Raw genomic sequence first — 57,671 nt, forward strand, 5'->3', positions numbered from 1 at the left:
GGCAATCGTTCCCGTGTTCGTCGTCATCGTCCTCACCCCTGAGGCGGAGACCGTCCGCTAACGGAGTGTCTCAAACAACCGTGGGGCGGAGGACCCGGGGCCTGGCGCTGACCGGCAGCGAGACCCCGCCGCTGATCTACGACTACTATGGCTTCCCGGCGCATACCTACAGGCTGACCTACCCCGCCCCCGGCGCGCCGGCGCTCGCCGCGCGGGCTGCCGCCCTGCTGGGCGAGGCCGGGTTCGCGGCCAGCATCGATCCATCCCGGGGGCTCGATCACGGCGCCTTCGTGCCGCTCAAGCTCGCCTTCCCCGAGGCCGATATCCCGCTCGTGGAAATGTCGCTCGACCGGTCGCGCGATCCGCTGCTGCATCTGCGCGCGGGGCAGGCGCTTGCGCCGCTGCGTGACGAAGGCGTCCTCATCATCGGCTCGGGCATGAGCTTCCACAACATGCGCGGCTATGGCGATCCGCGCTCGACGACGCCGTCCGAGGCGTTCGACGCCTGGCTGACCGAGACCGCGACCCTGTCGGGTCCGGAGCGCGCGGAGCGACTCGCCCGCTGGACACAGGCGCCATCCGCACGGTTTGCCCATCCCGAGGAGGAACACCTGCTGCCGCTGATGGTCGCGGCAGGCGCGTCCGAGCAGCCCGGCCAACGGATCTTCCACGATCTCATCCTCGAGACCGCGATCAGCGCATTTCGTTTCCTGTAACCGCCTCGACCCGAGGCTTCAGCAAGGGCTTCATCCCATGTCGGACCAGCTCAGCCTGCCGAACGACCTGTCGGCATTCGTCGGCCATCACTTCATCTACACCTACGCCAATGGCTGGCGCTACGAGTGGTATGCCCGCAACGAGACGACGTGCGACTACCGCATCCATCAGGGCCTCGTCGGCGGCCGCTGGGTGACGGGCCAGAAGATGTCGCTCGTGCAGCTCTCGCCCGACACCTACAAGGCGGACTGGCATGAGCCGACCGGTACCTGTGTGAGCCTGTATTTCGATCTGTCGCGCCGCCTGGTGCATGGCACGATCTTCTTCCCGCAATGGATCGCCGGCGATGGCCAGCATCCCGAAAAGACGATCTGCTATCAGAACGACTTCATCGACGACATGCATCGTTTTCGCGACGAGGGTCCAGCCTACCCTTATGTCGTCATCCCCGAATTCGCGAAGATCACCTTCCTCGAGCAGCGCGGCCGCGACAATGACGAAGTGATCGACCGCGCGCCCGGTCAGCTTCCCGACGGCTATCTCGATCGCACCAATTGAGGTGCGGCAGCGCGCCGCCGGATCGCAGGCGTCCCTTAAAGGATGTCATGTTGAAACTGCTGGAATCACAGCAACCAAATCTCAGGCAGGCCGCCAGCAGCCCGACATGCGCCGAGGCATCCGAAACATGACGGAAGACCTTCCCCTCAGTTTTGAGGAAAAGTCCGTGCTATCGGGCGTGGAACGCTGACCGTTCCGCGCGTTCGCCTCATAGCTCGCCACCACAACCCCAATGGGGGTTCCTCAAAAACCTGAACACCCTCCCCTGCATCCCAATCCAGCGGCACCCTGAGCCTGCTGCGTAAAGATTTGGGCCGCTGTGGGATGGAGCGTGTAGGGCTATATAGCAAAACGACTTTCGAAAACCCGTTGATATAACGGGTCTTTTTCTTTCGAAAGTGAACTGGCGGAGGGGATGGGATTCGAACCCACGGTACGGGTTGACCCCGTACAACGGTTTAGCAAACCGCCGCCTTCAGCCACTCGGCCACCCCTCCGCCGAAGAGCGTGCTCATCACACGGCGTTTGCAGGCGCGTTCTTAATCTGCCGCAGCGCTCGCGTCAAACGCCGCTCAGACGTTTTCCGCAAGCGCGCGGACCAACGCCTCATTGACGAGGGCGGGGTTGCCTTTCCCGGCCATCGCCTTCATCACCTGCCCGACGAAGAAACCGAATAGCTTGTCCTTGCCGCCGCGATATTCCGCCACCTTGTCGCCATTTGCTGCCAGCACGGTAGCAACGGCCGTGTCGATCGCCCCGGTATCGGTGACCTGTCGCAGGCCTCGCGACGCGACGATCTCGCCCGGCGGCCGGCCGGTTTCGACCATGTCCTCGAAGACGTCCTTGGCAATGCGCCCGTTGATCGTCTGGTCGGCGATCAGATCAAGCAAAGCCCCAAGGTCGGCGGCCTTGACCGGACTCGCCTCGATCCCGACGCCAAGCCGATTCAATGCGGCGAACAACTCACCCGTCACCCAGGCCGCCGCCAGCTTGCCGTTCCGCCCCGCGGCCACGGTCTCGAAATAGGCCGCATTCGCCTGCTCGGCGACCAGCACCGAAGCGTCGTAGGGCGCAATGCCGAACTGGGCGACGAACCGGTCACGCTTCGCATCCGGCAGTTCAGGCAGCTCGGCGCGAAGCCCATCCACCCAATCCTTGCTGATCACCAGCGGCTGCAGGTCCGGATCGGGAAAATAGCGATAATCGTGCGCGTCCTCCTTGGTGCGCAGCGATCGCGTCTCGCCACGCTGCGGGTCGTAGAGCCGCGTCTCCTGATCCACGACGCCGCCATCCTCCCACACCGCGACCTGGCGCGTCGCCTCGACCTCGATCGCCTGGCTTACGAACCGGATCGAGTTGACGTTCTTGATCTCGCAGCGCGTCCGATACCCCTCGCCCGCGCGGCGCACCGACACGTTGACGTCGGCGCGCATCGAGCCTTCCTCCATATTGCCGTCGCAGGTGCCCAGATAGCGCAGAATGGTTCGCAGCTTGCGCAGATAGGCCGCAGCTTCCTGGGGCGAGCGCATGTCCGGCTCGCTGACGATCTCCATCAGCGCCACCCCGGCGCGATTGAGATCGATCATCGAGCGCGTGGGATCCTGGTCATGCATGGACTTGCCGGCATCCTGCTCCAGGTGCAGCCTGGTGATGCCGATCTCGCGCGATTCCATGCCCGGCGCCTCGATCAGGATCTTTCCGGTCCCCACGATCGGCTGCTCGAACTGGCTGATCTGATACCCATTCGGCAGATCGGCATAGAAATAGTTCTTCCGATCGAACCGGCTCACCAGATTGATCTGCGCCTCAAGCCCGAGGCCGGTGCGCACGGCCTGAGCGACGCAGTATTCGTTGATCACCGGAAGCATGCCGGGGAATCCCGCATCGACGAAGCTGACCTGCGTGTTCGGCTCCGCCCCGAACGCGGTCGCCGCACCCGAGAACAGCTTCGCCTGGCTGACGACCTGGGCGTGCACCTCGAGCCCGACGACGATTTCCCACGGGCCGGTCCGGCCCTCGATCACATAGCTCATGCGCCCACTCCCGCGCGCAGCGTCGGCCGCGCCGCAAACCCTGCCGCACGCTCGATCGCCGCCGACACCGCCAGCACCCCCTCCTCGTCCCAGGGACGCCCGATTACCTGCAATCCGAGCGGCAACCCCTTCGCATCGACCGCTGCCGGCACCGACATCGCCGGCACCCCGGCCATGCTCGCCGGCACAGTGAAGATGTCGTTGAGATACATCTGCACCGGATCGTCCATCTTCTCGCCGAGCGCGAACGCCGCCGACGGCGCGGTCGGCGTGAGCAGGGCGTCCACCTTCTCGAAAGCCTCGGTGAAATCCCGCAGGATCAGCGCCCGCACCTTCTGCGCACGCAGGTAGTAGGCGTCATAGTAACCCGACGACAGCACATAGGTGCCGATCAGCACCCGCCGCTGCACCTCGGCGCCGAATCCGGCCGCGCGCGTATTCTCGTACAGCTCGTCGAGCGTTGCCCCGGCGACCCGCTCACCGAATCGTACCCCGTCGTAGCGGGCGAGGTTCGACGAAGCCTCTGCCGGGGCGACGATGTAATAGGTCGCCAGCCCATATTTCGTGTGCGGCAGCGAGACATCGACAATCTCGCATCCCGCCTCGCGGAGCCAGGCGATGCCGCTCTCCCACATCGCCTCGATCTCCGGCGACAGTCCCTCCGGCCGATATTCCTTCGGGATACCGATCCGCACACCGCGCAGGCTGCGCGTGCATGCCGAGCGATAATCCGGCACAGCGCGGTCCGCGCTGGTGCTGTCCTTGGGGTCATACCCGGCCATCGCACCCAGCAGGATCGCGCAGTCCTCGACGCTGCGCGCGAGCGGTCCCGCCTGGTCCAGCGAGCTCGCAAATGCGATCGTCCCCCAGCGGCTGCACCGCCCGTAGGTGGGCTTGATACCGGCAATGCCGGTGAACGCCGCCGGCTGACGGATCGACCCGCCGGTATCGGTCCCGGTCGCCCCCATCGCCAACCCGGCTGCGACCGCCGCCGCTGACCCGCCCGACGATCCCCCCGGCACCAGCGACGCGCCATCGCCGCGCGTCCAGGGGCTGACGACCGGTCCGAACGCCGAGGTCGCATTCGACGACCCCATCGCGAATTCGTCGAGATTGACCTTGCCGAGGAACACCGCGCCCTCGCGCAGCAGGTTCGCCGTCACCGTGCTCTCGTAGGGCGGGATGAAATTGCCCAGGATCCGGCTCGCGGCCGTCGTCCGCACACCCTGCGTGCAGAACAGATCCTTGATCGCGAGCGGAATCCCGGTCAGCACCGGCACATCACCGCCGGCCAGGGCGCCGTCCGCCTGCCGCGCCGCTGCCCGCGCCTGATCCGCGACCACCGTAATATAGGCATTCAGCCGCCCGTTGAGCGCCTCGATCCCGTCGAGATGCGCATCCACCAATTCGACCGCGGAGAACTCACGCCGACGCAGCCCCTCGGCCGCACCGGCAATCGACAGATCCGTCAACATCACTCGACCACCTTCGGCACGGCAAAAAACGGCCCCTCGCGCCCGGGCGCATTGGCCAGCACCGCCTCCCGATCCCCACCATCGTTCACGACATCGGCGCGCAGATGCAGCGTGGTGCCGCTCACCGAGGCCAGCGGCGCCAGACCACTGACATCGACCTCGTTGAGTTGCTCCACCCAGCCGACAATTCCGTTCAGTTCGGCCTGCAGCCGCGTCACCGCCGCCTCATCGAGCCCGATCCGCGCCAGACGGGCGATCTTCTTTATCGTCGCGGATTCAAGCGACATCGGCAGCACGCTCCCTGCAAGACATATCCAGCCCCATGCCGGCCCGGCAACACGACCGGCCCGGACCGCCCGGGGCCTGAGCCTTCAGCGGAAACCGGGCGGTCGGATGCATCAAATCTGGTCAGCACGACGCCGGCGGACCATAAACGCCGCCATGGCGTTACTCAACATGACCGATCTGCGAGCGGGCCTGGCCCGTGGCCAGCGCCTACTTGGCCTCGACCCCGGCAGCAAGACCATCGGCCTCGCCCTGTCCGACGCCACCCTGATGCTGGCCTCGCCCTATGATACGCTCCGTCGTGCGAAGCTCTCGGTCAATGCGCGTGAACTTTCGGCGATCACCACGCGGGAACGGGTAGGGGGTCTGGTCTGCGGCCTGCCGCTGTCGCTCGACGGCACGCTCGGCCCAGCCGCCCAGGCCATCCGCGACTGGGCGACCGCGCTGAGCGAGCAGACCGACCTGCCGCTGGCCCTGTGGGACGAACGTCTCTCGTCGAGCGCAGTCAACCGGATGCTGATCAGCGAACTGGACATCACCCGCGCCAGACGCGCCGAGATCGTCGATAAAGTGGCGGCCGCCTATATCCTGCAGGCGGCCCTCGACGCGTCAGCGTCGTGATCGCGCTTGAGACGCGTCAGCGTCGTAATAGACTGATATGGAAGGAATATGGATGGTGGGCGCGACAGGGTTTGAACCTGTGACCCCTGCCATGTCAAGGCAGTGCTCTACCGCTGAGCTACGCGCCCATCCGACGGTGGGCGGGTTCTAGCGACATGCGCCCGCTTCCGCAAGACACGATCGCACCCCTCACCGAGGTTCGCCCGCCGCGGCTGCTCCCGCCTGCCGCTCGGCCGGTGCCGGTCCTGATCACCTCGCCCCATTCCGGTACGGACTACATCCCCGATTTACTGGCTCAGACCCGCCTGCCGCTCGCCCGGCTGCGCGCCAGCGAGGACAGCCTGGTCGACCAGCTCGTTGCAGGTGCACCACAACTCGGCGCCACCGTGCTGTGCGCCAATATCCCGCGCGTGTTCTGCGATCTCAACCGCGGCCCATGGGAGCTCGACCCGGCGATGTTCGTCGAGACTCTGCCCGGCTACTGCGACACCGCCAGCCCGAGAATCGGCCAAGGCTACGGCACCATCGCCCGCTTCGCCGCAGCGGGCGACCACATCTACGGCCATCGGCTGCGATTTTCCGAAGCCCAGCACCGAATCGCCGCCTACTGGCAACCCTTCCACCATACACTCCGCGTCACGATCGAGTCGTTGCAGGCCCGTTTCGGCGCCTGCCTGCTGCTCGACTGCCACTCGATGCCCCGCTCGCATGCCACCGACCCCGACCTGGTCTTCGGGGACGCCTTCGGCACCAGTGCCGCTCCCGCCCTGCTGCGGGTCGCCGAAAGCGTGGCCGCCGAAGCCGGCCTGCGCACGATCCGCAACCAGCCCTACGCCGGCGGCTACATCACGCGTCATTACGGTCGACCCGAGGCCAATATCCACGCCATCCAGATCGAGATTGCCCGGCCGCTCTACCTGCAGCGCGGCACCTATCAGGCAGGTCGCGGCTTCTCGCGCATCCGTTCCCTGATTGAGGCGCTGGTCGCACGCATGATCGCCGAAATGCGCGCCTGAGCGCCGCACATACGGCAAAAAAAAGCGGCGCCCGAAGGCACCGCCAAGTTTAGGGAGGAAACGTCCAAGACGGCGTGCAAAGCAGCACCGTCGAGAACAGATCTAGAGCGGCCTGCCGAAAGCGTCAACCGTTTTTTGCACTGCACAAAGAGAAAAAATCACCGACGCACTATCGATGATTGAAAGGCGTTAACCCGGCGCTAACCCGGATCGGCGATGGTCTCGGACAATGTCCTTCCACCTCGCCCTCCGCGCGGCCCTCGTCGGGCTGCTGTCCGCTCTCCTCATGATCGCAAACGTCCGCCCGGGTGCTGCGCAGACGGCGACGGGCGGCGCATCCATCCTCTGCCACATGGCCACCGCCGCCGCGGAGCGCAGCAACGGCGTGCCCGATCAGCTTCTCGACGCCATCAGCCGCGTCGAATCCGGTCGCCTCGATTCCGCGACCGCAACCATGCGTGCCTGGCCATGGACCATCAACGCCCAGGGGATCGGCCATTTCTATGCCAGCAAGGCGGAGGCGATCGCCGCAGCCCAGCAATTCCGCGCCCAGGGCATCCAGTCGATGGATGTCGGCTGCATGCAGGTCAACCTCATGTACCATCCTGATGCCTTCGCCTCTCTCGACCAGGCCTTCGACCCGCAGGCCAACGCTCTGTATGCCGCCCATCTCCTGACCCAGCTCTTCGCCCAGACCGGAAGCTGGCCACACGCCGCGGCCGCCTACCATTCGCAGACCCCCGAACTCGGCAACGACTACCAGCGCAAGGTTCTCGAGGCCTGGGCGGAGCCCGAGGATACGCCGCACGGCAGACCCGCATCTGAGCGCCGCGCCCGAACACCCTCCGCTGCACCTGAACTCTCATCGCAGTTCGCCAGCCTCGGCGCCGGCGTCGGGCCGGTCCCCCCCAGCGGCGGCCCCCTGCTCGGCGGCATCGGTCGCATCATCCGCAACTCCGGACCCGTTCAGACCCATGTCAGCGGTCAGGGCCTCGCGGCCTATCGCTCGATGCCGATCGCGATGGTTGCCTTCGCCGGTCAACGCCGCCCCGACTGACGGCCCCACGGCACTCGGATCCCATCAGTCCGGCGGGTTGAAAGCCCGTCTGGCCTGCCGCATATCGGTCGGCGACCTGCGCCGCGACGGCGCGCGAGAAACCTCTTCCGCAAGGTGCCCGATGAGCGACGATTCGACCCTCCACGAAACCCAGACTGCCGCCGAGCAGCACGAGTTCGGCGCCGAAGTCGGCCGCCTTCTCGATCTGGTGGTGCACTCACTGTATTCTGAGCGCGAGATCTTCCTCCGCGAGCTGGTTGCCAACGCCGCCGACGCGACCGATCGCCGCCGGTTCGAGGCCCTGACCCGAGCCGAGCTTGCGCTGCCCGAAGACGCCGCCGTCCGCATTACCCCCGACCAGGCCGCGCACACGCTGACCATCACGGATGACGGCATTGGCATGTCGCGTGACGAGCTGATCGCCAATCTCGGCACCATTGCCCGTTCCGGCACCCGCGCCTTCGGCCAGAACCTCGCCGATGCGAAACCTGAGGACCGTCCCAGCCTCATCGGACAGTTCGGCGTCGGCTTCTATGCAGCTTTCATGGTCGCGGACCGCGTGGAAGTGGTCTCCCGCCGCGCCGGCGACGACCAGGCCTGGGCCTGGACCTCCGACGGACGCGGCACCTACGAGATCCGCCCCGCGACGCGCGAGCTTCCCGGCACCGACATCGTTCTGCACATCAAGTCCGATGCCGAGGAATTTCTCGAGCCGCACCGTCTCGAAGCCATCATTCGCAAATGGGCCGACCACATCACCCTACCGGTCAAGCTCCAGCGCGACGGCGAATATGTCGCCGCCAATGAGGCGACCGCGCTCTGGCGCAAGCCGAAATCCGAGGTCACCGAAGAACAGTACGAAGACTTCTACCGCCACGTCGCGCATGCCTTCGACAAGCCCTGGGCGGTGCTGCACTGGCGCGCCGAGGGTACGCTGGAATATGCCGTGCTGCTGTTCATTCCGGGCATGAAGCCGTTCATGCCCGTCGAGGACGCCCGCGAGAGCAAGATCCGGCTGCATGTGCGGCGCATGTTCATCACCGATGACGCGAATCTGCTGCCGCCCTGGCTGCGCTTCGTGCAGGGCGTGGTCGACACCGAGGATCTGCCGCTCAACGTCTCGCGCGAGATGCTCCAGACCACGCCCGTGCTCGTGCGCATCCGCAAGGCGGTAACCAACCGCGTGCTCACCGAACTGAAGAACCGCAGCAGCGACATCGACTCCTATTCCGTGTTCTGGAACAATTTCGGCGCGATCCTCAAGGAAGGCCTGTGGGAGGATGCCGAGCACCGCACCGAGATCGCCGGCCTCTCCCGCTTCCACTCATCGACGGCCGAGGGCCTGACCGGACTTGCCGATTATGTCGGCCGCATGAAGCCGGAGCAGGAAGCGATCTATTATCTCGCGGGTGACAAGCTCGAAGCGCTGCGCGATTCTGCCCAGCTCGAAGGTTTCCGCGACCGCGGCATCGAGGTGTTGTTGCTGACCGATCCGGTCGATGCGTTCTGGCCGGAGCGGCTCGCCAACTTCGACGGCAAGCCGCTGCGCAGCATCACCCAGGGCGCTGCCGATCTCGCCGCGCTGCCGCGCACCGACGGCGAGCCCGACCCCGCGCCCGACGTCGCCGAGCTTCTGGCGAGTCTCAAGACAGCGCTCGGAGATGCGGTGTCGGACGTCCGCTCCACCGACCGCCTGGCGCGCAGTCCGGTCATTCTCGCCGCGAGCGAGGCCGGTCCCGACCTGCAGATGCAGCGTCTGATGAAGCGCAGCGGCCAGAGCTTTCCCGGCCTGGCTCCGGTGCTGGAGGTCAATCCCCGCCACGAACTGATCCGCAGCCTCGCCGACCACCCCGACAAGGTTGCCGATGCGGCCCCGGTACTGCTCGACCTTGCCCTGATCCAGGATGGCGAGATGCCCCGCAACCCGGCCGCCTTCGCCCAGAACATCGCGCGCGCCATTACCGGCAGCTTCGGCGCGGCCTGACCTTCCGGCAGGGCTGTGCGGTGCAGACACCCCGCACAGCCCTCTTGCCTCCCCTCTCCGAATCCCATAGAACCCCGCCACCGAGCCGTTCGGATGGGTGCGTAGCTCAGCGGTAGAGCATCGCCTTCACACGGCGGGGGTCACAGGTTCAATCCCTGTCGCACCCACCATCCGACCTCGAAAATCATGCTCCCGACGACACGACACGGCCCTCCAAGGGCGCCGATCAAGGCATCATTGCCGAGTCGGTCCGGTAAGGAACCAGTGCCGCCGGGAAACCTCAAAAGTCCGCTCGTCCTAGGGCGTGTAGGCGACTCCCGAGTGGCGCGCCTCGACCTGGAGCTCGGGCGCGCCGTGCAGGTCGAGCGGCGTCAGCCGCCCGTCGACCACGTGGCCGCAGATCTTCGCCGCGACAGCCATCGAGACGCTGTCGACCCCGCCCAGCTTCTGCCTGATGCAATCCACGTCCGTGCCCTGACGGGCCGCGCAACCGCTCGACGCGGCCACCGCAACGATCGCGAGACCCAGCCTCACACCGCGCCGCATGGTCTTCGCCCCCGCCCTTAGAAGCCGAACATGTGATCGAGCGAGAATGCCCCACTCGCATCGCTCAACCCGTGATAGCCGAACAGCCGGCATGTCGTGTCGCGGATCAGCACATAACCGCCAACCCCCGCCTCGGCGATCCGTCGTGCACCGAAGATCACCTCCGGCTCGACAAGCGCCGAGCCGGAGCAGGCGATCGCGAGTGCCGCCTCGCCGATCACCGTCCCCGCCGCATCATGCAGGATCAGCGTGGTCTGCGACTGCTCGCGCCACGGTGCCGAGGCCGGGTAGATCAGCACGCAGAAACTGCGCGTACTCTCGTGGCCGAGCTTGAGGAACAACCGCGTGCTGAGCCCCGGTGGCGGCCCCGAATACGATTGCGGTTCGTCGCGCCAGGTCATCAGCGTGTTGAAGATATGCGCCCCGAAGCTGGTCTCTGCCGCATGGGGCACGCCGGCATGGCGTTCGTAGCGCACCAGCGCATGCATCCAGCCATCCGCCCCGCCACCGTCGCGGAAATCGTAGACCAGCTCCGCATGGCCTGCCGGCGCGCGGAGTTCGGCAAGATCGAGCGCGCAGGCATGCGACCGGGCTAGTCGGCCGAGAAAGCGCTGGGCGACGAGCTGTCCCTCGCGGTCGAACACATCCACCCGCAGCGGCAGGTCCGCCTGCGTCTCCGCCATCGGCGTCGGCAGCACGATACTGCGATAGATCGTCGGATCGAGGACCGGGAACGGCAGCACGAACCCCCGCCCCAGCGAGGCCGGCAATGTGCCGATCGCCGGTTCGGGCCTGAGATCCGCGCGCTCGACATTCATGTGCGCGATCCGCGTCCGCCCCGCACGCACAACTTCATAGCGTGGCCGCACCACATGCCGCCCACTGCGAACCTCGATCTGCGCCGGCCAGGCCAGACCCGGCAGCAGCGCCGCCACATCCACCTGCACACTTGCGAACGGCGCGATCTCGGTCCCGATCGCCACCGGCTGCTCCGCTCCCATCCGATCAAGCGTGATCGCACCCGGCGGAATGGGGGCGGCGTGGCTGTTCTGCACCCACAGCATCACCGTCTCGTCCGGCCGCGGTGCCGGCAGTCCCGCATAGCGGTCCGACGGCCATGCATTGGCATCGTGCGTCACCGACAGGCTGGGCTCGCCGTCATGGCCATACGTATCGAGCGCGTATTTCACCACATCGTGCCCGGCGACGCCGATCGCATGCACGAACAACTGCCCCGCGAACGGCCCCAGCCCGAAGCGCTGCCGGACCTCGCGGCTGTCGATCACGATCCCTGCGGCACCGGGTGCCACCTCCTGCTCCCAGCTTGCCAGCGCCTCGCCCGCGCCGTCGAACAGCCGCAGCCACAACCGCACCGACGACGCCCCGTAATCCGACCAGTAATTCGCCGTCACCAGCCGCGAGGACAACCCGTCGGCATCGCGGAAAAAGGCGAAATTGGTCGCGAAGTTCAGCCTGTCGAGATAGCTCCGCCGGCTGGTCAGCATGCCGTCCGGCAACCGCGCCTCGTCGAGCGTGACCAGCCGCATCCCCTGCGGCAGCAGCCCCGCTAGCCTGGCAGCGATCCGACCCGAGTCGAACGCCGCCACCAGCACCGTATTGGCCTGCGACACGCCCAGCTCGACCACCGCCCGGGTCTCGCAGCCCAGACGCGCCACACCCACCTGCTCGACGTCATGGACATAGAGCTCCGCCGGCCGAGGCAGGGCAGGATGCAGCGCATAGAGCATCGACGCCGCCCCGTCGGGGTCATACACCGCCAGCCGCCCCTCGATCCCCGCACCGAGCCGCGACAGCGCCTCGGCCGCCAGCGGATGGGCCAGCGCCTTGTAGAGAACGTTGCCGCCGCGCTGCGCGTCGAAGGTCCTGATATCAAGCATTCGAAGTCTGCTTTCCCACTAAACCCGCATCCCCAGCTTCCGCTTCATCTCGGCGGCGATCCAGGGCCCGTCATCGAGCGGCTCCACCGCCCAGTCCTGCATCCGGCCACTGAACGGCCGCACCCGTCCGGCGTCAATCAGCCGATCGAGAAACAGTCCGATCCGGCGTGATGTTCCACGCATCGGCGCGACCATTACCGGCCGGTCGGTCGCCGCCGCCTCCGACACCATCGACACGCTGTCAGCCGTCACCACGAACGCATCCGCAGAGGCCAGCAGCCCCAGATAAGGATTGTCACCCATCCCGTCCCAGACGAACGCCCCGCGCGGTGCAAGTGCGTCGTTCAGCACCGCACGCTGCGCCGCACCCGTGCGCCGCGAGGCGGTCAGCGCCAGCGAAACCCCGTCGCGATCCATCATCTGTGCCAACTGCCCGGCCAGGGCGGCCGCGTCAGGCGTATCGAAACGAAAGCGCCCGTTCGCCCCGCCCACCAGCACCGCCACCAGCGGCCGCCCCAGCGGCGCGAACGCTTCCGACCAGCGGGTCCGCGCCTGCGCCAGCCGCGCCGGCGTGATGCCGTGCAGCGCCGTGCGGCTGACCAGCACGTTCGCCCCGGTGATCTCGTCATGCGCGTTGACCACCACCAGATCGAATCGCCGCAGATCGAATCGCGGGTTCTGCACCTGCACCAGATGGCGCCCGTCGCGCCGGCGCAGCGCCGCGCCCACCGCCGCCGCCTTGCCGCCGACCGAGATCGTCAGTGCCGCCCCGTCGACATCCTGCCCGGAGACTGCCGCCAGCGGAGCCGGCCAGAACCGCGCCGGCAGATGCCGCATCAACCCGCTCGGCACGACATCGACGGTCCGGTGCGCCAGCCCCGCGAGCTCGGCCAGTCCCCAGGCCTGGGCACGCAGCCCGGCCAGATTCTCGCTCAGTATCAGGGCATCCATCGCAAGGCTTGTCGGGCGCATGTGCAGCACCGGTCAAGCGGGCGCTTCGTAGTGCGAAACATCGAATTTACTTGACTTTCGGCACCCCAGCCCCGATTTGTGCAGCGCGTCAACGACGCCCTCCCGCCAGGCATTGCCGGACCATCCATCGTCACGAGGCGTGTCCTCGGCGATCGGTCAGGCGATCGCCCCAGCCGCCGTGACCGGCGCTGCCAGCACAAGAAGGGTATCGCCTGCGCCGGTTCGCGATCCCGCCGATCGCCCGACGCGCACTTCCACAAGGTGCGCGCCAGACGAAAGATCACGATGACCAGCTTTTCCGACCTTGGCCTTGCAGCTCCGCTGCTGACCGCGCTTGCGCGTGAAGGCTACACCACTCCCACACCGATCCAGGCGCAGGCGATCCCGCACGCGATGGCCGGCCGTGACGTGCAGGGCATCGCCCAGACCGGCACCGGCAAGACCGCGTCCTTCGCCCTGCCGATCCTGCACCGTCTGCTCGCCAACCCGCAGCAGCGGGCGCCCAAGAAGGGCTGCCGCGTGCTGGTGCTTTCGCCGACCCGCGAGCTCGCCAGCCAGATCGCCGACAGCTTCCGCGCCTATGGCCGTGATACGCCGATGCGCACCGCGCTGGTGTTCGGCGGCGTGCCGAAAGGCCGTCAGGTCCGCGCCATGGCGCCCGGTGTCGACGTGCTCGTCGCCACCCCCGGCCGCCTGCTCGACCTGATGAACGAGGGCGAGATCCGCCTTGATGCCACCGAGATCCTGGTGCTCGACGAGGCCGATCACATGCTCGATCTCGGCTTCATCATTCCGATCCGCAAGATCGCCCAGCATCTGCCCGCCAAGCGTCAGAGCCTGTTCTTCTCGGCCACGATGCCGAAGGAAATCAGTGCCCTGGCCGGTCAGCTCCTGCATGATCCGGTGCATGTCGCCGTCACGCCCGTCGCCACCACCGCCGAGCGCATCGAGCAGCGCGTGGTGTTCGTCGATGCCGCCCGCAAGCGCACGCTGCTCGCCTCGGTGCTGCGCCGCAAGGACATGGGCCGCACCCTGGTGTTCACCCGCACCAAACACGGTGCCGATCGCGTGGTCGAACATCTGGAGAAATCCGGCATCGCCTCGGCCGCCATCCATGGCAACAAGAGCCAGGGTCAGCGTGACCGCGCGCTCGGCGCCTTCCGCACCGGCGATGTCCGCGTGCTGGTCGCCACCGACATCGCCGCCCGCGGCATCGATGTCGACGGCGTGACGCACGTGATCAATTTCGACCTGCCCAACATCCCCGAGAGCTATGTCCACCGCATCGGCCGCACCGCGCGCGCCGGCGCCGACGGCATGGCGATCAGCTTCTGCGATGCATCCGAACGCGCGTTCCTGCGCAGCATCGAGAAACTGATCCGCGCGCGGGTGCCGGTGCTGGAGCCGGACCAGCTGGCCGCCTGACCGGCGGGATCAGTTCCCCGCCCACGAGGCCGTGACCGGGGACGCCTCCCGCCTCGCCCTCGTGGCGACCTGCGGCAGGCTGTGTCCGATCGCGTCCAGCAGCCGGCCCGCCAGTTCGGGCCAGCCATCCGTGGCGGCAGAGGCGGCCAGCGTGCCGTCAGCGCGCCGCGCCAGCAGCGTCTCGATCCCGGCGGCGATCGCCCCACCTTCGGGGTGGCAGATGACCGCCATGCCGGGATCGAACTGTTCCGACAGCCCGCCCACATCGGTCGCCACCACCAGTCGTCGTCCGGCCACCGCCATCGCCGCGACCCCACTCTGGCTGGCTTCGCGATAGGGCAGCACCAACGCGTCCGACCAGCCGATCAGCAAGGGCACCTCGTCCTCCGGCACCCAGCGGTTTTCCACGCTCACCCCCGGCAGCCCCGCCAGTGCCTCCAGTTCCGGGCTCGGCGGCCCGCTGCCCACCACGCGCAGTTCGAGATCGCCGCGTGGCCCGAGCGTGCGCATCGCCTCCAGCAGCAGGTCCAGCCCCTTGTAGGGCAGCAGACGTCCAAAGCTCAGCAGCCGCAGGGGCCCGTCATGTCCGCCCGGCGGCGGCGGCGGCCGGTCGAACCCCAGCGGCGGCAACCGCTCGACGATCACCGGCCTGGACACGCCCTGCTCGTGCAGCATGCCGGCGATATAGCGGCTGAATGTCACCACCGCATCGCTGCCGCGGACCAGCAGGCGCTGCAGCGTCATCTGCAGCGGAAAGCCGTCGCCCGGATGCGCCTGGGCGTCATGCACCACCACCACGTTCGCAACCCCGCACAGCCGTAACGCCCCCTGCATCACCAGATCGAGCGGACCCGGCATCGCACAGATCGCCAGGTCGCAGCGCAGGCCGCGCAGACGCCGCACCATCGCCAGCGTCATCGCCGGCGACCCGACCAGCCGCCCGAGATAGCCCGCCTTGCTGCGATAGGTCCGCACCGGCAGCACGCAGCCGGGCGGCAGCTCCGCCGGCAGATGTCCCATGATCTCCGCCTCGTGCGACAGTGACAGCACCACCGACACATCCGGCAACCGGGCCAGCCCGCGGGCAAGCTCAACGGCGATACGCGGGCCAGCCCCGTATCGCCCCCATTGCCAGACCAGGACCTTCACGCGGTATTGCTCACTGTCGGCATGATACCGATTCGCGCCGACGCGTCGAGCAGCCCACGCCCGTCCAGCCGCGCCTGCGCCTGCGCCTGCGCTGCCGCTCCCAGCCTGGCACGAAGCCCGGGATCCTCGGCCAGCATCACCAGCGCCGCCGCGGCCGCCTCGACATCCGCGTCCGCCCAGCAGGCGCCGGGCGCTTCGAACACGCCGCGCGGGTCGCGCGCCGGCACCAGCCGGAAGGGCACCGGAACCCCGCAGGACGCATCGAGAAAATCCGTCGTCCCCGACCAGTCCGTCGCCACCACCGGCCGGCCCAGCAGCATCGCCTCTGCCGGCACCAGCCCGAACCCCTCGCTGCGATGCAGCGACAGCACGATATCGGACGCCAGCGTCATCGCATGCGCATCCGCCCGGCTGCGCAGCACGGTGTCGATCCGGATGTTGTCCGCACCCGCCGCCGCTTCCCGCAGCCGGGCCAGATCCCCGTCATGCCCCGCCGCATGACCCGCTTTGATGATCAGCAGCCGGTCCGGCCGCGCGCCGAACGCCTGACGGAAGGCGGCAATCGCCGCCAGCGGGTTCTTGCGCTCGAAGCTGGAGGCGAGGCTGAACGACACCAGCACCACCACCGTCTCCTTCGGCCAGCCCAACGCCGCCCGGCCGAGCGTGGAGGGCGCTGGCGGCGAAAGTGCCACAGGATGCGGCACCACATCGACCACCCCTCTCGCCCAGGGCGCGAACGCCTCGGCCGCAAAGCGCGACGGACACCACAGCCTGTGGATCAGCCGCATGGCATGCCGCCATGAGGGCGGCGGCACCGGCAGTTCGCAGGGAAAGTACCCTACCACCAGCCGTCCGCGCAGCGCGTCGCGGCGCAGTCCCAGCAGACTCGCCCCGAGCTGCGCCGGATTGAGATTGAGCAACAGCGGCATCGCCGCCGGCAGCCGCTCGCGCACCCGCCGGCCGGTCGCGATCTCGACGTCGTGATGCGGCAGCCCGAGCGTGTCACATGCAGACGACAACAGGCGCGCGCTCTCGCCGAGGCCGGACGCCTCGGAAAACCCTCCGCCGATCGCCAGCCCGCCTGCCGGACATGCCGGCGGTCTCCGGTCCGGCTGTGGCGCGAGCCGCGACGTCAGCGCCGCCAATGCTTCCCGCCGCGCGCCCGCAGGCAGGCTCTGCCACAGGCGGTGCGGCATCGACAGACGATGCGCGGAGGGTGTCGTGGCGGCAGTGGTAGAGATCGTCACGACCGCATGGTTAGCATGGCTGCGCACGTATACAGTATCGCCATGCCCGCCCCGCACTCCGCCCCATCCCTCGACGCCCACACCACGCGCGAGATCCTCGACCGGCTGGTCTCGTTCGATACCACCAGCCGCAACCCCAACCGCGACCTGATCGACTGGATCGCCGCCTGGTTGCTGCAGCGTGGCGTGGAGGCCGAGATCCTCCCCGATGCCGGCGGCGGCAAGGCCAATCTGCACGCGGTGATCGGCCCGCGCGGCCCGGGCGGCCTCGCGCTCTCCGGCCATGTCGATACCGTCCCGGTCGACGGCCAGGCCTGGAGCAGCGACCCCTTCACCCTGCGCGAGGCGAACGGCCGGCTGCATGCGCGCGGCGCCGTCGACATGAAGGGCTTCGTCGCTTCCGCCCTTGCCTGCGTGCCCGACCTGCTCGAGCGGCGCCTGCACCGCCCGGTCCATCTGTTCGTCACCTACGACGAAGAGGTCAATTGCGCCGGCGCCACCGCGCTCGTCGCCCATCTCGACGCCACCGGCGACAAGCCGGACTGGTGCGTGGTCGGCGAGCCGTCCGGCATGAAGCCGATCGTCGCGCACAAGGGCCGCCTGTCGCTGCGCGTGCGCGTGCGCGGCAAGGCGGGTCATTCCAGCCAGCCGGAATTCGGCGCCAACGCGATCCATGCCGCCGCCCGTGCCGTCGCTCGCGTCGCCGACGAACAGGACCGCCTCGCCCGCGAGGGCGTCCGCGTCGACGGCTTCGACCCGCCCTTTTCCACCACCCATGTCGGCACCATCAGCGGCGGCGCGATCCTCAACATCATTCCCGAATCGGCCGAATTCGACATGGAATGGCGCACCGTCCCCGGCGACGATGCCCTGGCCGAGCTCACCCGGCTGCAGGACCATGTCGCCCGTCACATCGAGCCCGCCCTCAAGGCCGGCGGCGGGAGTGGCTTTGTCTACGAGATTCTCAACGAGCTGCCGCCGCTGTCGCTTCCCCCCGGCCACGCGCTCGCCCAGTCGGTACGCCATGCCAGTGGCCACAATGCCGAGGGCCGCGTCAGCTACGGTACCGAGGCCGGCATCTACCAGAATGCCGGCATCGCCACGATCGTCTGCGGCCCGGGCCATATCGCCCAGGCCCACCAGCCGGACGAATGGATCGCCGTCAGCGAGCTGGAGGCCTGCGACGTCTTCCTCCGTCGCCTGGTCGACAGCACCGTCGCCCGCGCCTGAATGCGGGTGGAATGCCGCCAGCTCAACGTCGAACTCGGCGCCCTGCCACGGGAATCGTGGTCGGACGTCGACCTCGTCCCGCCCGACCTCTCCCCCTGGCGCTGCGGCAATGCCGACGTGCCCGGCTTCATTACCCTGCGCGGGACCGCGCCGGGTCCGCATCTCGGCGTGGTGTCGCTCATCCACGGCAATGAGTTCGCCGGCGCGATCGCGCTCGACCGGCTGCTGCGCCAAGGGCTGTCACCCTCGCGCGGCACCCTCACCTTCGGCTTCGCCCATCTCGACGCGTTCGACCGCTTCGACCCCGCCCGGCCGACCGCATCGCGCTTCATCGACGAGGACCTCAACCGTGTGTGGGATCCCGCGCGCCTCGCCGAAGCCGATGCCGGGGGCTCGACCGAGCTGAAGCGCGCCGCGGCGATGCTGCCGATGCTGCGGCGCTTCGACCGGCTGCTCGACCTGCATTCGATGCTGTTTGCCTCCGACAGCCTGATCCTCACCCCCGATGGCGGCGACGGCGCGGAGTTCGCCGGGGCAATCGGGCTCGGCTGTGCCATCGTGTCGGATTTCGGCCATGCGGCGGGCCCGCGCATGATCGACCACCCGCATTTCCACGGTCCGGCCAGTGCCTGCCTGCTGGAGGCCGGCCCGCACTGGCACCGCGCCAGCGTACGCATCAGCGAGAACGCGGTGCTCGGCGCGATGCGCGCCCTCGACATGCTCGACCGACCCGACGATGCGCCTGCCCAACGGCCGCCGCCCTCGCCGCGCGCCCGGGTGATCGTCACCATCACCGCGCGCAGCCATGCCTTCGCCTTCCTGCACCCCTATCGTGGCGGCACCATCATCCCGCGCGCCGGCACGCCGATCGCTCGCGATGGCGGCGACGAGATCTGCACGCCCTGCGACGACTGCCTGCTGGTGATGCCGACGCCGCACCCGCGACCCGGCCATACCGCGGTCCGCCTCGCAGCCCCCGTGCCGATGCCCGGCTGACCGCTGCCCCTTATCCGGGCTGGACCTCGCGCGGCGTGCGCAGGGCGAGGGCCAGTGCATGCAGCCCGCCCGCGAATTCCGCCGCCAGCGCCTCATGCACCAGCCGCGATCGCGCCACCCGGCCCAGCCCCTCGAAGACGGGGCTGACCACCTCGACGGTATAATGTGTCTGCCCGCCCTCGCGCGCACCGGCATGCCCTGCATGGCGGGCGCTGTCGTCGCTGATCCGCAGATGCCCGACCGGGTCCAGCCGTGCCCTCAGCACCGCCTCGATCCGTGCCGCCCGATCATCCTCGCCTCGTGCTGCATTCATATCCGCAAATCTCCCCGATCCCCTTGCCACCGCCGATTGCGGACGCACATAACTGGACCCGATGAGCATCAATTCCACCCACGCGAAGACGGCGGCAAGACGTCCCCGCGCCTACGCGCCGGATCCGGACGCGCCGGACCGGGCCTGCGACATCCCCGGCTGCCCGTGCGCGGCCGGTTATCGCGCGCCCAAATCACGTGACAAGCTGTCCGACTATTTCTGGTTCTGCCTCGATCACGTGCGGGCCTACAACGCGAGCTGGGATTTCTACCGCGGCATGTCGCCCGGCCAGATCGAGGCCCATCTGCGGGCCGACACCTCGTGGGGCCGGCCGAGCTGGAAACTCGGGTCGCTCGGCAGCACGCATGGTCTCGAGGACGAGCGCATCGCCGATCCGCTCGGCATCCTCGGCGCCGGCCGCCTGCGACGCGACCGCCGCGGGCAGACCGAGCCGGAGGGCCGCCCGCCCGAGCTGCGCGAACCGCTGGCCGAGCTCGGCCTCGGCTGGCCACTGTCGCTCGACGAGCTCAAGGCCCGCTACAAGGACCTCGCCCGGCGCCATCACCCCGACGCCAATGGCGGCGATCGCGCCTCCGAGGAGCGCTTCAAGCTGATCAACGTCGCCTATGACCGGGTGCTCTCGCATCTCAACCGGAACTCTCACCCCGAACCGGCCGCTCACACGGTCTGACCATGCCCATACGGCCAGAAGATCGAAGGACATCTCGCCCGTCATGAATGAAATCGCCGCCCTCGACGCGGGCATCGAACACGCCACCGACCCCGACTATCCGTCGATCGAGACGCTGTCCGCGCCCGACCTGATGGTCAGCGCGCGCGAGGTGTTCGGCATCGACAGCGACCTGAGGGTGCCGGCCTTCTCGATCCGCACCGAGCACGTGCCGCCGGTCGACACCGCCTACCGGTTCGACCGCGAGACCACGCTCGCCATCCTCGCCGGCTTCGCCTTCAACCGCCGCGTCATGGTCCAGGGCTATCACGGCACCGGAAAGTCGAGCCATATCGAGCAGGTCGCGGCCCGGCTGAACTGGCCGTGTATCCGCATCAACCTCGACAGCCACATCAGCCGCATCGACCTGATCGGCAAGGATGCGATCGTGCTCAAGGACGGTCAGCAGGTCACCGAGTTCCGCGAGGGGCTGCTGCCTTGGGCGCTCCAGCACCCCGTCGCCCTGGTGTTCGACGAATACGATGCCGGCCGCCCCGACGTTATGTTCGTCATCCAGCGCGTGCTCGAGGTCGAGGGCCGCCTGACCCTGCTCGACCAGAACCGCGTCATCCATCCCAACCCGTATTTCCGCCTGTTCGCCACCGCCAACACGGTCGGACTGGGCGACACCACCGGCCTGTATCACGGCACCCAGCAGATCAATCAGGGCCAGATGGACCGCTGGAGCATCGTCTCCACGCTGAACTACCTGCCGCACGGCGAGGAGGTGGCCATCGTCGCCGCCAAGATGGGCGACGCCCTGCCCCGCAAGACCATCGAGAGCATGGTGGCACTGGCCGACCTCACGCGCTCGGGCTTCATCAACGGTGATATCTCCACCGTGATGTCGCCGCGCACGGTCATCACCTGGGCCGAGAACGCCCGCATCTTCGGCGATATCGGCTTCGCCTTCCGCCTCACCTTCCTCAACAAGTGCGACGAGGCGGAACGCTCGACCGTCGCCGAATATTACCAGCGCTGCTTCAACGCCACCGTGCCCACCGGCACGCTGGCCAGCCGCGCCGGCTGACCACCGCCTTCGTCATGTCAGCCAGCGACGACCGCCACGAGGATTTCAAGCGCGCCACCAGCAACGTGCTGCGGGCGATGGCGCACGACCCCGACGTGCAGGTCGCCTTCCAGGCCGGCAACCAGAATCTCTCCGGCCAGACCTCCGGCAAGCGCGTGCGCCTGCCGGTGCCCAGCCGCACCCTGCCCGAGCCCGAGATGGCGCGGCTGCGGGGGGCGGCCGACGCCGCCGCCCTGCGCCAACTCCATCACGACGCTACCACCCATGCCGCCCGCCGTCCGCTCGGCACCGAGGGCGGCGAGATCTACGACGCGCTCGAGCAGGCCCGCATCGAGATCTGGGGGGCGCGCCACATGAGCGGTGTGGCTTCCAATCTCGACGCCCGCCTCGCCCATGAATGCGAGACCCAGGGCCTCGACCGCATGACTGCCCCCGAGCAGCTCGCCCTGCCGAAGGCGCTCGCCCTGCTCGCCCGCGAACGCCTTTCCGGCCGGCCGCTGCCGAAACCGACCGAACGGGTGATGGAGGGCTGGCGCGACAAGCTGCATGTCGAAGGCCTTGCCGCGCTCGACGACATGGCCGCCCATCTCGGCAATCAAGCCGAGTTCAGCCGCGCCGCCCGTCGTCTGCTGGCCTCCTATGGGTTCACCGAAGCCGAGGCCGAGCAGCCCGACGACGACAGCACCGAGGACAGCGAGTCCGAACAGGAAGAAGATCAAGCCGAAGGCGAGACCCCGCAATCTGCCCCCGAAGCACCCAGCGAATCGGTTCCGATGGGCGGCGTCGAACCCGAATCGGCCGAAGCCGCCTCTGCCGGCGACGAGTCTGACGACGAACAGGACGGTGACAGTTCCGCCGAGGGCGAGGATCGTCCCGGCGGCCCGCAACCGCCGCGCCGGACGCGCGAGGAGATCGATCCCGGCCTCTACCGCGCCTACACCACCGCCTATGACGAGACGGTGGCGGCCGAGGATCTGTGCGATCCCGACGAGCTCAACCGCCTGCGCCAGCAGCTCGACCAGCAGCTCGCGCATCTGCATTCGGTGGTCTCCCGGCTTGGCAACCGCCTGCAACGCAAGCTCCTCGCCCAGCAGACCCGGGCCTGGGAGTTCGATCTCGAGGAAGGCACGCTGGATGCCGCCCGCCTCGCCCGCGTGGTCGCCAATCCGACCCTGTCGCTGTCGTTCAAGCGCGAGCGCGACACCGAATTCCGCGACACCGTCGTCACCCTGCTGATCGACAATTCCGGCTCGATGCGTGGCCGCCCGATCGCGGTCGCCGCCACCTGCGGCGACATCATGGCCCGCACGCTCGAGCGATGCGGGGTCAAGGTGGAGGTGCTCGGCTTCACCACCCGTGCGTGGAAGGGCGGTGCGAGCCGCGAGCGCTGGATCGCCGACGGCAAGCCGCGCAATCCCGGCCGGCTCAACGACCTGCGCCACATCATCTACAAATCCGCCGATGCTCCGTGGCGCCGCGCACGACGCAATCTCGGCCTGATGCTGCGCGAGGGGCTGCTGAAGGAGAACATCGACGGCGAGGCCCTGCAATGGGCCTATTCGCGCCTGCTGATGCGCCCCGAGGCGCGGCGCATCCTGATGGTGATCTCCGACGGCGCGCCGGTCGACGACAGCACGCTGTCGGTCAATTCCGGCGCCTATCTCGAGACGCACCTGCGCGAGGTGATCCGCCAGATCGAGGGCCGCGGCCGTGTCGAGCTGATCGCCATCGGCATCGGCCACGACGTCACCCGCTACTATCGACGCGCAGTGACCATCGTCGATGCCGAGGAGCTCGGCGGCACCATGATGCAGAAGCTCACGGAACTGTTCACCGAACAGGGCTGACATTCCGTCAGCCCTGGCCTTGGCACCGCCCCGGCAGCGACGTTAGGCTCGGACTGGGCGAAGAGCCGCCGGATCGCCCAATCGAGACGCGATCGCGACGTATTTTCGTCAAGCTTCGCAGGTAGGACCAATCCAACACCACCCGGGACTCGGGAGATTTCGCGTGTCCGAACCATCCACCTTCTTTGCCGGCTTTGCCGAGACGACGCTCGACCTGCCGCGCGGCGCCATCCACCTTCGCTTCGGTGGCACGGGCGAACCGGTGCTGCTGCTGCACGGCAATCCGCAGACCCATGCCATGTGGCACAAGGTCGCGCCAGCGCTCGCAGCCTGCGCCGCCGTGGTCGCCCCCGACCTGCCGGGCTATGGCGGCAGCTTTCATCCCGATCCTGTCGCCGATCCTGCCTCGTGCTCGCGCCGCGCCATCGCCGCGACCATGGCGGATGTGATGAGCGCGCTCGGCCATGAACGCTTCGCCGTGGTCGGCCATGACCGCGGCGGGCTGATCGGCGCACGTCTCGCGCTGGACTTCCCCGAGCGCGTCACCCGCCTCGCCCTGCTCGACGTGGTGCCCGATCTCGACCATTTCGAGCGCAACGACATGTCGCATGCGCTCGCCTTCAACTACTTCACCTGGTTTGCGCAGCCGCATCCCAAGCCGGAGGCGCTGGTCAGCAAGGCGCCGGATTCCTGGTTCGGCGGCGACGATGCCAACCCCGATGTCTTCTCGCCCGAGGCAGTCGCCGATTACCGGGCCGGCCTCGCCCAGCGCGACGCCGCCGCTCGCATGGCGCGCGAGGTCACCGCCGGAGCCCCGTTCGATCTGGCCGCCCTGCGCGAGGATCGCATGCTCGGCCGCAGGCTGGCCTGCCCGGTCGAGGTGATCTGGGGCCAGCGCGGCCAGATCGGCGGCTGGTATGATCCCGGCGCGCTGTGGAGCGAACATGCCACCCGACCGGCCGCGAGCCATGGCATCGAGGCGGGACATTTCCTTGCCGAGGAGGCTCCGGCGGAGGTCGTGGCACTGTTGACGAAGTTTCTGACAGCGGAACAAAGCCGGGCCACAACCCTGTCCATTTGATATAGACTGCGAGTCGCATCGCCACTTTGCGCCAGCTCGCACGATCCGTTCGATTTGAGCCCACCCTTCACCCGAGACAGGACCGCCTCAATGGATACGAGTTCCACGTCGATCGTCGTCTATCGCGACGGCAAGCTGTCGATGGTCGAGGCGCCATCGTGGTGGGAACAGGACGAGTGGTTCAGCAACTCCCCGACCGTGACCTCGCTCGAGGTTGGCCCGATCAAGGCCGGGCTGGTCGGACGCCGCGCGCCGGAAGGCTACACGGTCTGCCTGACCGGCAACGATTCGCAGATGGACGTGCGCATGCTGTGGTGCCCGACCGAAGCCGACTACATCGAGTTCCTCTGCGGTCCGGGCGGCAATTTCGTCTCCGTCTGCGCCCAGATCCTCGGCGCCGACCCGCTCAAGCGCGGCAGCTGGAGCTGACGCGCCGCAGCGCGCCGATGTCAGTCTGAAAGACCACCCGCCGGCGCGCGATGCGGCGGCCAGTGCCTGACGAACGGGTCGAGTTCCGGTCGCGGCGGCGCGCGGAAACCGTCTTCCGGCGTGCCCACGAAGAGCACCCCGAACAGACGCTCCGGCGGCTCGAATCCCACCCCGGCGGCGATCGCCGGGTCGGCAGTATAGGCACCGGTGATCCACACCCCGCCGAAGCCTTCGGCATGCAGCGCATTGAGCAGGTTCATCGCCCCCGCCGCGACCGACATCACCTGCTCGATTTCGGGGATCTTGTGATTGGAGAGGATCCGTCCGCCGATCAGGATCGCCATCGGCGCGCGCAGTGCCTTCGCCCGCGTGCGGTCGAGCTCGGCACCCCGCGCCTCGGGATCGCGCGCCGCATGCGCCCGCACGGCGAGGGTGGCGAAATCCTCCATCCCCGGCCCGTCGATCACCACCCAGCGCCAGGGCCGCAGCTTGCCGTGATCGGGCGCGCGCAGCCCGGTCGAGAGGATGCGGGCCAGAACCTGTCCGCGCGGCGCCGGCTCCACCAGTTCGGTGGCCGATGCCCGCGACATCAGCGTCTCCATCGTCTCCGACAATCCAGCCCCTCCTAATCCAGTTCTGCGCAGAACCGCGCCATCCGCGCACAGGCCTCGTCCAGCACCTCGTCCGCTGCGGCCGTGCTCAGACGCAGATACGGGCTGGCGCCGAATGCCACCCCCGGCACCACCGCCACATGCGCCTCGTCGAGCAGAGCTTCGGCGAAGGCGGTGTCGCTGTCGAGCAGCCGCCCGCCGGCGCTGCGCCGCCCGAGACAGCCCGCGATTGAAGGGAAGGCATAGAATGCGCCCTGGGGCATCGCGCAGGTGATGCCCTGCATCGCCCGCAACGCCGTCACCACCCGGTCGCGCCGGGCGCGATAGACCGCGCGCATCTCCCTCACCCGCTGCTGCGGCCCGTCGAGCGCGGCGGCGGCCGCCATCTGCGCCGGACCCGACACGCCCGAGGTGGTGTGCCCCTGCATCTTGGCCATCGCCCGCACCAGCCGCGCCGGCCCGCCGGCAAACCCGACCCGCCAGCCAGTCATCGCATAGGCCTTCGACACACCGTTCAGCGTCAGCACCCGATCCCGCAGCCCCGGGCACAGCGCGGCGATCGAGGCGTGCTCGGCGGGCGCGAACACCAGATGCTCGTAGATCTCGTCCGACAGCACCCAGACGTGTGGGTGCGCCTCGAGCACCTGCCCGATCGCGCGCAGCAGATCGGGGGAAAACACCGCACCGGACGGGTTGGACGGTGAATTGAGCACCACCCAGCGTGTCCGCGGCGTGATCGCAGCCGCCAGCCCTTCCGGACGCAGCGCGAAATCCTCCGCCTCGGCGCAGTCGACCGGCACCACCGTCGCCCCGAACAACTGCGCCGTCAGCGCATAGCTCACCCAGTAGGGCGCTGGGATCACCACCTCGTCTCCCGGCTCGAGCGTGGCGGCGAAGGCGTTGTACAGGAGTTGTTTGCCGCCATGGCCGATGGCGATCTGGCCGACGTCGAACCGCAGCCCGTTATCGCGCTCGAACTTGCGCGCGATCGCCGCGCGCAGAGCTGGATAGCCGTCGATCGGCGGGTATTTCGTCAGCCCCTCGCGTGCCGCACGATGCGCCGCCTCCAGCGCATGCTCGGGCATGGCGAAATCCGGCTCGCCGATCGACAGCGACAACACGTCCACCCCGACGGCGCGCAGTGCACGCGCTTTCCCGGTGATCGCGATCGTTGCCGAGGCCGGCAGCGCCTCCAGCCGTGCGGCCAGAGGCGGCCCATCCAACGCCATCGCCGTGGTCAGTCCGTCATCCCGGCACAGAATTCGGTGATCCGCCGACAGGCCTCGCGCAGGCTCTCGGTATCGGTCGCATAGCTGACCCGGAAATGGCCCGGGAACATGAACGCCGAGCCATGCACGGCCGCCACCCCCTGCTCGTCGAGCAGCGCGGTGACGAACGCCGCGTCGTCGACGATCTTCGTGCCTCCCGCGCTGGTCCTGCCCAGGCAGCCGCGCATCGACGGATAGACGTAGAACGCCCCTTCCGGCTTGTGGCAGCGCAGCCCCTCGGCGGCGTTCAGCAACTCCACCACAAGGTCGCGCCGCGCCTGATACGCCTCGACCATCACCTCGATGCAGTCCTGTGGCCCGGCCAGGGCCGCAACCGCGGCCGCCTGGCTGATCGAGGAGGTGTTGGAGGTGGACTGGCTCTGCAGCTTGTCCATCGCCTTGATCAGAACCTTTGGCGCGCCGGCGAACCCGATGCGCCAGCCGGTCATCGCATAGGCCTTCGAGCAGCCGTTCATCGTCACCGTGCGCTCGCGCAGACGCGGTTCCACCTGGGCGATGGTGGCGGGCTTGAACCCGTCATAGACCAGCTTGTCATAGATATCGTCGGTGAAGATCCACACATCCGGATGCCGCAGCAGCACATCGCAGATCGGCCGCAGCTCCTCGGCGGAATAGGCCGCACCCGTGGGGTTGTTGGGGCTGTTGAGGAAGAACCACTTGGTCTTCGGCGTGATCGCCGCTTCCAGATCGGCGGCGGTCAGCTTGAAGCCGTTGTTCTCGGCGCATGGCACGATCACCGGCGTGCCGTCGGCGAGTGCTACGATATCGGGGTAGCTCACCCAGCACGGCGACGGGATGATCGCCTCGTCGCCAGGGTTCAGGGTCGCGACCATCGCGTTGTAGATCACCTGCTTGCCGCCGGTGGAGACGATGATCTCGTCGGGCGCGTAATCGAGCCCGGAATCGGCCTTGAACCGCGCGGCAATGGCCTTTCTGAGTGCCAGCGTGCCGCCGACATCGGTGTATTTGGTCTGGCCCGCCTCGATCGCCTCGATGGCGGCGCGCTTGACGTGATCGGGAGTGTCGAAATCCGGCTCGCCAGCCGACAGGCTGATGATGTCGCGTCCCTCGGCCTTGAGCTGACGCGCGCGGGTCGAGATCGCGATCGTCTGGCTGGGGCTCACCTTGTCGAGGCGCGCGGCGATCAGGTCCATGGGCTGTCGAACTCCATCCGTTCAGCCCCGAAAGCGCCGGGGCGGCGCACCGTAGAGCAAGCCGGGAACGAAAAGAACTCGCCGGCGGGCAAAAATCACGCAGCGCTCCCCTGCGCTGCCAGAAGATCGGCCCGTGCCATCAGCGCCTCGGCCGACCACCCTGCGGCCCACAACGCCCGCAAGGCCTGCGCCCCGTCGCGCTTCGCCAGCCGCCGCCCGTCCGCCTCCCGCAGCAACGGATGGTGGTGATAGACCGGCGCCGCCCACCCCATCAGCGCCTGCAGGACGCGGTGGATATCCGTCACCGCACGCAGATCCTCGCCGCGCGTCACCAGGCTGACGCCCTGGAGCGCATCGTCATGCGTCACGCACAGATGGTAGCTCGCCGGCACCTCTCGCCGGGCCAGCACCACATCGCCGAACGCAACCGGATCGCACCGCACCGTGCCACCTTCCAGCGTGTGATAGACCAGCGTCCCGGTGCGTGCCGTCGCCGCCCGCATGTCCAGCCGCCAGGCATGCTCCACCCCCGCGGCGATGCGCTCGGCACGTTCCGACATCGACAGTCCCCGGCAGGTGCCGGGATAGACCAGCGCCCCGTCCGGCGCATGCGGCGCCGCCCCCGACTGCGCCACCTCGCGGGCGATCGCCGCCCGGGTGCAGAAGCAGGGATACACCAGCTCCTCGCCGCGCAGCCGGTCCAGCACGGCGCGATAGTCGTCGAAATGCGCCGATTGCCGCCGCACCTCGCGCGCCGACACGATCCCGAGCCAGTCGAGGTCCTCGATCGCGGCTGTCGCATACTCCGCCCGGCAGCGCGTCGCATCGATATCCTCCAGCCGCAACAGGAACCGCCCACCCGAGTCGCGGGCCAGCCTGAACGCCACCAGCGCCGAGGCAAGATGCCCCAGATGCAGAAAACCGGTCGGGCTGGGAGCGAAACGGGTCGTCCAGCCCTCGTCTGGGGGCAAAATCATCGGTTTATCTTACAGCGCGATGACATCGGTTGCGCACGGCTTGCGTAAGTGGCCTCGTCCGATACAGTGACATCGCTAAGGGATTTCCGACGTCGCACCGGTCCACGAGCGCAGGTCAGAGCAACGCCCGCCGGTCCGGACGATGTGTTCCGAAAGGAAACGCAGCCTTGCAAGAAGGCAGTCCACACTACCCTGCTCTGGTGCTCAATGCGGATTTTCGTCCGCTATCGTATTTTCCGTTGTCGTTGTGGTCCTGGCAGGACGCGATCAAGGCGGTGTTCCTCGACCGCGTCTCGGTGCTCAGCGAGTATGACCGCGAGGTCCGCTCACCCAGCCACCGCATCCGCCTGCCCAGCGTGATCGCACTCAAGGACTTCATCCCCGCCGCCCGCCGCCCGGCCTTCACCCGCTTCAACGTATTCCTGCGCGACAATTTCTCCTGCCAGTACTGCATGGACCGGCTGCCCACCCAGGAACTCACCTTCGACCACGTCATCCCCCGCTGTCGGGGTGGCCGCACCACCTGGGAAAACGTCGTCACTGCCTGCGGCACCTGCAACCTGCTCAAGGGGTCCCGCCTGCCGCAGGAATGCCGGATGATACCGCGCCTGACCCCAGCCCAGCCCAGCACCTGGCAGCTGCAGGAGAACGGCCGCGCCTTCCCGCCGAACTACCTCCACGAGAGCTGGCGCGACTACCTCTACTGGGACATCGAACTGGAAAGCTGAACCTCGCCCAGCGAAGCGGCAAAAGCCTCCGCCGCCCGCGTGCGGTAGCGCTCGCGATGCCGCAGCATGTGAAAGCGACGCGCCGGCAGCTCGAAATCCACGCTGGCGACCAGCCCGGCCGCGAGTGCCGCGGCGGCGACATGTTCCGACAGCGCCGCAACCCCGTCCCCCGCCTGCACCGCGCTCAGCACCGCCTCGTTCGACGGCAGCACCATCCGCACCTGCGGCGCGCCCCCCGCCCGGCGCAGCGCCGCCTCCAGGCTGGAGCGCGTCCCTGACCCGGCCTCGCGCATGATCCACGGCGCCTCCAGCAGCGCCCGGGCTGCCACGCGTGGCAGCCCTGCCCACGGATGGGACGGATGCGTCAGCACGACCAGCCGGTCCTCCCCCACCACGACCTGTTCGATCAGCTCGTGCCCGACCTCGCCTTCGACGAAGCCGAGCTCGCACGCCCCGTCGATCACCGCACGGGCCACCTCCTCGCTGTTCGAGACCGCCACCGTCAGTTCCACGGCCGGATGGGCCTCGCGAAACCGCACCAGCCGCCCGGGCAGCCAGTAGCCGACGATGGTCTGGCTGGCCCGGATCGCCAGCCGACCGCGCCGCAGCCCGGCCAGATCGTCCAGCACCGCCTCGGCCTGTCCCGCCCGCGCCAGCACCGCCTGCGCCTCGCCCAGGAACACCCGCCCGGTCTCGTTGAGCACGATCCCGCGCCCGATCCGGTCGAAAAGCCGGATCGCGTGACGTTCCTCAAGGGCCGCCAGTGCGTTGCTGACCGCCGACTGGGTCATATTGAGCGCCTGTGCGGTCTCGGTGACATGCTCCCGCGCGGCGATTGCCACGAAAATGCGCAATTGCTCCAGCGTCATCCGATCAATCCGAAATCCGGATCGGAACAAGCATTATTATCCGTTGGAACGCAAGTCCGCCGGTCGTCATCCTCGGCCCTGTTTCAACGAGGTGCTTCATGGCCGTCGCCGAGCCCACCACCGCAATGCCGAGCGCCCTGGCCCACCTCCTGCCCGGCCTCGCCCTGTGTGGGGCGGTTACCGGCACGGCACAGGCGCTTGTCATGGCCGAGCGCCGCCTGTTCGGCGCGGTCTGGCTCGAAGGGCTGGTGCTGGCAATCGTGGTCGGCGCCATGGTGCGCACCTGCTGGACGCCCGGCGAGCGTTTCCGTCCGGGCATCGCGTTCAGCGCCAGGCTGCTGCTGGAGATCGCGGTGATGCTGCTCGGCGCCTCGGTCAGTGCCGCCGCGCTGCTCGCCGCCGGCCCCGCCTTGCTGGGCGGCATCGCTGCAGTGGTGCTGGCCGCCATCGCCTGCGCCTACGGCATCGGTCGTCTGTTCGGCCTGCCGCACCGCATGGCCATCCTGGTCGCCTGCGGCAACTCGATCTGCGGCAATTCGGCGATCGCCGCTATCGCCCCGGTGATCGGCGCCGGCGGCGAGGAGGTCGCCGCCTCGATCTCGTTCACCGCCCTGTTCGGCGTGGCGCTGGTACTCGCCCTGCCGCTTTCGGTGCCACTGCTGCATCTCAGTAGCCTGCAATACGGCGCCTTCGCCGGGCTGACGGTCTATGCGGTCCCACAGGTGCTCGCCGCCACCGCCCCGGTCGGACCCGTGGCGGTGCAACTCGGCACGCTGGTCAAACTGATGCGGGTGCTGATGCTCGGCCCGGTGGTGCTTGGCCTCACCTTGCTCACCCGTCGCGAGATACCCGACACACAAGCGCCCGGCCGGCTGCCCCTACACCGGCTGGTGCCGTGGTTCATCCTCGGCTTCCTCGGCCTCGCCGCCCTGCGCTCCCTCGACCTGATCCCCACCGCCGCCCTGCACCCGGCCGCCGAGGCCGCCAGCCTGCTGACCGTGGTCTCGATGGCCGCCCTGGGCCTCGAGACCGACATCCGTAGCGCCGCCCGGGCCGGTCTGCCCGTCACCGCGGTGGTGATGCTCTCCCTGCTGGCCCTGGGCGCGATCAGCCTCGGCCTGATCCGCCTGCTCGGCCTGGGCTGAAGAAGAACGACCGGTTTGTGATTGGCTTCCCCCATTTATGTTCACTATATGTTCCGAATGCCTGTCGCAGTCTCCGCCCCTTTCGACAATGCCAAGCCTGCTGCCCCACCCTCGCAAAAGCTGATATCATCTCTCGAAACAACTCCACAAAATATTGATTTTATAAGGAAAATAACTTTACTCTCGGAAGATCGTGCCTTCTGCGCGCGCCGTTCCGCATCCATCGACCTGCTGATTTTCGGTATTCCCGTCATCGATGCCCATCTCGGTGGCGGCCTCTCGCCGTGCGCCCTGCACGAGTTCGCCGCCCGGCCCGGCGACAGCGAACACCTCGCCTGCACGACACGCCTGCTGGTCACCCTGCTGGCCATCAACCGCCATCTGCGCGGGCCGGTCTTATGGGCCTGCAGCCGCGCCGATCTCTACCCGCCCGGTCTCGCCATCGCCGGTTTCGATCCCGCCCGGCTGATCGTCGCCGAGATGGCCGACGCCCATATCCCCGCGGTGATGGAGGAAGCGCTCCGCCATCGGGGTCTCGCCGCGGTGATCGGCGAGACCCGGCGCAACCCGGGCCTGACCCTGTCGCGCCGCCTGCATCTCGCCGCGCAGACCGCCGGCCGCCCGGCCCTGCTGCTGCGCCGCTTCGGCACAGATGACACGCCCTCCGCCGCCACCACCCGCTGGCGCATCGGCCCTGCCGTTTCCCCGCCGCCCTCCGACCGGCTGGCCGCCCTCTGGCTCGACCCGCCCCGCCTGCATCTCGACCTCATCCGCTGCCGTGGCGGCATGCCCGCCTCCTGGACCCTGACCTGCCATGACGACATCCCGCATCCTCTCTCTGTGGCTGCCCCACTGGCCGACCGACCGCCTGCGCCGCGCCCTGCGACGCAGTTCCGGCGGCTTGCCTGACCGCCCGGTCCTAATCACTGCGCATCGCATTGGCAGCCGCCGCCTGATCGCCGCAACCTGCCCGCGCGCCGCTGCCCTCGGCCTGCATCCCGGTCTCTCCGTCACCGAGGCCCAGGCCCGCCATCCCGGCCTCGCCATCACCGAGGCCGATCCCGAAGCCGACAGACACGCCTTGCTGGGCCTCGCCCGCTGGTGTCTCGGGCTCACCCCCGGCGTCGCCCTCACACCCGTCGAGAACGGCTCCAACGATGCCTGCGCCGACGGGCTCTGGCTCGATGCGTCCGGTTGCGCCCCGCTCTACGCACCCGACCAGCCCGCCGCCGAGGACCGCCTGCGCCGCACCCTGCTCGCCCGCCTCGCCCGTCTCGGCATCGCCGCCCGCGCCGCCATCGCCGACACGCCGGGGGCCGCCCACGCGCTCGCCCGCCACGGCGCCCCCGGCCAGACCGATCCCCTGCCCCTGCCCGTCGCCGCCCTGCGTCTCGATGCCACCACCTGCGACCGGCTCGACCGGCTCGGCCTGTCGCGGATCGGCGATCTCGCCACCCTGCCCCGCGCCCCGCTCGAGCGCCGCTTCGGCCGCAACCGCCTCGCTGCGGGGCGTACCGTGCTGCTGCGTCTCGACCAGTTGCTCGGCCGGGTGCGCGAGCCGCTGCCCTGGCTGCCGCCGCCCGGACGGATCGCCGCCCGCCTGCATGTCTTCGACCCGCTGGTCACCGCAGAAGGGCTTGCCCGCGCCATCGACGCTCTCGCCACCGACATCGCCACCCGGCTGCGTGCGGCCGGTGAGGGCGCGCTGGGCCTCGAGCTGCGCCTCGAACGCTGCGACAACACCACCCAGACGCGCCGCCTCGGCCTCGCCGCCCCGAACGCCGACGCCGCCCATCTGGCGAAGCTGTTCACAACCAGGCTCGACGAGCTCGACCCGGGCGAAGGCGTCGAGACCCTTTGCCTGACCGTTTGCCGCCGCGCCCGCCGTGCGGCGCATCAGCACGCCGTCCTCATGGCCGATACCAGCCAGGAGGCCCATCCGGATCCGATCTGCGACCTGATCGACACCCTCTCCCACCGTCCCGGTCTGCACGCGCTGTGGCGACCGCGGTTGCGCGAGAGCGACGTGCCGGAACGCGCCTTCCAGCGCCTGCCTGCTCACATGCCGATCCCCGCTTCCCCTGCCCGCGCCTGGCCGCGCCCGACCCGCCTGATCGATCCACCGTGTCCGGTGCAGGCGATCGCCGAACTGCCCGATGCCGCCCCCGCCCAATTCGTCTGGCAAGGCCGTCGCCACCGCATCCGCTGCGCCGACGGACCGGAACGCATCGCCGGCGAATGGTGGCAGCGCGACGGCGAGCGTCGTGCGGTACGCGACTATTTTCGCGTCGAGGATACCGACGGACACCGCTTCTGGCTGTTCCGGCGGGGCGACGGCCAGCTCTGCGAGACCGGCGACCTGCGCTGGTTCCTGCACGGCATCTTCTGATGAGCCCGTCGCCTCCCGGCCCGGAACGAGGCTATGTCGAGCTCCAGGTTACCTCGTGCTATTCCTTCCTGCGCAGCGGCAGCCGCATCGAGGACTATGCCGCCCAGGCCGCCGCCTACGGCTACACGGCAATGGCGATCACCGACCGCAACAGCCTCGCCGGCATCGTGCGCGCCCATCAGCGTTTCCGCGAGGCCGGCGCCCAGAACGGCACGTCGCTGCGCTTGATCGTCGGCTGCCGTCTGGATCTGACCGATTTCGCCTCGATCCTGGTCTATCCGACCGATCTCGACGCCTACAGCCGCCTGTGCCGACTGCTGTCGCGGGGCAAGTCGCGTGGCGGCAAGGGGCGCTGCACGCTCGGCATCGACGACCTCGCCGCCCATCGCGAGGGGCTGCTCGGCATCCTGCTGCCGCCCGACGACCATCCCGCCACCCTGTCGGCGGAGTTTCTCGCCCGGCTCGACCGCTTCGCCGGTCTGTTCGGTAACGACGGACAGCTCTCGCTGAGCCTGCGCCGCCGTCCCGACGACATCCGCCGCCTTGCTCGCCTGTCCGAAGCCGCCACGGCAGCCGGCATCGGCACGGTCGCGACCGGCGACGTGCTGTACCACGCCCCCGAGCGTCGCATCCTGTTCGACGTCGTCACCTGCATCCGCGAGGGCTGCACGATCGACGCGGCCGGCTTCCGACGCGAGGCCTCCGTCGACCGCCATCTGCGCCCGCCCGCGGAAATGCAGCGTCTGCTGCGGCATTTTCCGGAAAGCTGCGCTACGACCACGGCCATCGCCGAACGCTGCACCTTCAGCGTCACCGAACTGCACTACAATTACCCCGACGAGCTCGAAGGCAACGGCCTGACGGCCCAGCAGACACTGGCACGCCACATCGCAGACAAGCTCTCCTGGCGTTATCCCGGGGGGGCCACCGACAAAATCCACACCCAGCTTGCCCACGAGCTCGATCTGATCGGCAGGCTCGACTATGCGCCCTATTTCCTTACCGTGCATTCCATCGTCAACGCGGCGCGCAAGATGGGCATCCTCTGCCAGGGCCGCGGCTCGGCGGCGAACTCGCTGGTCTGCTACGTGCTCGGCATCACCAGTGTCGATCCGATCGACAACGAGCTGCTGTTCGAGCGCTTCATCTCCGCCGACCGACGCGAGCCGCCCGATATCGACGTCGATTTCGAGCATGAGCGCCGCGAGGAGGTGATCCAGTGGATCTACAAACATTATGGCCGCGATCGCGCCGCGCTGTGTGCCACCGTGGTCGAATACGGTGCACGTGGCGCGTTGCGCGAGGTCGGCAAGGTGATGGGCCTGAGTGAGGACGTCACCGCAGCACTCGCCCGTCAGATCTGGGGCGGTGAAGGCGTGCTGACCACCGAGGATGCAGAGAAACTCGGCCTCAACCCCGATGACCGCCGCCTGCGCCTGACCCTCGAACTGGCCGGCCAGCTGATGGGTTTCCCCCGCCATCTCAGCCAGCACCCCGGCGGCTTCGTGCTCACCCGTGACCGTCTCGACCATCTGGTTCCGATCGAGCCGGCGACGATGGCTGATCGGCAGGTGATCGAATGGGACAAGGACGATATCGACGAGCTCGGTTTCATGAAGGTCGACGTCCTCGGCCTCGGCATGCTCGGCTGCCTGCGCCGCGCCTTCAACCTTCTCAAACAACACCGGGACATGGACTGGGACCTTTGCGATATTCCGGCCGACGATCCCGACACCTACGAGATGATCCGCCGCGCCGACACGATCGGCACTTTCCAGATCGAAAGCCGCGCACAGATGTCGATGCTGCCGCGACTGAAGCCCCGCAAGCTCTACGATCTCGTCATCCAGGTGGCCATCGTCCGCCCCGGTCCGATCCAGGGCGACATGGTGCATCCCTATCTGCGCCGCCGCGAAGGCCTCGAAGTGCCCGACTATCCCGACGAGCGCCTGCGTGGCGTGCTCGGCAAGACACTCGGCGTGCCGCTGTTCCAGGAGCAGGCGATGCGTGTCGCCGTGGTCTGCGCCGGTTTCACACCTAACGAGGCCGACCAACTCCGCCGCTCGATGGCCACCTTCAAGCGCACCGGTGGCGTCAACGCCTTCGAGACGAAGCTGATCGACGGCATGATGCGCCGCGGCTACAGCGAGACCTTCGCCCGGCGCCTGTTCGACCAGATCAAGGGCTTCGGCTCCTACGGTTTTCCCGAGAGCCACGCAGCCTCGTTCGCGATCCTCGCCTATGCCTCCTCATGGATGAAATGCCGCCATCCCGACATCTTCTGCGCCGCCCTGCTCAACGCGCAGCCGATGGGCTTCTACGCCCCTGCCCAGATCGTGCGCGACGCGCGCGATCACGGCGTGCCCATCCGCCCGGTCTGCATCAATGCCAGCGACTGGGACTGCACGCTGGAGCCCGATGACGGCGACCGCCTTGCCGTGCGCCTCGGGCTGCGCATGGCGCGCGGCCTGTCTCAGGCCCACGCCGCACGGCTCGTCGAGCAGCGCCACACGCCCTATCCCGACATCCCCGCGCTCTGGCGTCGCGCATCAATCCCGATCGCCGCCCTGCAATCCCTCGCCGAAGCCGACGCCTTCCGCAGCCTCGGCCTCGACCGCCGCGCCGCCCTCTGGCGCATCGACGGGCTCGGCAGCGCGGCCGAAACCACCTCGCTGCCGCTGTTCGCCGCCATCGAGACACCCGAACCCGCCGTCAGCCTCGCCCCGATGTGCCAGGGCAGCGAGGTGGTCGAGGACTATCGCAGCACCGGCCTCAGCCTGCGCCGCCATCCAGTGAGTTTCCTGCGCGCGGAACTCGACCATCGCCGCGTCCTGCCCTGTGCGCGACTGACCGAGACACGCGACGGCGCGCGCGTCAGCGTCGCCGGCATCGTGCTGATGCGCCAGCGCCCGGGCTCGGCGAAGGGGGTGCTGTTCATGACGCTGGAGGACGAGACCGGCATCGCCAACCTCGTCATCTGGCCCGATCGCTTCGAGCGTCAGCGCCCGCTAATCCTCTCGGCCCGTATGATCCTCTGCCACGGCAGGCTGCAACGCGAGGGGCACGTGATCCATGTGGTCAGCGACCGGCTGGAAGACAGCTCCGCCCTGCTGCGCTCGGTCGGTGCGCACGACGATCTCGCCATCCGCCACGGCCGCGGCGACGGCGCCACCCATCCGGCGACCCGAGACCCGCGCGACAGTATCCGCGTCCCAACCCGGGATTTTCGTTAACCCTCGGACGGCCCGCTGATCGCATCGGCGAATTTCCGCATCAGCCGCACCAGCTCGTCAAGCTCTCCACTCTCCCACGACCCGAAGATGCCACGCCCGATCCGCTCGCGCGCCGCATCGAGCCGATCGGTCATTGCCCGGCCGGCCATAGTCACCACCGCCTCGCGCACCCGCCGGTCGGCCGCATTCGCCCGCCGCGCCACCAGCCCGAGCTCGTCGAGCTTCGTCACCTGCCGGCTGACGGTGGTGTAGTCGCGCCCCACCCGGTCGGCGAGCTCGACCACCCCGATCGGCCCCAGCCGTCCGATCAGCACCAGCAACGGAAACAATGCCCGATCCAGCCGGATGCCGGCCTCCCGGATCATCAAATCGTCGCGTTGCGGCCGGTTCATCACCGCCATGATGTCGAGCAGCGCAGCATGCAGCACGGCGAGCTGCGCCGATATGTGTGCATTATGCACGTTTTTCCTTGACGTCACATCGCCTCCGTATATGTGTATTTTGCACATATAGAGCCGATACACGGAGATCGCCACCATGAAGGCCGCCATCGTCACCGGCGCCAGCCGCGCGCCGGTCCTTGCCTAGTTCGCCGATCCCGCCCCGCAGGATGGCGGGCACCTCATCACCGTCACCGCTGCCGCACTCAGCCAGATCACCCGAAGCCGTGCCTCCGGCAGCCATTACAGCGACACCGCGAGCTTTCCCTTCGTCGTCGGCATCGACGGCGTCGGTCGGCTGGACGACGGCGCCCGGGTCTATTTCGTCAAACCCTCCGCCCCGCATGGCGGCATGGCCGAACGCACCATTGTCCCCGCCGCCCGGTGCGTCGCCCTGCCCGACGATCTCGACGACATCACCGCCGCAGCGATCGCCAATCCCGGCATGTCGTCCTGGGCCGCACTGACAGAACGCGCCCGCATCAGGCCGGGCGAAAGCGTGTTGATCAACGGCGCGACCGGCACCTCCGGCCGCCTCGCCGTGCAGATCGCCCGCCATCTCGGCGCCGGCCGGATCATCGCCACCGGCCGCAATCCCGCCGCCCTGGGCGCGCTCGGCGCCGACGCGACCATCCTGCTGTCCGATGACGACGCCGCGCTCGACAACGCATTTGGCGCCCAGATCGAGGACGGCATCGACATCGTCCTCGACTACCTATGGGGGCGCAGTGCGACGCGCCTGCTCGCCACCGCCGCGCGGACGCTTGTCGATGGCCGGCGCCTCCGCTTCGTCCAGATCGGTTCGGTCAGCGGGGGCGAGATCGCCTTGCCTGCCGCCGTGCTCCGTGCCGCGGCCATCGAGATGCTCGGCAGCGGCCTCGGCAGCGTCCCGTTCGACCGTCTGATCTCGGTCATCGGCGAACTGCTGCGGGCCAGCACGCCGGCGGGACTCTCGATCGCCACCCGCATCCTGCCGCTGTCGGAGATCGCCCATGCCTGGTCGGCGACCGACGATCACCGGCGCATCGTGCTCACCCCCGGTTGAGGCCGCTGCGGCAAGGCGGCAGAGGATATAACGCCAGCATAGTTGCGAACGTCTCGCATTCTCAGCTATTCGGCATCCCGCGAGCCCCGAGACCGCTGCGTTCATGTTCCAGGAAAACCATCCGTGCCCCGTCTGCGCCCTTACCTGTCCACCCTGCTTGCCGCCGCCACCCTCTGCCCCTCGCTGATGGCCCGAGCCCAGCCGCAGGTTCAGGCTCAGCCACAGAAATCGTCCCACGAGCAGATCGTCGTCACTGCCCAGCGTCGCAACCGCATGGAGGTCACACAGGGCGGCCAGCTCGGCGCGCTCGGCACCAAACGCGGTCTCGACGTGCCGTTCAACATCCGCAGCTACAATGCGAGCCTGATCCTCAACCAGCAGTCGCAGACCCTCGGCGAGGTGCTGGAGAACGACCCCTCCGTGCGCACCACCTACGGCTACGGCAATTTCTCCGAGCTGTTCGTCATCCGAGGCTTCCCGGTCTATGGCGACGACGTCTCGATCGACGGGCTCTACGGCATCACCCCGCGCCAGCTCGTCTCGCCGCAGCTCTACGAGAGCGTGCAGGTACTCAACGGCGCCTCCGCCTTCCTCAACGGCGCTGCTCCCGGCGGTACCGCGATCGGCGGCAACATCAACCTGATCTTCAAGAAGGCCACCGATGCGCCGATCAGCCGGCTCACCGGCGACTACACCAGCCGCGGCCAGGGCGGCGGCAGCATCGATTTCTCCCGCCGCTTCGGGCCCGACAACCAATTCGGCGCCCGCATCAACGTCGCCGGCCTGTCCGGCCAGACCCCAGTCGATCACGAGACGCATCATTCGGTCGCCGTCGGCGGCGCCTTCGACTGGCGCTCGCGCGACCGCCGCACCCGTGTGACCCTCGACATCGCCTACCAGAACCAGGGCGTGGACTGGGGCCGCCCCGCGATCTTCCTCGCCACCGGGCTGAAATCCGTCCCCCGCCCGCCCTCGCCATCGACCAATTTCGGCCAGCCCTGGACCTTCACCGAGCTAAACTACATCTTCGGCAAGCTCAGAATCGAGCACGATTTCTCCGACAACGTCATGGGCTACCTCGATTTCGGCGGCCTCGGCGCAAATGAGCGCGGCAACTATTCCACGCTCACCGTCACCAACCCGGCCACGGGAGCGGCCACCAATGGCAATCTCTACGTGCCTTTCGTGCAGACCAACGAAAGCACACGCGGTGGCCTGCGCATCCATGCGCGCACCGGACCGGTGAAGCACGAGGTCAATCTCGGCGGATCGTCGATCTGGTCGGAGACCGACACCGCCTACGCGCTGTCGCTGAAGGGGCCGATCGCGTCAAACCTCTATACGCCGATCTACGCGCCCAGGCCGACGCAGAGCTTCATCGGAGGCGACATCGTCGACCCGCGCAAGAACCGCGATCTTCTCTATTACAGCCTGTTCTTCTCCGACACGGCTTCGTTTTTCGGCGACCGCGTCGGCCTCACCGGCGGGTTCCGCTACCAGAACATCCTCAACAACAGCTTCGGCTATGCGCTGGCCGGACCCAAGACCACATACAACCGCGACGCCATCACCCCGGTGGTTGGCGTCGTCGTACATGTCACCCGTCATGCCTCGGTCTATTTCAACCGCATCGAGGGCCTCTCGCCCGGACCGAACGCGACGGGCGCAGTCGTCAATGCCGGCCAGATCTTCCCGCCGTACAAGACCACCCAGTACGAAGCCGGCGCCAAATACGACATCGGCACGTTCGGCGCCTCGCTCGCCTTCTACACCCTGTCGCAGCCGAACGCGTTGACCCAGCCGCTCGGCACCACCGGACAGTCGATCTTCACCGTCGACGGCAGGCAGCGCAACCAGGGCATCGAACTCAACGTCAACGGCCAGATCCTCCGCGGCCTGCGCTTCAACGGAGGTGAGACCGTCATCGACGCCGACCTCAAGCGAACCGCGGGTGGGCTGTACGACGGCAACCGCGCCGTCGGCGTGCCGGGCTACACGATCAACGGCAATCTCGAATACGACCTGCCCTTCATCGAGGGCGCCACACTGGTCGGCCGCGTCGTGCAGACCGGCCATCAGTGGGCCAATCAGGCCAACACGCAGCGTCTGCCCGCCTGGACCCGCTTCGATCTCGGCACGCGCTACACGTTCCTCGCCGCCCATCATCCGCTGACCGTCCGTTTCGGTGTCGACAACATCGCCAACCGCCGTTACTGGGCGTCCTCGTTCGGCGGCTATCTGCTCGAAGGCGCACCGCGGACCTACAAGCTGTCGTTGACTGCGGATTTCTGACGTCTTCGTCCCGGATCTGACTCACAGTTTCCCAGGGCCATCGCGATCTCGTCGCGACGGCCCTTTTTGCATACGGAAAAGCCATCTGCACAAATAATATGCAGAGAAAACTGACTAAACAGTCAGAATCATCTATTTGTCGGAAATATGTGCAGTGGTGTCGAATTTTCTTTGAAATCGGCATGGCCTTTTGCCTAGATTGAGCCCGCGATAGTCAGATCGGGCAACGGCGGCCGATGCTGAGACACGGGGGCCTCCCCTGATCCAGATCATCCCACGGGCCAAGGACGGCCCGCGCTGCCCGACAAGGGCGATGACCCGCCAACACGGCCACGCGCCCTGCCGGTCATCCGGATCACGCCGATGAACAGAGCTTTCTTCAAGGCCGGGCATCCGCCCACCCTGCTCGCCTCGTTCCTGTATTTCGACCTGTCGTTCATGATCTGGGTGCTGCTCGGCCCGCTGGGGATCTCGATCTCCAGGGACCTGCATCTCGATCCGGCCCAGAAGGGCCTGCTGGTCGGCACCCCGGTGCTCGCCGGCGCGTTCCTGCGCGTCGTCTGCGGCACGCTGGTCGATCGCTTCGGCCCGAAGAAGGTCGCCATCGCCTGCCAACTCATCGTGATCGCCGGTCTCGCCGTCACCTGGCTTGCCGCCCCGCACAGCCTCGCCCCGCTGTTCGGCCTCGCCCTCGTGCTCGGCCTCGCCGGCGCCTCCTTCGCCATCGCCCTGCCGATGGCCTCGGCCTGGTATCCGCCCGAGTACCAGGGCACCGCGCTCGGCATCGCCGGCGCGGGCAACTCCGGCACCGCGCTCGCCGCCCTGTTCGCACCCGCCCTGGCGATGAAATATGGCTGGCTGAACGTGATCGGCCTGGCCACCATCCCGATGACGCTGGTGCTGATCCTGTTCGTCCTGATCGCCAGGGAGGCGCCCAACCGCCGCCCGCGCCAGTCGCTGGCCGCCTTCCTGCCGCTGCTCAAGCAGCTCGACTGCTGGCGCCTGATGTTCTTCTACATGGTCACCTTCGGCGGCTTCGTCGGCCTGGCCTCGTTCCTGACCATCTATTTCAACGACCAGTACGGCCTGAACCCCAAGACCGCCGGCTTCTGCACCGCCGCGGTGGTGTTCGCCGGCTCGTTCGTGCGCCCCTTCGGCGGCGCCCTCGCCGACCGCATCGGCGGCCTGCGCGCGCTGACCATCGTCTATGTCTGCGCCGCCGCGATTTTCGGCGTCATCTCCACCGGCCTGCCGACCATCGAGCTCGCACTCGGCGCCTTCGTGCTCGGCATGCTGTTCCTCGGCATGGGCAACGGCGCGGTGTTCCAGCTCGTGCCGAACCGCTTCCCGGCCCAGGTCGGTGCGATGACCGGCCTGGTCGGCATGGCCGGCGGCATCGGCGGCTTCTACCTGCCGACCTCGCTCGGCCTGGTTCGCAAGTATCTCGGCTCCTACAACATGGGCTTCCTCGCCTATGCCGGGCTCGCCGTGATCGCCCTGCTGGTGGTGCTGAGCTGCCGCCGCAGCTGGAAGACCACCCATGCCGCAGCCCCGGCCGACGCCGTGGCCCAGGCCGCCTGAACTCCAAAGCCTCTCCCGTCAGAAACAACGCAGTCGGAACCAAGCTGATGCGCAAAGACAACATCGTCATCATCGGCAACGGCATGGTCGGCCATTACTGCGCCGAACAGCTCGTCACCCAGGGCCTGCACGAGACCCACCAAGTGCATGTCTTCGGTGGCGAGACCCACCATGCCTATGACCGCGTGCATCTGACGGAGTACATGGTCGGGCAGAGTGCCGCGGCCCTCCGCCTGCACAAGGAGGACTTCCACGACAACCATGGCCTGACGCTGCATCTCGGCGCGATGGTGCGGCGCATCGACCGTGCGGCGAAGGAGATCGTCACCGATACCGGTGCCTTCCCCTACGACAAGCTGGTGATCGCCACGGGCTCGTTCCCGTTCGTGCCGCCGGTGCCGGGCAATTCCGGCACCGCGGGTCTCGTCTACCGCACGCTCGACGATCTCGACATCATCCGTGCCGCCGCGGTCGGCGCCAGCCACGGCGTGGTGATCGGCGGCGGCCTGCTCGGGCTGGAAGCCGCCAACGCGATCAAGGCGCTCGGCCTCGATGTCGCGGTGGTCGAGTTCGCCCCGCGCCTGATGCCGGTGCAGCTCGACGATGGCGGTGGTGCGGCCCTGCGCCACCGTATCGAGCAGCTCGGCCTGACCGTGCTGACCGCACATGCGACCAAGGAAATCGTCGCCGGCGACAGCAAGCGCCACAAGCTGGTGTTCGCCGATGGCAGCGAACTCGAGACGGACATGGTGGTGTTCTCCGCCGGTATCCGCCCGCAGGACGCGCTCGCCCGGGAGGCTGGCCTCGCATTGGGTGCGCGTGGCGGCATCGCGGTCGACGACCACTGCCGCACCTCCGATCCTGACATCTTCGCCATCGGCGAATGCGCCGCCTGGAACGACCGCATCTTCGGCCTCGTCGCCCCCGGCTACACCATGGCCCGCACTGCGGCCGCGGTGATCGGCGGCGAGGATGCCGCCTTCACCGGTGCGGACATGTCCACCAAGCTCAAGCTGCTCGGTGTCGATGTGGGCTCGATCGGCGATGCGCATGGCGCCGAGCCCGGCTCGAAGAGCTACCGCTTCATCGGCGAGGGCGAAGGCGCCTATCGCCGCCTGGTGCTCTCCCCCGATGGCAGTCGTGTGACCGGTGCGATCCTGGTCGGTGACAATTCCTATTACGACACCATCCTGCAATTCGTGCAGAACGCCATCAAGCCGCCCGCCGACCCGGCCGCCCTCATCCTGCCCAAGGGCGAGGGCGCGGTGCTGCTTGGCTCGGATGCGCTGCCCGATACCGCCACCATCTGCTCTTGCCACAACGTCTCCAAAGGCGCGGTGTGCTCGGCGATCGAGGCAGGCTGTGGCGATCTCGCCAGTCTGAAGGCCTCCACCAAGGCCTCGACGGGCTGCGGCGGCTGTGCCGCCCTGCTCAAGAGCGTGTTCGAGAGCGAGCTGACCGCGCGCGGCATCGTGGTCGATCGCAGCATCTGCGAACATTTCAGCCACACCCGGCAGGAACTCTATTCGCTGGTGCGCGTGCACGACATCCACTCCTTCGAGGAGCTGATGGCGCAACATGGCAATGGCGGCCTGGGTTGCGACATCTGCAAGCCAGCCGTCGCCTCGATCCTGGCGTCCGCATGGAACAAGCCGATCATGGATCGCGCCTATGTGCCGTTGCAGGACACCAACGACACCTTCATGGCCAACATGCAGAAGAACGGCACCTATTCGGTGATGCCGCGCATCGCCGGCGGCGAGGTCAGCCCCGACAAGCTGATCGTGCTCGGCCAGGTGGCGAAGAAATACGGCCTCTACACCAAGATCACCGGCGGCCAGCGCGTCGACCTGTTCGGCGCCCAGCTTCACCAGCTCCCCGACATCTGGGCCGAACTGCTCGCAGCCGGCTTCGAGACCGGCCATGCCTATGGCAAGTCCACCCGCACGGTGAAATCCTGCGTCGGCTCGACCTGGTGCCGTTACGGCGTGCAGGATTCCGTCAGCAAGGCGCTCGATCTGGAGCATCGCTACAAGGGCCTGCGCGCACCGCACAAACTCAAATACGCGGTGTCCGGCTGCACCCGCGAATGCGCCGAGGCGCAGAGCAAGGATGTCGGCGTGATCGCCACCGAGAATGGCTGGAACCTCTATGTCTGCGGCAATGGCGGCATGAAGCCGCGCCACGCCGAGCTGTTCGCCACCGACCTCGATGACGCGACCCTGATCCGCTACATCGACCGCTTCCTGATGTTCTACATCCGCACCGCCGACCGGCTGCAGCGCACCTCGGTGTGGCGCGACAATCTCGAAGGCGGGCTCGACTATCTCCGCGACGTCATCATCAACGACAGCCTCGGCATCGCCGCCGAGCTGGAAGCGCAGATGCAGGCCGTGGTCGACACCTATGAATGCGAATGGGCCAACGCGCTGACCGATGCCGAGAAGCTCAAGCGCTTCCGCACCTTCGTCAACGACAGCCGTCCCGATCCGAACGTGCGCGTCGTGCCAGAGCGCGATCAGGTCAAGGCGGCCGACAACCTCACCGAGGCCGCTCCTCTCGACAGCGGCCCGCACGATTGGACCTCGCTGTGCACCGAGGCCGATCTGGTGGCCAATTCCGGCGTCGTCGCCTGGCACAACGGCGCGCAGGTGGCGCTGTTCTGGGTGCCCGATCGCGGTCGGGTCTATGCGATCGACAACCACGACCCGTTCTCCAACGCCAACGTGCTCGGGCGCGGCATTCTCGGTGACCTCAAGGGCCATGTCGTGGTCGCTTCCCCGCTCTACAAGCAGCATTTCCGCCTCGAGGACGGCATCTGCCTCGAGGACGAAAGCAAGCGCGTGGCGGTGTGGGATGCGCGGCTCGAGGGCGGGCGCGTCGAGATCCGCGCCAAGGTGCCAGAGCTGGTTCCGGCCTGAACCCGCGACAGGTGGACACGCGCACCGAAATCCGCTCCTCCTGCCCCTATTGCGGGGTCGGCTGCGGCATCATCATGGAGGTCGAGGGCGACCGGATCACCCGCATCAAGGGTGATCCGGACCACCCGACCAACCGTGGGCGCCTGTGCACCAAGGGCAGTTCCTGCGACAAGCCGCTCACCGCGCCTCAGCGCCTCGCCAGCGCGATGGCGCGCCCGTCGCGTGACGCGGAGGCGACGGCGGTCGAACTCGACACCGCCATCGCCTCGGTCGCGTCGCGGCTGAAATCGATCGTCGCCGAACACGGACCGGACTCGGTCTCGCTCTACGTCTCGGGTCAGATGTCGATCGAGGCGCAGTATCTCGCCAACAAGCTCGCCAAGGGTTACCTGCGCACCCAGCATATCGAAAGCAACTCGCGCCTGTGCATGGCCAGCGCGGGGGCCGGCTACAAGACCTCGCTGGGGGCCGACGCGCCGCCCGGCTCCTACGAGGATTTCGATCTCACCGACCTGTTCTTCGTCATCGGCGCGAACATGGCGGACTGCCACCCGATCCTGTTCCTGCGCCTGCTGGATCGCAAGCGCGACGGGCGCGCGAAGCTGATCGTCGTCGATCCGCGCCGCACTGCGACCGCCGACAAGGCCGACCTGTTCCTCCAGATCCGCCCCGGCACCGATCTCGCCCTGCTCAACGGCATCCTGCATCTGCTCGTGGTGTCGAAAGCCAATTCGGCGATCGACGCCGATTTCATCGCCGCCCACACCACCGGCTGGGAGGCGATGGAGCCGTTCCTCGCCGACTACACGCCCGAGCGTGTCGCCGACATCACCGGCATCCCCGAGGCCGATATCCGCCAGGCCGCCGCCTGGATCGCCGAGCACCCGCGCTGGATGACGCTTTGGACGATGGGCCTCAACCAGTCCGTCTCCGGCACCTGGCACACCAACGCGATCTGCAACCTGCACCTCGCCACCGGCGCGATCTGCAAGCCCGGCACCGGCCCGTTCTCGCTCACCGGCCAGCCCAACGCGATGGGCGGCCGCGAGATGGGCTATATGGGCCCCGGCCTGCCCGGTCAGCGCAGCGCGCTGGTGCCCGAGGATCGCGCGTTCGCCGAAGCGCGCTGGAACCTGCCCCCCGGCACCATCCGCGCCGAGCCCGGCATGGGCACCATTGCGATGTTCGAGGCGATGGCCCGCGGCGAGATCCGCGCCTGCTGGATCATCTGCACCAACCCGGTCGCCTCGATGCCCAACCGCGACACCGTTATCGACGGCCTGCACGCCGCCGAGCTGGTCGTGGTGCAGGATGCCTTCGCAGATGCCGAGACGGCAGCCTATGCCGACGTACTGCTGCCCGGCGCACTCTGGGCCGAGGGCGACGGCGTGCAGGTCAATTCCGACCGCACCATGACGCTCACCGCCCGCGCCGTACCGCCCCCGGGTGCGGCCCTGCCCGACTGGCAGCTCATCGCGCGCGTCGCCTGCGCGATGGGTTTCGAGAGCGCCTTCACCTATGCAGACAGCGCCGAGGTGTTCGACGAGCTGTGCAGTTTCGCCAATCCCGCCACCGGCTACGACATCCGTGGCGCCAGCCATGCCCGCCTGCGCCGCGAGGGCCCCGTGCAATGGCCCTCGCCGCCCGGCGACACCGCCCCTCGCCATCCGATCCGTTATGTCGAGAGCGGCGCCCCGCATTTTCCCAAGCCCGACGGCCGCGCCGCCTTCCTGCCGCGCCCGTTCCTGCCGCGCGACGAGGAACCCACCGAGACCTACCCGTTCCTGCTGTCCACCGGGCGCCTCCAGCACCAGTGGCACACGCTGACCAAGACCGAGCGCGTCGCCTCGCTCAACCGCCTCAACCCCGGCCCGGCGATCGAGATCCACCCCGAGGACGCCGCCCCGCTCGGCATCGCCGAGAACGATCTCGTCGCCATCGCCTCGCCGCGCGGCACCGCCGAACTCCCGGCGCACATCACCGATCGCGTCGCCCCCGGCACCTGCTTCGCGCCGTTCCATTGGAGTGATCGTTTCGGCCCCAAAAAGGCCCTCAACGCGCTCACCAACGACGCCACCGACCCGATCTCGCTGCAACCGGGTGTGAAGCTCTGCGCCGTCTCGCTCGCCCGGATCGCGCCACCTCCCGCCGCCTTCGTCCCCGACGCCCATTCCGCGGAAACCATGCTCGACCTCACCGCCGCCCGCCCCGCCTTCACCGGCGATGCCGCGACCTGGACCGCGGGCTTCCTCGCCGCCCTGCGCCTCTCGCCGCCCGAGGGCCTGCTGCCCGACATCCCCGCCAGCGCGCCGCTCGACCGCGCTCAGCGCCTCTATCTCGACGGGCTGCTGGCCGGGCTCTACGCCCGCCGCCCGGCCGAGACGGCCACCACCGCCGCTGCGGTCCCGGCCGCACCCGCCTGGCGCATCTTCTTCGCCTCGCAGACCGGCCGCGCCGAGGAGATGGCGACCGCGCTCCAGGCCACGCTCGCCCAGTCCGGCCAGCCGGCCAGCCTCGCCGGACTCGACCTCTGCACCATGGCCGAACTGACGGGCACCGTGCTGTTCATCGCCTCCACCTTCGGCGACGGCGACGCGCCCGACCATGCGGCGGGCTTCTGGACCGAGCTTTCGGCGCGCGCCGAGCCGCTCACCGGGCTGCGCTATGCCGTGCTCGCACTGGGCGATCCGAGCTACCGCAATTTCTGCGGCTTCGGCCGTGCCCTGGACGCGCGTCTCGAGGCCCTCGGCGCCACCCGCATCACCCCGCGCATCGACTGCCCGCCCGAGATCGAGACCATCCCCGCCGACTGGCGCACCGGTCTCGCCCCCGCCGCCTCCGTTCCGGCCACCGTCGCCGAACCTGCGCCCGCGAAATCCAGTCGTGCCAACCCGGCCACCGCGACGCTGATCGTCAACCGACGCCTGACCCCCGAAGGCAGCGCGCGCGACACTCGCCAGATCGGTTTCGACCTCTCGGCCACCGACATCACCTACCAACCCGGCAGCGCGCTCGGCGTCTGGCCGAACAACATCCGTCCGCATGTCGATGCCGCCCTGCGCGCCTTCGGCCTCTCAGAACGTGCCGAGATCGGCGATGGCGAGGGCGGCACCGGCCCGGCCCGCGACCTGCTCACCCGGCGCTTCGATCTCTGCCGGCCCTCGCGCGCCCTGCTCGAACGGCTCGGCCGCAACGAACCGGCGTACCTGCCCGACCTGCTGCGCGACGTCTCGATCCCGCTCGCCCCCGAGGAGGTCGCCCCTCTGCTCCGCCGCCAGCAGCCGCGCCTGTATTCCATCGCCTCCTCCGAGCGCGCCATCGGCCGCGCCGTCCACCTCACCGTTGGGGTGAACTCCGAGCCGCATCCCGGCCTGTGTTCGCATTTCCTCGCCAGCTGCACGCCCGGCATGGAAATCCGCGTCTTCCTTCAGCCGTCGCGCTATTTCGCGCTTCCCGAGGATGACGACACCCCGGTCATCATGATCGGGCCAGGCACCGGCATCGCCCCGTTCCGCGGCTTCCTGCAGGAGCGTGCGGCGCGCGGTGCGAAGGGACGCAACTGGCTGTTCTTCGGCGAGCGCAATGCCGAGGGCGGCTTCTACTACCGCGACGAGCTCGAATCCTGGCAGGCCAGCGGGCTGCTTACCCGGCTTGATACCGCCTTCTCGCGCGACCAGATGCAGCGCCTCTACGTCCAGCACCGCATGCGCCAGGCGGGCGCGGAGCTGTTCGACTGGCTGCAAGCCGGTGCCGCGGTCTATGTCTGTGGCGATGCCGAACGCATGGCCCGCGATGTCGATGCGGCCCTGCGCGAGGTGGTGGGCAAGCACGGCCATATGGAGACGGATGCGGCGGATGCGTATGTCGACGGGCTGGTGCGCGCCAAGCGCTATCTCCGCGATGTGTACTGACCCTGCTGCGCGCCCCGATGAGCGGATGACTGCCCACCGATGAAAGTTCTTCTGGCCGACGAGAACCGTCGGCGCGTCCAGGCCCTGTTCGAGGTACTGCATGCCGACCCCGCCCTCACCGTCTTCCGGCTCGAATCCGGCATGGCTCTCATCGAGGCCGTGAGCCTGCACGCGCCCGACGTGGTGCTGGTCGACATCGCGCGCCCCGACCGCGACGCCCTCGACAGCGTGCGCGCGCTCGCCTCCACCTCGCAGGCCAGTCCGATCGCCCTGCTGGTCGACGAGGATGATCCCGAGCTGATGGAAGCCGCCTTCGAGGCCGGAGTCTGCTCCTACAACGTGCTCACCACGCCGCTCACCGACGCCAAGCCCCTGCTGCGTGCCGCGATCGCGCTCTATGCGCGTTTCCGGCGCACCGAGGAGGAGCTGCGCCGTGCCCAGCAGCTTCTCGCCGACCGCATGGCACTGGACCGCGCCAAGCGCCTGCTGATGCAGACCGACCGGCTCGACGAGGCGCAGGCGCACCGTCTTCTGCAACGACGCGCGATGCGCGAGCAGCGCCGCCTTCCCGACATCGCGCGCGACATCCTCCGCGCACACGACAAGGATACCGCACGATGAGCGATGATGCCGCCCGCAGCCTGCGTATCGGCCTGCTCCAGCTCGCCGACAGCGCCCCGGTGATGGTTGCCCGTGCCTTTGGCCTGTTCGCCCGTCACGGCATCGCCGCCGAGATCGCGGTCGAGCCTTCCTGGGCCAATCTCGCCGACAAGCTGACCTGGGGCATGCTCGACGCGGCGGTGATGTTCGCACCGCTCGCCATCATAACAGCCACGGGCGCGCGCGGCCGCGCGGTGCCGCTGCATCTCGCCCAGCCGCTCAGCCGTGGCGGCAACATGATCGTGCTGCGCGGCGAACGCAGCGCCTCGTTCGCCGCCTGGGCCCGCGGGCTCGGCCGCCTGCCGCGCATCGCCGTGGTGCATATCCACTCAACCCACCATCTGATCCTGCGCCGCTTCCTCGCCACCCAGGGCGTCGAGCCCGAGAACGGGATCGAGCTGCTGGTGATGCCGCCCGTGAACATCGTCGAGGCGCTGGAGGCCGGCGAGATCGACGGATTTTGCGCCGGTGCACCCTGGGGGGCGGAAGCGATCGGGCGCAGCCTCGGCTTCGAGATCGCCGGCTCGCGTCATCTCGTGCCCGGCCATCTCGAAAAGAGCCTGTTCGTCGCCGCCTCCTGGCTCGACGCAGACCCGAGCCGGCTCGCCCGGCTGGGCCACGCACTGCGCGAGGCGCGCGCCCTGTGCGCCGACCCGGCCAACCACAACGACATCGCCGCCCTGCTCACCGCGCCGATCGCCGAGGGCGGGCTCGGCCTGCCGCTCGGCGCCACCGCGAGCGCGTTCGCGGCCGATCTCCAGAGCGGCGAGCGCCTTGATTTCCGCCCCGTCGAACCCGTCACCGTGCAGGACCTCGCCTGGCAGCTTTCCGACATGCGCCGGCTCGGCTGGATGGCGGACGACGCCCTCCCGTTCGCCCTGATCGAACCGGCCCCGCTGCCATGAGCGCGCCCCTGCCGAGCCCCGATCCGGGATGGTTTCCGATGATGCTGCGCCTCGCCGGCGCGCGCTGCCTGGTGGTCGGTGGCGGCGAGATCGCGATCAACAAGCTTCGCCTGCTGCTGGCGCATGAGGCCGCGATCGAGATCGTCGCCCGTGAGCTCGATCCCGAAATTCAGGGCTGGGTCGATGCCGGACGCCTGCGCGTCGTCGGTAACGAAGCCGACGACGCGACCCTGCGCCGAGTCATGCCCGGCTGCCGCCTGGTCTATGTCGCGACCGACGAACGCGCCACCAACCGCGCGGCGGCGGCGCTCGCGCGCGCGTTCAACATTCCCGTCTGCGCCGTCGACGACCCCGACCCCTCCACCTTCATCACCCCCGCCCAGGTGCATCGCGGCGCGGTGCGCATCGCGATTTCCACCGGCGGCGCGGCGCCGGTACTGGCGCGCCGCCTGCGCGAGCGCGTCGAATCCGCCATCCCGGCGGGCCTGGGCAACCTGTCGCTGTTCATGCAGCGCGAACGGGCCCGCGTCGGCGAGCTGTGCCCCGACACCCAGCGCCGTCGCTGGGTCTGGGAGGCCTTCATCGACGGCCCCGGGGGGGCTGCCGCCTCCGATGGCGATCTCGCCACCGCCCGGGAGATCCTCGACGACCTGCTGCGCGGCATCGAGGTGCGCGGCGAGGTCTGGCTGATCGGCGCCGGCCCCGGCGACCCGGACCTGCTGACCCTGCGCGCGCTTCAGCTGATGCAGAACGCCGACGCCGTGCTCTACGACCAGCTCGTCCCGGCGGCGATCCTCGACCGCGTGCGTCGCGACGCCGAGCGTCTGTTCGTCGGCAAGCAGCGCTCGCGCCATTCCGTCCCGCAGGACCAGATCAATGCCGAGCTGGTCCGCCGGGCCCGCGCCGGCCAGCGCGTGGTGCGGCTCAAGGGCGGCGATCCGTTCATCTTCGGCCGTGGCGGGGAGGAAATCGAGGCGCTGCTCGCCGACCGCATCCCCTTCAAGGTGGTCCCCGGCATCACCGCCGCCTCGGGCTGTGCGGCCTATGGCGGCATCCCGCTCACCCATCGCGACTGCGCGCAGTCCTGCATGTTCGTCACCGGCCATGCCCGCGCCGACGGTGTGCTGGACCTGCCCTGGAGCGCGATGGCGGCGCGTAGCCAGACGGTGGTGATCTACATGGGTGTCGGCGCGATGCGGATGCTGTGCGACCAGCTCGTCGCCCACGGCCTCGCCGCCGACTGGCCGGCCGCGATCGTTGAACGCGGCACCCGCCCCGACCAGCGCGTGCTCACCGGCACGCTCACCACCCTGCCCGAACTCGCCGAAGCCCATGGTGTCGCCAGCCCCGCCTTGGTCATCGTTGGCGAGGTCGTGCGCCACCGCGTCATCTCACCGGATGCGCGGATCCTCGACGCCCAGGCGGTGACCTGACCCGTCCAGCACCCTGGCGCCTATGAGGCAAAGCGCGCGAGCTGGTCGCGCACCCGGCGCTCATTGAGCGGCTTGGGCAGGAACACCGCCCGGGCCGGGATGCGTTCGAGCGCGGGGACGCGGCCGCCGCTGGTGACGATGATCTCGATCGGCGGCCAGCGGTCGCGGACCAGGGCGGCCAGCCGCAGCCCGTCCATCGAGCCCGGCATGTCGATATCGGCCAGCACGATGCGGATGTCGGTCCGCCGTTCGAGGATCGCCACCGCCTGATCGGCGTCCGCGGCTTCCACCGCCTGATAGCCTGCCTCCTCGACGATCGCGATCAGCCCCATGCGCTGCACGGGCTCGTCCTCGACGACCAGCACGATCGCTCCGAACTGTCTCATCCCTCGATCTCCGCAAGCTCGGCGCGAAACGAGGCGTGCAGCCCCGACGGCGCCCAGTCCAGGGTCGTCCCGCCCTTGCCGAGCAGCCCCATCGAGACCAGCCGGGAGCCGAACCCCCGCCCGCGCGGCGCCGACACCGCCGGACCGCCGCGCTCCACCCAGTCCAGCACCAACTCGTCGCCCTCGCTCTCCCGCCGCCAGCCCAGATCGACCTCGCCCCCGGCCTGTGACAGCGCACCGTGCTTGAGCGCATTGGTCGCCAGTTCATGCAACAGCAGCGCCGTCGGCATCGCCGCCCTCGCCCCCAGCCGCACCGCCGGCCCGCTCAGATGGCAGCATGGCAGCAGGCCGAGATTGTCGAGCACGCCGCGCGCCAGTTCCTCGAGGTCGGTCGCGTGCCAGCTGCTCCGGTGCAGCAGATCGTGCGAGCACGCCAGCGCCTGCAGGCGCTCGTCGAACCGGGCCAGCTCGTCGGGCGGCAGTGTCCGGCGCAAGGTCATGGTGGCGATCGACTGCACCATCGCCAGGGTGTTCTTCAGCCGGTGGGCGATCTCGCCATTGACGATCGCCTGCCGCTCCTCGGCCGCCTTGCGCTCGCGAAAATCGCGGATCACCGTGCCGTAGCCAATCAGCCGCCCGCCGGAATCGCGCACCGGGAACATCGTCGACAGGACCGGAATCGGCTCGCCGGTGACGAAATGCCGCAGGAGCCGTTCGCCGCTCCAGCTGCCGTCGCGGCGTACCGCCGGGATGATCACCTCCTCGAACTCGGCGCGCTGTTCGGGCGTGCAGAAATCGCCCATGCGCACGCTGGTGACCGCAGTCGCGTCCAGACCCACCAGCCGGCAGCCGGCCGGGTTGAGAAAGAACACCCTGCCATTGACCCGCGCCATTCCGATGAAGTCCGAGCTGTTCTCGATCAGCCGCGCGTAGTACCCGGTCGTCTCTTCGCTCTCGCGCAGGGCGGTGATGTCGCGCGATACCGACAGGATGCGTTCCACCTGGCCATCCGCGCCGGCGATCGGACTGACGGCGACATGCCACCAGCGCAGACGTCCTGCCATCGTGGCCGCCTCGCCGATGAAACCGGCAGAACGCCCCTCGCGCGCCGCCGCGATCGCCGCCAGGGCGTCGGCCTGGCCGCTGCCCTGCCAGAAATCCGGCCACGGACAGCCGGCAATGGCGTTGAAATCGCTGACCTCCATCACCCGCTGCCCGCCCTCGCTCATGAAGGTCAGCGCGCCCGTCAGATCCAGGACCTTGATGCAGTCGGTCGAGCTCGCCAGCACGCTGGTCAGGAAGGCGCTGCGCTCGGCGAGCTGGGCGCGGTCGCGACCCTGCTCGGCCAGCATGGCATCCAGACGAAGCAGTGTCGCCCGCAAGGCGGCGACAATCCAGACCAGTCCCGAGGCGGTCAGCACGAAGACGCCAGCAGCGATCCATCGTGCCGTCGTCGGCGCCCAGGACTGGGCCGGGTCGCCACCCGCCAACGCGACGGCAACCGCCGACAGACCGATCGCCACTGAAGCGGGGATGGTGCCGAGCAGCAGGGCGATCAGCACCACCAGGCCAAGCAGCACAAACCAGGGTGCCTCGGTGGCAAACAGCGCCCAGAACAGAGCTGCGATCGCGCTGACGGGCAGCACCGCCATCAGCACCGACAGCCCCATCCCGAAGCGCGGCCGCATCACGGCGGCAGCGATCCGGGCTTCACGCGGCAGGGGATCGTCCGGGCCGAGCCCCCGCACCGCCTTCATGTCGCGCCTCCAGCCGCCGGTCAGACGTGGAAGCTCTCGCCGCAGCCGCAGCGACCCTTCTCGTTGGGGTTGTTGAAGACGAACCCTTCGGCGAACTGCCTGGTCTCGTAATCCATTACCGTGCCGATCAGGAACAGCGTCGCCTTTCGGTCGACCAGAACGGTGAGGCCGTGATCGCGCACCGTCTCGTCGCCGGGGCCGGCCGCGTCGACCCAGTTCATGTCGTAGGACAGGCCCGAGCAGCCCTTGGTGCTCAGCGAGATGCGCAGCAGGCGTCCCTGCTGGCCACCTTCGTAAAGCTCGCGCAGCCGCTCGGCGGCCGCGTCCGACAGGCGCATCAGCGGCGGCAGCTCCCGCTTCGGCTTGTCGGCGACGATATCGGTCTGCATTCCCATCCCCTCAGAACATGTTCAGCGCGAGCCGCGCCTCATCGCTCATCCGCGACGGGTCCCAAGGCGGATCCCACACGGTATCGACGGTAACGTCGCTCACCCCGCCGACCTTCATCACCGCGTCGCGGACCATGATCGGCAGTTCCTGCGCGCTCGGGCAGTTCGGCGCGGTCAGAGTCATCTCCACCTTGACCAGGCCGGAATCGTGCAGCTCGATCGCGTAGATCAGCCCGAGCTCATAGATATTGACCGGGATTTCCGGGTCATAGACCGTCGCGATCGCGCCGATCACCCCATCTTCCGTCACCTCGGGCGCGGTCTCGCCGTCCGGCGTCCAGCGCCCCACTGCGGGTGCGGTCTCCGCTTGCGTCACATCCGTCATCGACCCGTCACTCACCCAGCCCTCGCAGCTTGCTCATAGGCCTGATACGGCAGCATCGCGCAACGATGCCGCGCCCGATACTCGGCCACCCCGGCGAACACGCCGAGCAGCATCCCCGCATCGCCCTGTCGTCCTGCCGGGGCGACGCCACTTTCAAGCACCCCGCACGCTTCTTCCCATAAGGTCGCGAGGCGATCCTCATTCAAGCCCGCCGCCAGCCCGGCGATCAGATCGGCCGAGGCCTGGCAGATCGCGCAGCCCTCGGTCTCGTGCCGCGCGGCGACGACGCGCCCGTCCTGCCGTTTCAGCCAGAACCGCACCGAATCACCGCAGCTGCGGTTCTCGGCCACACCCGTCACGCCGCCCGCGATGCGCCCGGCATGCAGCGGTGCGCGCGCCCGGGCAAGCACCCAGTCCTGATACAGGGTCGTCGCGTCGGTGCTCACGCGACCAGCAGCCTGCGTGCCCCGTCCAGCGCATCGACGAAGTGATCGATTTCCTGTTCGGTCGTGTACACGCCGAAACTGGCCCGCGCCGACGAGTGGATGCCCAGCCGGCGCATCAGCGGCTCGGCGCAATGCTGTCCCGCCCGCACGGCGACGCCGCTCTGATCAAGCAGGGTGGCGACATCATGCGCATGCGCGCCATCGAGCGTGAACGAGATCACCCCGCCTCGCTGCTGCGCCCGGCCCAGCACGTTCAGCCCGTCGATGGTGGCCAGCCGCGCCAGCGCATGGTCGGTGAGTGCGGCCTCGTGCGCCGAGATCGGATCGAAACCGATCGCCTCGACATAGTCGATCGCCGCGCCGAGCCCGATCGTCTCGATGATCGCCGGTGTCCCGGCCTCGAACTTGTGCGGCACCTCGGCCCAGGTGGTGTGTTCGAAACTCACCGTGCCGATCATGTCGCCGCCGCCCATGAATGGCGGCATCGCCTCGAGCAGGGCGTGCTTGCCATAGAGCACACCGATGCCGGTCGGTCCGTAGAGCTTGTGGCCGGTAAACACATAGAAATCGACGTCCAGCGCGGTGACGTCGACACGGCGGTGCACCACCGCCTGCGAGCCGTCGAGCAGCACCTTCGCCCCCGCCGCATGCGCCATCGACACGATCGTCTCCGCCGGGGTGATGGTGCCCAGCACGTTCGACATATGCGTGAGCGCCACCAGCCCGACGCGCCCGTCGGCCAGCAGGGATGCGAGCGAATCGAGATCGAGCTCGCCGGCATCGGTGATCTTCGCGACCCGCAATTCGATGCCGTGCGCATCGCGCAGCATCTGCCAGGGCACGATGTTGGCGTGATGCTCCATCTCGGAAATCACTACCGCCTGGCCGGGCGTCATCACGCCGCGCCCATAGCTGTGGGCGACGAGGTTGATCGCCTCGGTGGAGTTGCGGGTGAACACGATCTCGTCGCGCGACGCGGCATTGAGCAGCCGGGCCACCTTGTCGCGCACGCCCTCATAGGCGTCGCTGGTGCGTTCGCTCATCCAGTGCAGGCCGCGATGCACGTTGGCGTATTGCCGGCGCATCGTGTCGGTCATCGCCTCGATGACCTGCACAGGTTTCTGCGCCGAGGCGGCGGAGTCGAGAAACACCAGCGGCTTTCCGCGCACCGTCTCCGACAGGATCGGAAAATCCCGCCGGATCCGTGCGACATCCAGCACCGGGGCCGCCACCTCGCTCACGCCTGCGCCCACCACGCGTCCACCACCCGCTCCAGCACGCCACGCGAGGCCTCCGCCTCCACCAGCGACAACACATCGGCGAGGAACGCCCGCACCAGCAGCGCCTCCGCCTCTGCGGCAGGCACGCCGCGACTGCGCATGTAGAAGAGCTGCTCCTCGTCGAGCGCGCCGATGGTCACGCCATGGCTGCACTTGACGTCGTCGGCGTAGATCTCGAGCTCGGGACGCGCATCCATCTCGGCCGAATCCGACAGCAGCAGCGCCTGGTTGAGCTGGTAGCCGTCGGTCTTCTGGGCCTCGCGCGCGACATGGATGCGGCCGGAGAAAACGCCCCGCGCGCGGCCGTCGAGCACGGTCTTGACCGTCTGCAGCGAGCGCGTGTCGAAGGCGAGATGCGCGATCTCGCTGGTCAGGTCCAGCACCTGCCCGTCGCGACGCCCGAGCTGGGCGGCGTTGACATGGGCGATCGCCGCCTCGCCCTCGAGACGGGCACGCACCTCATGCCGGGCGGTGGTGCCGCCAAGCGCCAGGCAGAACCCTTCGTAGCGCGCCCGCGCCTGCAACACCGGCCGCACCGTCGCGAAAGACAGCGCCTCGTCGGCCGCATTCTGGATGCGGACATGGGTCAGCGCCGAATCCTCGGCGAGCGTGATGTCGAACACCGAATTGTGCAGATAGGCGTCCTCGCCGAGATCGATCTCGAGCAATTCCAGCGACGCGCCCTCGGCCAGCGACAGGCTGTGGCGCGGGTGTGCCGCCGCAGCGCCGCCCAGGGCGACATGCACCAGCAGCATCCGCCCGGCCGCCACCCCGGCCTCGACCGACAGTGACACGCCGCCACGGGT

The 57,671-nt window shown here is 68.5% G+C and carries 49 protein-coding genes and 3 tRNA genes (1 of these 52 running past the window's edge); 28 read left to right on the forward strand and 24 right to left on the reverse strand.

Going from position 1 to position 57,671, the window contains the following annotated elements:
• Positions 1–80 precede the first annotated feature (80 nt).
• Positions 81–716, forward strand: a complete 636-nt coding sequence (locus tag FHR90_RS11260; protein WP_266152776.1) for a DODA-type extradiol aromatic ring-opening family dioxygenase — start codon at positions 81–83, stop codon at positions 714–716.
• Between the two features lie 37 nt (positions 717–753).
• Entirely contained in the window at positions 754–1,275 is a 522-nt protein-coding gene (locus FHR90_RS11265; protein ID WP_246330215.1) for a phenolic acid decarboxylase, read from the forward strand.
• 404 nt (positions 1,276–1,679) lie between these two features.
• Here FHR90_RS11265 and FHR90_RS11270 read toward each other — a convergent pair.
• The 4 genes from FHR90_RS11270 to gatC all read right to left on the reverse strand — a co-directional run bounded on the left by FHR90_RS11270 (position 1,680) and on the right by gatC (position 5,070).
• A tRNA-Ser gene (locus tag FHR90_RS11270) sits at positions 1,680–1,772 on the reverse strand.
• A 75-nt stretch (positions 1,773–1,847) separates the two neighbouring features.
• Entirely contained in the window at positions 1,848–3,308 is a 1,461-nt protein-coding gene (gene gatB, locus FHR90_RS11275; protein ID WP_176622298.1) for an Asp-tRNA(Asn)/Glu-tRNA(Gln) amidotransferase subunit GatB, read from the reverse strand.
• Positions 3,305–4,783 carry an Asp-tRNA(Asn)/Glu-tRNA(Gln) amidotransferase subunit GatA gene (gatA, locus tag FHR90_RS11280; RefSeq protein WP_176622296.1) on the reverse strand — a complete coding sequence of 493 codons (1,479 nt, stop codon included), beginning with the start codon at positions 4,781–4,783 and terminating at the stop codon, positions 3,305–3,307. Before gatA ends, gatB begins: the two co-directional genes overlap by 4 nt.
• A complete protein-coding gene (gene gatC, locus FHR90_RS11285; RefSeq protein WP_176622294.1) occupies positions 4,783–5,070 on the reverse strand; it encodes an Asp-tRNA(Asn)/Glu-tRNA(Gln) amidotransferase subunit GatC in 288 nt (95 codons plus the stop codon). The genes gatA and gatC overlap by 1 nt, the downstream gene beginning before the upstream one ends.
• Positions 5,071–5,224: 154 nt before the next feature.
• Between gatC and ruvX the strand changes: the two genes are divergently transcribed.
• Positions 5,225–5,689: a Holliday junction resolvase RuvX gene (gene ruvX / locus FHR90_RS11290; RefSeq protein WP_176622292.1), complete on the forward strand. Its 465-nt coding sequence runs from the start codon at positions 5,225–5,227 to the stop codon at positions 5,687–5,689.
• A 53-nt stretch (positions 5,690–5,742) separates the two neighbouring features.
• Here ruvX and FHR90_RS11295 read toward each other — a convergent pair.
• Positions 5,743–5,817, reverse strand: a tRNA-Val gene (locus FHR90_RS11295).
• A 27-nt stretch (positions 5,818–5,844) separates the two neighbouring features.
• Here FHR90_RS11295 and FHR90_RS11300 point away from each other — a divergent pair.
• The 4 genes from FHR90_RS11300 to FHR90_RS11315 all read left to right on the forward strand — a co-directional run bounded on the left by FHR90_RS11300 (position 5,845) and on the right by FHR90_RS11315 (position 9,916).
• Positions 5,845–6,705 (forward strand): N-formylglutamate amidohydrolase, encoded by an 861-nt coding sequence (locus tag FHR90_RS11300; RefSeq protein WP_183275271.1) that lies wholly within the window; start codon positions 5,845–5,847, stop codon positions 6,703–6,705.
• Positions 6,706–6,934: 229 nt separating this feature from the next.
• Positions 6,935–7,762 carry a transglycosylase SLT domain-containing protein gene (locus FHR90_RS11305; protein ID WP_183275272.1) on the forward strand — a complete coding sequence of 276 codons (828 nt, stop codon included), beginning with the start codon at positions 6,935–6,937 and terminating at the stop codon, positions 7,760–7,762.
• A gap of 121 nt (positions 7,763–7,883) precedes the next feature.
• Positions 7,884–9,746, forward strand: a complete 1,863-nt coding sequence (gene htpG, locus FHR90_RS11310; protein WP_176622284.1) for a molecular chaperone HtpG — start codon at positions 7,884–7,886, stop codon at positions 9,744–9,746.
• Positions 9,747–9,841: 95 nt separating this feature from the next.
• Positions 9,842–9,916, forward strand: a tRNA-Val gene (locus tag FHR90_RS11315).
• 127 nt (positions 9,917–10,043) lie between these two features.
• Here FHR90_RS11315 and FHR90_RS11320 read toward each other — a convergent pair.
• From FHR90_RS11320 to FHR90_RS11330, 3 genes are read right to left on the reverse strand one after another with little or no spacing between them, the layout of a single operon-like run.
• Complete coding sequence (locus tag FHR90_RS11320) at positions 10,044–10,292, reverse strand: hypothetical protein (RefSeq protein ID WP_183275273.1); 249 nt, start codon at positions 10,290–10,292, stop codon at positions 10,044–10,046.
• A gap of 17 nt (positions 10,293–10,309) precedes the next feature.
• Positions 10,310–12,190, reverse strand: coding sequence for a hypothetical protein (locus tag FHR90_RS11325; protein ID WP_176622281.1), 1,881 nt, complete (start codon positions 12,188–12,190; stop codon positions 10,310–10,312).
• Positions 12,191–12,208: 18 nt separating this feature from the next.
• A complete protein-coding gene (locus tag FHR90_RS11330; RefSeq protein ID WP_246330216.1) occupies positions 12,209–13,141 on the reverse strand; it encodes a mitochondrial fission ELM1 family protein in 933 nt (310 codons plus the stop codon).
• A gap of 306 nt (positions 13,142–13,447) precedes the next feature.
• Here FHR90_RS11330 and FHR90_RS11335 point away from each other — a divergent pair, with 306 nt between their 5' ends.
• A complete protein-coding gene (locus tag FHR90_RS11335; protein WP_176626309.1) occupies positions 13,448–14,587 on the forward strand; it encodes a DEAD/DEAH box helicase in 1,140 nt (379 codons plus the stop codon).
• Between the two features lie 9 nt (positions 14,588–14,596).
• Here FHR90_RS11335 and FHR90_RS11340 read toward each other — a convergent pair whose 3' ends face one another.
• Both FHR90_RS11340 and FHR90_RS11345 read right to left on the reverse strand, forming a co-directional pair.
• On the reverse strand, positions 14,597–15,736 hold the full coding sequence (locus tag FHR90_RS11340; RefSeq protein ID WP_183275275.1) for a glycosyltransferase: 1,140 nt from the start codon (positions 15,734–15,736) through the stop codon (positions 14,597–14,599).
• Positions 15,733–16,983 (reverse strand): glycosyltransferase, encoded by a 1,251-nt coding sequence (locus FHR90_RS11345; protein ID WP_266152774.1) that lies wholly within the window; start codon positions 16,981–16,983, stop codon positions 15,733–15,735. The genes FHR90_RS11340 and FHR90_RS11345 overlap by 4 nt, the downstream gene beginning before the upstream one ends.
• A gap of 15 nt (positions 16,984–16,998) precedes the next feature.
• Between FHR90_RS11345 and argE the strand changes: the two genes are divergently transcribed.
• Both argE and FHR90_RS11355 read left to right on the forward strand, forming a co-directional pair.
• Positions 16,999–18,213, forward strand: a complete 1,215-nt coding sequence (gene argE, locus FHR90_RS11350; protein WP_246330217.1) for an acetylornithine deacetylase — start codon at positions 16,999–17,001, stop codon at positions 18,211–18,213.
• Positions 18,214–18,219: 6 nt separating this feature from the next.
• The gene (locus FHR90_RS11355; protein WP_266152773.1) at positions 18,220–19,209 is read left to right on the forward strand and encodes a M14 family metallopeptidase; all 990 of its coding nucleotides are present in this window, start codon (positions 18,220–18,222) and stop codon (positions 19,207–19,209) included.
• Positions 19,210–19,219: 10 nt separating this feature from the next.
• On the opposite strand, the gene FHR90_RS11360 is transcribed toward FHR90_RS11355, so the two are convergent.
• Positions 19,220–19,522, reverse strand: a complete 303-nt coding sequence (locus tag FHR90_RS11360; protein ID WP_246330218.1) for a BolA family protein — start codon at positions 19,520–19,522, stop codon at positions 19,220–19,222.
• A gap of 61 nt (positions 19,523–19,583) precedes the next feature.
• Between FHR90_RS11360 and FHR90_RS11365 the strand changes: the two genes are divergently transcribed.
• From FHR90_RS11365 to FHR90_RS11385, 5 genes are all read left to right on the forward strand, one after another.
• A complete protein-coding gene (locus FHR90_RS11365; RefSeq protein WP_176626013.1) occupies positions 19,584–20,213 on the forward strand; it encodes a J domain-containing protein in 630 nt (209 codons plus the stop codon).
• 43 nt (positions 20,214–20,256) lie between these two features.
• Positions 20,257–21,282 (forward strand): cobaltochelatase subunit CobS, encoded by a 1,026-nt coding sequence (gene cobS, locus FHR90_RS11370; RefSeq protein WP_176626016.1) that lies wholly within the window; start codon positions 20,257–20,259, stop codon positions 21,280–21,282.
• Positions 21,283–21,296: 14 nt separating this feature from the next.
• A complete protein-coding gene (gene cobT / locus FHR90_RS11375; protein WP_183275277.1) occupies positions 21,297–23,129 on the forward strand; it encodes a cobaltochelatase subunit CobT in 1,833 nt (610 codons plus the stop codon).
• Between the two features lie 163 nt (positions 23,130–23,292).
• Complete coding sequence (locus FHR90_RS11380; protein WP_176624936.1) at positions 23,293–24,210, forward strand: alpha/beta fold hydrolase; 918 nt, start codon at positions 23,293–23,295, stop codon at positions 24,208–24,210.
• Between the two features lie 90 nt (positions 24,211–24,300).
• A complete protein-coding gene (locus tag FHR90_RS11385; RefSeq protein ID WP_176624938.1) occupies positions 24,301–24,639 on the forward strand; it encodes a hypothetical protein in 339 nt (112 codons plus the stop codon).
• Between the two features lie 20 nt (positions 24,640–24,659).
• On the opposite strand, the gene FHR90_RS11390 is transcribed toward FHR90_RS11385, so the two are convergent.
• The 4 genes from FHR90_RS11390 to gluQRS form a co-directional block, all read right to left on the reverse strand.
• Positions 24,660–25,229 (reverse strand): nitroreductase family protein, encoded by a 570-nt coding sequence (locus FHR90_RS11390; RefSeq protein ID WP_246330219.1) that lies wholly within the window; start codon positions 25,227–25,229, stop codon positions 24,660–24,662.
• A gap of 35 nt (positions 25,230–25,264) precedes the next feature.
• Positions 25,265–26,479, reverse strand: a complete 1,215-nt coding sequence (locus tag FHR90_RS11395) for a pyridoxal phosphate-dependent aminotransferase (RefSeq protein ID WP_183275278.1) — start codon at positions 26,477–26,479, stop codon at positions 25,265–25,267.
• 8 nt (positions 26,480–26,487) lie between these two features.
• A complete protein-coding gene (locus FHR90_RS11400) occupies positions 26,488–27,693 on the reverse strand; it encodes a pyridoxal phosphate-dependent aminotransferase (RefSeq protein WP_176625020.1) in 1,206 nt (401 codons plus the stop codon).
• A gap of 95 nt (positions 27,694–27,788) precedes the next feature.
• Complete coding sequence (gene gluQRS / locus FHR90_RS11405) at positions 27,789–28,670, reverse strand: tRNA glutamyl-Q(34) synthetase GluQRS (protein WP_176625022.1); 882 nt, start codon at positions 28,668–28,670, stop codon at positions 27,789–27,791.
• A 167-nt stretch (positions 28,671–28,837) separates the two neighbouring features.
• Between gluQRS and FHR90_RS11410 the strand changes: the two genes are divergently transcribed.
• Entirely contained in the window at positions 28,838–29,398 is a 561-nt protein-coding gene (locus tag FHR90_RS11410) for an HNH endonuclease (RefSeq protein ID WP_176625025.1), read from the forward strand.
• On the opposite strand, the gene FHR90_RS11415 is transcribed toward FHR90_RS11410, so the two are convergent.
• The gene (locus FHR90_RS11415) at positions 29,371–30,267 is read right to left on the reverse strand and encodes a LysR family transcriptional regulator (RefSeq protein WP_183275279.1); all 897 of its coding nucleotides are present in this window, start codon (positions 30,265–30,267) and stop codon (positions 29,371–29,373) included. The genes FHR90_RS11410 and FHR90_RS11415 overlap by 28 nt on opposite strands.
• Positions 30,268–30,365: 98 nt before the next feature.
• Here FHR90_RS11415 and FHR90_RS11420 point away from each other — a divergent pair, with 98 nt between their 5' ends.
• Genes FHR90_RS11420 through FHR90_RS11435 form a run of 4 tightly spaced genes read left to right on the forward strand, consistent with a single transcriptional unit; the run spans position 30,366 to position 37,034 of the window.
• Complete coding sequence (locus tag FHR90_RS11420; RefSeq protein WP_176625954.1) at positions 30,366–31,412, forward strand: YeiH family protein; 1,047 nt, start codon at positions 30,366–30,368, stop codon at positions 31,410–31,412.
• A 57-nt stretch (positions 31,413–31,469) separates the two neighbouring features.
• On the forward strand, positions 31,470–32,321 hold the full coding sequence (locus FHR90_RS11425) for an ImuA family protein (RefSeq protein WP_183275280.1): 852 nt from the start codon (positions 31,470–31,472) through the stop codon (positions 32,319–32,321).
• Positions 32,227–33,801, forward strand: coding sequence for a Y-family DNA polymerase (locus FHR90_RS11430; protein WP_221188264.1), 1,575 nt, complete (start codon positions 32,227–32,229; stop codon positions 33,799–33,801). Before FHR90_RS11425 ends, FHR90_RS11430 begins: the two co-directional genes overlap by 95 nt.
• Complete coding sequence (locus FHR90_RS11435) at positions 33,801–37,034, forward strand: error-prone DNA polymerase (protein ID WP_176622076.1); 3,234 nt, start codon at positions 33,801–33,803, stop codon at positions 37,032–37,034. The genes FHR90_RS11430 and FHR90_RS11435 overlap by 1 nt, the downstream gene beginning before the upstream one ends.
• On the opposite strand, the gene FHR90_RS11440 is transcribed toward FHR90_RS11435, so the two are convergent.
• Complete coding sequence (locus tag FHR90_RS11440; RefSeq protein WP_266152771.1) at positions 37,031–37,495, reverse strand: MarR family winged helix-turn-helix transcriptional regulator; 465 nt, start codon at positions 37,493–37,495, stop codon at positions 37,031–37,033. The two genes, FHR90_RS11435 and FHR90_RS11440, sit on opposite strands and share 4 nt — an antisense overlap.
• 331 nt (positions 37,496–37,826) lie before the next feature.
• Between FHR90_RS11440 and FHR90_RS11445 the strand changes: the two genes are divergently transcribed.
• The 8 genes from FHR90_RS11445 (at position 37,827) to cysG (ending at position 52,222) form a co-directional block, all read left to right on the forward strand.
• A complete protein-coding gene (locus FHR90_RS11445; RefSeq protein ID WP_218061921.1) occupies positions 37,827–38,519 on the forward strand; it encodes a quinone oxidoreductase family protein in 693 nt (230 codons plus the stop codon).
• Positions 38,520–38,642: 123 nt separating this feature from the next.
• Positions 38,643–40,811, forward strand: a complete 2,169-nt coding sequence (locus FHR90_RS11450; RefSeq protein ID WP_266152770.1) for a TonB-dependent receptor — start codon at positions 38,643–38,645, stop codon at positions 40,809–40,811.
• A 363-nt stretch (positions 40,812–41,174) separates the two neighbouring features.
• Positions 41,175–42,392 (forward strand): MFS transporter, encoded by a 1,218-nt coding sequence (locus tag FHR90_RS11455; protein ID WP_176622078.1) that lies wholly within the window; start codon positions 41,175–41,177, stop codon positions 42,390–42,392.
• 47 nt (positions 42,393–42,439) lie between these two features.
• Complete coding sequence (gene nirB / locus FHR90_RS11460) at positions 42,440–45,313, forward strand: nitrite reductase large subunit NirB (protein WP_176622079.1); 2,874 nt, start codon at positions 42,440–42,442, stop codon at positions 45,311–45,313.
• Positions 45,314–45,324: 11 nt separating this feature from the next.
• Positions 45,325–49,224, forward strand: coding sequence for a bifunctional nitrate reductase/sulfite reductase flavoprotein subunit alpha (locus tag FHR90_RS11465; protein WP_266152767.1), 3,900 nt, complete (start codon positions 45,325–45,327; stop codon positions 49,222–49,224).
• A 39-nt stretch (positions 49,225–49,263) separates the two neighbouring features.
• Entirely contained in the window at positions 49,264–49,845 is a 582-nt protein-coding gene (locus FHR90_RS11470; protein WP_176625672.1) for an ANTAR domain-containing response regulator, read from the forward strand.
• The gene (locus FHR90_RS11475; RefSeq protein ID WP_183275281.1) at positions 49,842–50,789 is read left to right on the forward strand and encodes a CmpA/NrtA family ABC transporter substrate-binding protein; all 948 of its coding nucleotides are present in this window, start codon (positions 49,842–49,844) and stop codon (positions 50,787–50,789) included. Before FHR90_RS11470 ends, FHR90_RS11475 begins: the two co-directional genes overlap by 4 nt.
• Complete coding sequence (gene cysG, locus FHR90_RS11480) at positions 50,786–52,222, forward strand: siroheme synthase CysG (protein ID WP_176622432.1); 1,437 nt, start codon at positions 50,786–50,788, stop codon at positions 52,220–52,222. The genes FHR90_RS11475 and cysG overlap by 4 nt, the downstream gene beginning before the upstream one ends.
• 20 nt (positions 52,223–52,242) lie before the next feature.
• Here the strand turns inward: cysG and FHR90_RS11485 are convergent, their stop codons facing one another.
• The 7 genes in view from FHR90_RS11485 to sufD are tightly spaced (at most 20 nt apart) and all read right to left on the reverse strand, a layout consistent with a single transcriptional unit that may run on beyond the window.
• Positions 52,243–52,608 (reverse strand): response regulator, encoded by a 366-nt coding sequence (locus FHR90_RS11485; RefSeq protein WP_176622430.1) that lies wholly within the window; start codon positions 52,606–52,608, stop codon positions 52,243–52,245.
• Positions 52,605–54,365 (reverse strand): sensor histidine kinase, encoded by a 1,761-nt coding sequence (locus tag FHR90_RS11490; RefSeq protein WP_176622428.1) that lies wholly within the window; start codon positions 54,363–54,365, stop codon positions 52,605–52,607. Before FHR90_RS11490 ends, FHR90_RS11485 begins: the two co-directional genes overlap by 4 nt.
• Before the next feature lie 20 nt (positions 54,366–54,385).
• Complete coding sequence (locus tag FHR90_RS11495; protein WP_394367828.1) at positions 54,386–54,754, reverse strand: HesB/IscA family protein; 369 nt, start codon at positions 54,752–54,754, stop codon at positions 54,386–54,388.
• Between the two features lie 10 nt (positions 54,755–54,764).
• Complete coding sequence (locus FHR90_RS11500) at positions 54,765–55,139, reverse strand: SUF system Fe-S cluster assembly protein (RefSeq protein ID WP_176622438.1); 375 nt, start codon at positions 55,137–55,139, stop codon at positions 54,765–54,767.
• An 11-nt stretch (positions 55,140–55,150) separates the two neighbouring features.
• Positions 55,151–55,585 carry an iron-sulfur cluster assembly scaffold protein gene (locus FHR90_RS11505; protein ID WP_176622424.1) on the reverse strand — a complete coding sequence of 145 codons (435 nt, stop codon included), beginning with the start codon at positions 55,583–55,585 and terminating at the stop codon, positions 55,151–55,153.
• Positions 55,582–56,826, reverse strand: coding sequence for a SufS family cysteine desulfurase (locus FHR90_RS11510; RefSeq protein ID WP_266152764.1), 1,245 nt, complete (start codon positions 56,824–56,826; stop codon positions 55,582–55,584). The genes FHR90_RS11505 and FHR90_RS11510 overlap by 4 nt, the downstream gene beginning before the upstream one ends.
• Positions 56,823–57,671, reverse strand: the 3' portion of a protein-coding gene (sufD, locus tag FHR90_RS11515; protein WP_176622422.1) for a Fe-S cluster assembly protein SufD. It continues 420 nt past the right edge of the window; only the last 849 of its 1,269 coding nucleotides appear in the window; its start codon lies off the right edge, out of view; the stop codon is at positions 56,823–56,825. The genes FHR90_RS11510 and sufD overlap by 4 nt, the downstream gene beginning before the upstream one ends.

It is taken from the genome of Endobacter medicaginis, assembly GCF_014192375.1.
Classification (GTDB): Bacteria; Pseudomonadota; Alphaproteobacteria; order Acetobacterales; family Acetobacteraceae; genus Endobacter; species Endobacter medicaginis.

Coding starts and splice junctions, on each gene's coding strand:
- ruvX (WP_176622292.1), top strand. CDS start 5,225: ATGGCGTTACTCAACATGACCGATCTGCGAGCGGGCCTGGCCCGTGGC.
- FHR90_RS11495 (WP_394367828.1), bottom strand. CDS start 54,754: ATGCAGACCGATATCGTCGCCGACAAGCCGAAGCGGGAGCTGCCGCCG.
- FHR90_RS11500 (WP_176622438.1), bottom strand. CDS start 55,139: ATGACGGATGTGACGCAAGCGGAGACCGCACCCGCAGTGGGGCGCTGG.
- FHR90_RS11395 (WP_183275278.1), bottom strand. CDS start 26,479: ATGGCGTTGGATGGGCCGCCTCTGGCCGCACGGCTGGAGGCGCTGCCG.
- FHR90_RS11365 (WP_176626013.1), top strand. CDS start 19,584: ATGAGCATCAATTCCACCCACGCGAAGACGGCGGCAAGACGTCCCCGC.
- gatC (WP_176622294.1), bottom strand. CDS start 5,070: ATGTCGCTTGAATCCGCGACGATAAAGAAGATCGCCCGTCTGGCGCGG.
- FHR90_RS11400 (WP_176625020.1), bottom strand. CDS start 27,693: ATGGACCTGATCGCCGCGCGCCTCGACAAGGTGAGCCCCAGCCAGACG.
- gluQRS (WP_176625022.1), bottom strand. CDS start 28,670: ATGATTTTGCCCCCAGACGAGGGCTGGACGACCCGTTTCGCTCCCAGC.
- FHR90_RS11335 (WP_176626309.1), top strand. CDS start 13,448: ATGACCAGCTTTTCCGACCTTGGCCTTGCAGCTCCGCTGCTGACCGCG.
- FHR90_RS11305 (WP_183275272.1), top strand. CDS start 6,935: ATGTCCTTCCACCTCGCCCTCCGCGCGGCCCTCGTCGGGCTGCTGTCC.
- gatA (WP_176622296.1), bottom strand. CDS start 4,783: ATGTTGACGGATCTGTCGATTGCCGGTGCGGCCGAGGGGCTGCGTCGG.
- FHR90_RS11475 (WP_183275281.1), top strand. CDS start 49,842: ATGAGCGATGATGCCGCCCGCAGCCTGCGTATCGGCCTGCTCCAGCTC.
- FHR90_RS11325 (WP_176622281.1), bottom strand. CDS start 12,190: ATGCTTGATATCAGGACCTTCGACGCGCAGCGCGGCGGCAACGTTCTC.
- FHR90_RS11265 (WP_246330215.1), top strand. CDS start 754: ATGTCGGACCAGCTCAGCCTGCCGAACGACCTGTCGGCATTCGTCGGC.
- gatB (WP_176622298.1), bottom strand. CDS start 3,308: ATGAGCTATGTGATCGAGGGCCGGACCGGCCCGTGGGAAATCGTCGTC.
- FHR90_RS11435 (WP_176622076.1), top strand. CDS start 33,801: ATGAGCCCGTCGCCTCCCGGCCCGGAACGAGGCTATGTCGAGCTCCAG.
- FHR90_RS11485 (WP_176622430.1), bottom strand. CDS start 52,608: ATGAGACAGTTCGGAGCGATCGTGCTGGTCGTCGAGGACGAGCCCGTG.
- FHR90_RS11430 (WP_221188264.1), top strand. CDS start 32,227: ATGACGACATCCCGCATCCTCTCTCTGTGGCTGCCCCACTGGCCGACC.
- htpG (WP_176622284.1), top strand. CDS start 7,884: ATGAGCGACGATTCGACCCTCCACGAAACCCAGACTGCCGCCGAGCAG.
- cysG (WP_176622432.1), top strand. CDS start 50,786: ATGAGCGCGCCCCTGCCGAGCCCCGATCCGGGATGGTTTCCGATGATG.
- FHR90_RS11490 (WP_176622428.1), bottom strand. CDS start 54,365: ATGAAGGCGGTGCGGGGGCTCGGCCCGGACGATCCCCTGCCGCGTGAA.
- FHR90_RS11420 (WP_176625954.1), top strand. CDS start 30,366: ATGGCCGTCGCCGAGCCCACCACCGCAATGCCGAGCGCCCTGGCCCAC.
- cobS (WP_176626016.1), top strand. CDS start 20,257: ATGAATGAAATCGCCGCCCTCGACGCGGGCATCGAACACGCCACCGAC.
- FHR90_RS11470 (WP_176625672.1), top strand. CDS start 49,264: ATGAAAGTTCTTCTGGCCGACGAGAACCGTCGGCGCGTCCAGGCCCTG.
- FHR90_RS11360 (WP_246330218.1), bottom strand. CDS start 19,522: ATGAATGCAGCACGAGGCGAGGATGATCGGGCGGCACGGATCGAGGCG.
- cobT (WP_183275277.1), top strand. CDS start 21,297: ATGTCAGCCAGCGACGACCGCCACGAGGATTTCAAGCGCGCCACCAGC.
- FHR90_RS11425 (WP_183275280.1), top strand. CDS start 31,470: ATGCCTGTCGCAGTCTCCGCCCCTTTCGACAATGCCAAGCCTGCTGCC.
- FHR90_RS11445 (WP_218061921.1), top strand. CDS start 37,827: ATGGCCGAACGCACCATTGTCCCCGCCGCCCGGTGCGTCGCCCTGCCC.
- FHR90_RS11415 (WP_183275279.1), bottom strand. CDS start 30,267: ATGACGCTGGAGCAATTGCGCATTTTCGTGGCAATCGCCGCGCGGGAG.
- FHR90_RS11385 (WP_176624938.1), top strand. CDS start 24,301: ATGGATACGAGTTCCACGTCGATCGTCGTCTATCGCGACGGCAAGCTG.
- FHR90_RS11320 (WP_183275273.1), bottom strand. CDS start 10,292: ATGCGGCGCGGTGTGAGGCTGGGTCTCGCGATCGTTGCGGTGGCCGCG.
- FHR90_RS11390 (WP_246330219.1), bottom strand. CDS start 25,229: ATGTCGCGGGCATCGGCCACCGAACTGGTGGAGCCGGCGCCGCGCGGA.
- FHR90_RS11330 (WP_246330216.1), bottom strand. CDS start 13,141: ATGGATGCCCTGATACTGAGCGAGAATCTGGCCGGGCTGCGTGCCCAG.
- argE (WP_246330217.1), top strand. CDS start 16,999: ATGGCTGCGCACGTATACAGTATCGCCATGCCCGCCCCGCACTCCGCC.
- FHR90_RS11455 (WP_176622078.1), top strand. CDS start 41,175: ATGAACAGAGCTTTCTTCAAGGCCGGGCATCCGCCCACCCTGCTCGCC.
- FHR90_RS11300 (WP_183275271.1), top strand. CDS start 5,845: ATGCGCCCGCTTCCGCAAGACACGATCGCACCCCTCACCGAGGTTCGC.
- nirB (WP_176622079.1), top strand. CDS start 42,440: ATGCGCAAAGACAACATCGTCATCATCGGCAACGGCATGGTCGGCCAT.